At 60.8% G+C, this 54043-nt stretch carries 59 protein-coding genes and 1 pseudogene; 27 read left to right on the top strand and 33 right to left on the bottom strand.

Features of this window, described 5'->3' with window-relative positions; all coding sequences use genetic code 11:
* Positions 1-486: GNAT family N-acetyltransferase (locus JV201_RS12615; protein ID WP_219407007.1), on the bottom strand; the 486-nt coding region annotated here is incomplete at its 3' end.
* A gap of 221 nt (positions 487-707) precedes the next feature.
* Entirely contained in the window at positions 708-2123 is a 1416-nt protein-coding gene (locus JV201_RS12620; protein ID WP_003210161.1) for a cytosine permease, read from the bottom strand.
* Between the two features lie 251 nt (positions 2124-2374).
* On the opposite strand from JV201_RS12620, the gene JV201_RS12625 reads away from it, so the two are divergent.
* The gene (locus JV201_RS12625) at positions 2375-3286 is read left to right on the top strand and encodes a LysR substrate-binding domain-containing protein (RefSeq protein WP_003210159.1); all 912 of its coding nucleotides are present in this window, start codon (positions 2375-2377) and stop codon (positions 3284-3286) included.
* A 118-nt stretch (positions 3287-3404) separates the two neighbouring features.
* Here the strand turns inward: JV201_RS12625 and argE are convergent, their stop codons facing one another.
* Genes argE through JV201_RS12645 form a run of 4 tightly spaced genes read right to left on the bottom strand, consistent with a single transcriptional unit; the run spans position 3405 to position 7007 of the window.
* Positions 3405-4550, bottom strand: a complete 1146-nt coding sequence (gene argE / locus JV201_RS12630) for an acetylornithine deacetylase (protein WP_102606138.1) — start codon at positions 4548-4550, stop codon at positions 3405-3407.
* Positions 4547-5224 carry a DUF1028 domain-containing protein gene (locus JV201_RS12635; protein ID WP_003207324.1) on the bottom strand — a complete coding sequence of 226 codons (678 nt, stop codon included), beginning with the start codon at positions 5222-5224 and terminating at the stop codon, positions 4547-4549. Before JV201_RS12635 ends, argE begins: the two co-directional genes overlap by 4 nt.
* Before the next feature lie 16 nt (positions 5225-5240).
* The gene (locus tag JV201_RS12640; RefSeq protein ID WP_003207327.1) at positions 5241-5651 is read right to left on the bottom strand and encodes a RidA family protein; all 411 of its coding nucleotides are present in this window, start codon (positions 5649-5651) and stop codon (positions 5241-5243) included.
* Positions 5652-5675: 24 nt separating this feature from the next.
* Positions 5676-7007 carry a flavin-containing monooxygenase gene (locus JV201_RS12645; RefSeq protein ID WP_374707365.1) on the bottom strand — a complete coding sequence of 444 codons (1332 nt, stop codon included), beginning with the start codon at positions 7005-7007 and terminating at the stop codon, positions 5676-5678.
* 153 nt (positions 7008-7160) lie between these two features.
* On the opposite strand from JV201_RS12645, the gene JV201_RS12650 reads away from it, so the two are divergent.
* The 6 genes from JV201_RS12650 to JV201_RS12675 all read left to right on the top strand — a co-directional run bounded on the left by JV201_RS12650 (position 7161) and on the right by JV201_RS12675 (position 13477).
* The gene (locus tag JV201_RS12650) at positions 7161-8000 is read left to right on the top strand and encodes a helix-turn-helix transcriptional regulator (protein WP_134327660.1); all 840 of its coding nucleotides are present in this window, start codon (positions 7161-7163) and stop codon (positions 7998-8000) included.
* A gap of 46 nt (positions 8001-8046) precedes the next feature.
* Positions 8047-9429, top strand: coding sequence for an aspartate aminotransferase family protein (locus JV201_RS12655; RefSeq protein ID WP_134326381.1), 1383 nt, complete (start codon positions 8047-8049; stop codon positions 9427-9429).
* A gap of 119 nt (positions 9430-9548) precedes the next feature.
* A complete protein-coding gene (locus JV201_RS12660; protein ID WP_219407009.1) occupies positions 9549-10928 on the top strand; it encodes an APC family permease in 1380 nt (459 codons plus the stop codon).
* A 39-nt stretch (positions 10929-10967) separates the two neighbouring features.
* Positions 10968-12458 carry an aldehyde dehydrogenase gene (locus JV201_RS12665; RefSeq protein WP_219407010.1) on the top strand — a complete coding sequence of 497 codons (1491 nt, stop codon included), beginning with the start codon at positions 10968-10970 and terminating at the stop codon, positions 12456-12458.
* A 27-nt stretch (positions 12459-12485) separates the two neighbouring features.
* Positions 12486-12983 carry a GNAT family N-acetyltransferase gene (locus JV201_RS12670; RefSeq protein WP_219407011.1) on the top strand — a complete coding sequence of 166 codons (498 nt, stop codon included), beginning with the start codon at positions 12486-12488 and terminating at the stop codon, positions 12981-12983.
* A 17-nt stretch (positions 12984-13000) separates the two neighbouring features.
* Entirely contained in the window at positions 13001-13477 is a 477-nt protein-coding gene (locus tag JV201_RS12675; protein ID WP_219407012.1) for a GNAT family N-acetyltransferase, read from the top strand.
* Between the two features lie 162 nt (positions 13478-13639).
* Here the strand turns inward: JV201_RS12675 and JV201_RS12680 are convergent, their stop codons facing one another.
* Positions 13640-14128 (bottom strand): HIT family protein, encoded by a 489-nt coding sequence (locus JV201_RS12680; RefSeq protein WP_003207341.1) that lies wholly within the window; start codon positions 14126-14128, stop codon positions 13640-13642.
* A gap of 141 nt (positions 14129-14269) precedes the next feature.
* Between JV201_RS12680 and JV201_RS12685 the strand changes: the two genes are divergently transcribed.
* Positions 14270-14599, top strand: coding sequence for a DHCW motif cupin fold protein (locus tag JV201_RS12685; RefSeq protein ID WP_003207343.1), 330 nt, complete (start codon positions 14270-14272; stop codon positions 14597-14599).
* Positions 14600-14603: 4 nt separating this feature from the next.
* Here the strand turns inward: JV201_RS12685 and JV201_RS12690 are convergent, their stop codons facing one another.
* Positions 14604-15629 carry an NADP-dependent oxidoreductase gene (locus tag JV201_RS12690; protein ID WP_003207345.1) on the bottom strand — a complete coding sequence of 342 codons (1026 nt, stop codon included), beginning with the start codon at positions 15627-15629 and terminating at the stop codon, positions 14604-14606.
* Between the two features lie 93 nt (positions 15630-15722).
* Here JV201_RS12690 and JV201_RS29670 point away from each other — a divergent pair.
* Positions 15723-15863, top strand: a pseudogene (locus JV201_RS29670) (LysR family transcriptional regulator); the annotation flags it as partial.
* 39 nt (positions 15864-15902) lie between these two features.
* Entirely contained in the window at positions 15903-16598 is a 696-nt protein-coding gene (locus JV201_RS12695; protein WP_257903329.1) for a substrate-binding domain-containing protein, read from the top strand.
* Here the strand turns inward: JV201_RS12695 and JV201_RS12700 are convergent.
* Positions 16583-17497: a LysR family transcriptional regulator gene (locus JV201_RS12700; protein WP_219407013.1), complete on the bottom strand. Its 915-nt coding sequence runs from the start codon at positions 17495-17497 to the stop codon at positions 16583-16585. The genes JV201_RS12695 and JV201_RS12700 overlap by 16 nt on opposite strands.
* A 118-nt stretch (positions 17498-17615) precedes the next feature.
* Between JV201_RS12700 and JV201_RS12705 the strand changes: the two genes are divergently transcribed.
* Positions 17616-18848, top strand: coding sequence for a cation:dicarboxylate symporter family transporter (locus JV201_RS12705; protein ID WP_219407014.1), 1233 nt, complete (start codon positions 17616-17618; stop codon positions 18846-18848).
* Positions 18849-18986: 138 nt separating this feature from the next.
* Here the strand turns inward: JV201_RS12705 and JV201_RS12710 are convergent, their stop codons facing one another.
* The 4 genes from JV201_RS12710 to JV201_RS12725 all read right to left on the bottom strand — a co-directional run bounded on the left by JV201_RS12710 (position 18987) and on the right by JV201_RS12725 (position 23248).
* Positions 18987-20597 (bottom strand): argininosuccinate lyase, encoded by a 1611-nt coding sequence (locus tag JV201_RS12710; protein WP_003207353.1) that lies wholly within the window; start codon positions 20595-20597, stop codon positions 18987-18989.
* 20 nt (positions 20598-20617) lie between these two features.
* On the bottom strand, positions 20618-21865 hold the full coding sequence (locus JV201_RS12715) for an OprD family porin (protein ID WP_008435327.1): 1248 nt from the start codon (positions 21863-21865) through the stop codon (positions 20618-20620).
* A 301-nt stretch (positions 21866-22166) separates the two neighbouring features.
* Entirely contained in the window at positions 22167-22643 is a 477-nt protein-coding gene (locus JV201_RS12720) for a copper chaperone PCu(A)C (protein WP_003207356.1), read from the bottom strand.
* Positions 22643-23248 (bottom strand): SCO family protein, encoded by a 606-nt coding sequence (locus tag JV201_RS12725; RefSeq protein WP_003207358.1) that lies wholly within the window; start codon positions 23246-23248, stop codon positions 22643-22645. The genes JV201_RS12720 and JV201_RS12725 overlap by 1 nt, the downstream gene beginning before the upstream one ends.
* A gap of 265 nt (positions 23249-23513) precedes the next feature.
* Here JV201_RS12725 and JV201_RS12730 point away from each other — a divergent pair, with 265 nt between their 5' ends.
* From JV201_RS12730 to JV201_RS12740, 3 genes are all read left to right on the top strand, one after another.
* Entirely contained in the window at positions 23514-23897 is a 384-nt protein-coding gene (locus JV201_RS12730; RefSeq protein WP_003207359.1) for a DUF2946 domain-containing protein, read from the top strand.
* Between the two features lie 62 nt (positions 23898-23959).
* A complete protein-coding gene (locus JV201_RS12735) occupies positions 23960-24514 on the top strand; it encodes a putative natural product biosynthesis protein (protein WP_219407015.1) in 555 nt (184 codons plus the stop codon).
* Between the two features lie 146 nt (positions 24515-24660).
* Positions 24661-25161, top strand: a complete 501-nt coding sequence (locus tag JV201_RS12740; RefSeq protein ID WP_102606270.1) for a DUF2165 family protein — start codon at positions 24661-24663, stop codon at positions 25159-25161.
* A gap of 117 nt (positions 25162-25278) precedes the next feature.
* Here JV201_RS12740 and JV201_RS12745 read toward each other — a convergent pair whose 3' ends face one another.
* The gene (locus JV201_RS12745) at positions 25279-25935 is read right to left on the bottom strand and encodes a metalloregulator ArsR/SmtB family transcription factor (RefSeq protein WP_177054337.1); all 657 of its coding nucleotides are present in this window, start codon (positions 25933-25935) and stop codon (positions 25279-25281) included.
* A gap of 181 nt (positions 25936-26116) precedes the next feature.
* Between JV201_RS12745 and JV201_RS12750 the strand changes: the two genes are divergently transcribed.
* Together JV201_RS12750 and JV201_RS12755 are read left to right on the top strand one after the other, a co-directional pair.
* Positions 26117-27175 (top strand): YhcG family protein, encoded by a 1059-nt coding sequence (locus JV201_RS12750; protein ID WP_219407016.1) that lies wholly within the window; start codon positions 26117-26119, stop codon positions 27173-27175.
* Between the two features lie 78 nt (positions 27176-27253).
* A complete protein-coding gene (locus JV201_RS12755; RefSeq protein ID WP_219407017.1) occupies positions 27254-28453 on the top strand; it encodes a lysozyme inhibitor LprI family protein in 1200 nt (399 codons plus the stop codon).
* A 4-nt stretch (positions 28454-28457) separates the two neighbouring features.
* On the opposite strand, the gene JV201_RS12760 is transcribed toward JV201_RS12755, so the two are convergent.
* The 3 genes from JV201_RS12760 to JV201_RS12770 form a co-directional block, all read right to left on the bottom strand.
* Positions 28458-28778: a hypothetical protein gene (locus JV201_RS12760; RefSeq protein WP_219407018.1), complete on the bottom strand. Its 321-nt coding sequence runs from the start codon at positions 28776-28778 to the stop codon at positions 28458-28460.
* Between the two features lie 347 nt (positions 28779-29125).
* Positions 29126-29602 (bottom strand): hemerythrin domain-containing protein, encoded by a 477-nt coding sequence (locus JV201_RS12765; RefSeq protein ID WP_008435010.1) that lies wholly within the window; start codon positions 29600-29602, stop codon positions 29126-29128.
* Between the two features lie 190 nt (positions 29603-29792).
* Positions 29793-30350 carry an ATP-dependent Clp protease proteolytic subunit gene (locus JV201_RS12770; RefSeq protein ID WP_102368860.1) on the bottom strand — a complete coding sequence of 186 codons (558 nt, stop codon included), beginning with the start codon at positions 30348-30350 and terminating at the stop codon, positions 29793-29795.
* A 156-nt stretch (positions 30351-30506) separates the two neighbouring features.
* On the opposite strand from JV201_RS12770, the gene JV201_RS12775 reads away from it, so the two are divergent.
* Positions 30507-30728 carry a PLD nuclease N-terminal domain-containing protein gene (locus tag JV201_RS12775; RefSeq protein WP_003207401.1) on the top strand — a complete coding sequence of 74 codons (222 nt, stop codon included), beginning with the start codon at positions 30507-30509 and terminating at the stop codon, positions 30726-30728.
* Positions 30729-30782: 54 nt separating this feature from the next.
* Here the strand turns inward: JV201_RS12775 and JV201_RS12780 are convergent, their stop codons facing one another.
* Together JV201_RS12780 and JV201_RS12785 are read right to left on the bottom strand one after the other, a co-directional pair.
* A complete protein-coding gene (locus JV201_RS12780) occupies positions 30783-31343 on the bottom strand; it encodes a type 1 glutamine amidotransferase domain-containing protein (protein WP_003207402.1) in 561 nt (186 codons plus the stop codon).
* 29 nt (positions 31344-31372) lie between these two features.
* Positions 31373-31876 carry a DUF4142 domain-containing protein gene (locus JV201_RS12785; RefSeq protein WP_219407019.1) on the bottom strand — a complete coding sequence of 168 codons (504 nt, stop codon included), beginning with the start codon at positions 31874-31876 and terminating at the stop codon, positions 31373-31375.
* A 197-nt stretch (positions 31877-32073) separates the two neighbouring features.
* Between JV201_RS12785 and JV201_RS12790 the strand changes: the two genes are divergently transcribed.
* Genes JV201_RS12790 through JV201_RS12800 form a run of 3 tightly spaced genes read left to right on the top strand, consistent with a single transcriptional unit; the run spans position 32074 to position 33503 of the window.
* Positions 32074-32298, top strand: a complete 225-nt coding sequence (locus tag JV201_RS12790) for a hypothetical protein (RefSeq protein WP_003207405.1) — start codon at positions 32074-32076, stop codon at positions 32296-32298.
* Between the two features lie 15 nt (positions 32299-32313).
* Positions 32314-32745 carry a hypothetical protein gene (locus tag JV201_RS12795; protein ID WP_008435015.1) on the top strand — a complete coding sequence of 144 codons (432 nt, stop codon included), beginning with the start codon at positions 32314-32316 and terminating at the stop codon, positions 32743-32745.
* On the top strand, positions 32745-33503 hold the full coding sequence (locus JV201_RS12800; RefSeq protein ID WP_219407020.1) for a DUF72 domain-containing protein: 759 nt from the start codon (positions 32745-32747) through the stop codon (positions 33501-33503). The genes JV201_RS12795 and JV201_RS12800 overlap by 1 nt, the downstream gene beginning before the upstream one ends.
* Here the strand turns inward: JV201_RS12800 and JV201_RS12805 are convergent.
* The 3 genes from JV201_RS12805 to JV201_RS12815 form a co-directional block, all read right to left on the bottom strand.
* Entirely contained in the window at positions 33461-34249 is a 789-nt protein-coding gene (locus tag JV201_RS12805; protein ID WP_003207411.1) for a DeoR/GlpR family DNA-binding transcription regulator, read from the bottom strand. The genes JV201_RS12800 and JV201_RS12805 overlap by 43 nt on opposite strands.
* Positions 34250-34648: 399 nt before the next feature.
* Positions 34649-35590: an alpha/beta hydrolase gene (locus tag JV201_RS12810; RefSeq protein ID WP_003207412.1), complete on the bottom strand. Its 942-nt coding sequence runs from the start codon at positions 35588-35590 to the stop codon at positions 34649-34651.
* 98 nt (positions 35591-35688) lie between these two features.
* On the bottom strand, positions 35689-36576 hold the full coding sequence (locus JV201_RS12815) for a LysR family transcriptional regulator (protein WP_219407021.1): 888 nt from the start codon (positions 36574-36576) through the stop codon (positions 35689-35691).
* A gap of 131 nt (positions 36577-36707) precedes the next feature.
* Here JV201_RS12815 and JV201_RS12820 point away from each other — a divergent pair, with 131 nt between their 5' ends.
* The gene (locus tag JV201_RS12820; protein ID WP_219407022.1) at positions 36708-37553 is read left to right on the top strand and encodes an SDR family NAD(P)-dependent oxidoreductase; all 846 of its coding nucleotides are present in this window, start codon (positions 36708-36710) and stop codon (positions 37551-37553) included.
* A gap of 3 nt (positions 37554-37556) precedes the next feature.
* On the opposite strand, the gene JV201_RS12825 is transcribed toward JV201_RS12820, so the two are convergent.
* Entirely contained in the window at positions 37557-38312 is a 756-nt protein-coding gene (locus JV201_RS12825; RefSeq protein WP_219407023.1) for a DeoR/GlpR family DNA-binding transcription regulator, read from the bottom strand.
* An 82-nt stretch (positions 38313-38394) separates the two neighbouring features.
* Between JV201_RS12825 and JV201_RS12830 the strand changes: the two genes are divergently transcribed.
* Both JV201_RS12830 and JV201_RS12835 read left to right on the top strand, forming a co-directional pair.
* Positions 38395-38982, top strand: coding sequence for an NUDIX domain-containing protein (locus tag JV201_RS12830; RefSeq protein ID WP_219407024.1), 588 nt, complete (start codon positions 38395-38397; stop codon positions 38980-38982).
* Positions 38982-40184 (top strand): lipase family protein, encoded by a 1203-nt coding sequence (locus tag JV201_RS12835; protein ID WP_219407025.1) that lies wholly within the window; start codon positions 38982-38984, stop codon positions 40182-40184. The genes JV201_RS12830 and JV201_RS12835 overlap by 1 nt, the downstream gene beginning before the upstream one ends.
* 356 nt (positions 40185-40540) lie before the next feature.
* Here the strand turns inward: JV201_RS12835 and JV201_RS12840 are convergent, their stop codons facing one another.
* A complete protein-coding gene (locus JV201_RS12840) occupies positions 40541-40981 on the bottom strand; it encodes a hotdog fold domain-containing protein (protein WP_008435232.1) in 441 nt (146 codons plus the stop codon).
* Between the two features lie 145 nt (positions 40982-41126).
* Here JV201_RS12840 and JV201_RS12845 point away from each other — a divergent pair, with 145 nt between their 5' ends.
* Positions 41127-41744 carry a TetR/AcrR family transcriptional regulator gene (locus JV201_RS12845; RefSeq protein WP_219407026.1) on the top strand — a complete coding sequence of 206 codons (618 nt, stop codon included), beginning with the start codon at positions 41127-41129 and terminating at the stop codon, positions 41742-41744.
* A gap of 13 nt (positions 41745-41757) precedes the next feature.
* Here JV201_RS12845 and JV201_RS12850 read toward each other — a convergent pair whose 3' ends face one another.
* On the bottom strand, positions 41758-42207 hold the full coding sequence (locus JV201_RS12850) for an Rrf2 family transcriptional regulator (protein ID WP_008435227.1): 450 nt from the start codon (positions 42205-42207) through the stop codon (positions 41758-41760).
* A 144-nt stretch (positions 42208-42351) separates the two neighbouring features.
* Here JV201_RS12850 and JV201_RS12855 point away from each other — a divergent pair, with 144 nt between their 5' ends.
* Entirely contained in the window at positions 42352-43239 is an 888-nt protein-coding gene (locus JV201_RS12855; protein WP_219407027.1) for an NAD(P)/FAD-dependent oxidoreductase, read from the top strand.
* A 2-nt stretch (positions 43240-43241) separates the two neighbouring features.
* Here JV201_RS12855 and gudD read toward each other — a convergent pair whose 3' ends face one another.
* Both gudD and JV201_RS12865 read right to left on the bottom strand, forming a co-directional pair.
* A complete protein-coding gene (gene gudD / locus JV201_RS12860) occupies positions 43242-44591 on the bottom strand; it encodes a glucarate dehydratase (protein WP_134326403.1) in 1350 nt (449 codons plus the stop codon).
* 10 nt (positions 44592-44601) lie between these two features.
* On the bottom strand, positions 44602-45951 hold the full coding sequence (locus tag JV201_RS12865) for an MFS transporter (RefSeq protein WP_008435222.1): 1350 nt from the start codon (positions 45949-45951) through the stop codon (positions 44602-44604).
* Positions 45952-46238: 287 nt separating this feature from the next.
* Here JV201_RS12865 and JV201_RS12870 point away from each other — a divergent pair, with 287 nt between their 5' ends.
* Positions 46239-46949 carry a FadR/GntR family transcriptional regulator gene (locus JV201_RS12870; protein ID WP_008435219.1) on the top strand — a complete coding sequence of 237 codons (711 nt, stop codon included), beginning with the start codon at positions 46239-46241 and terminating at the stop codon, positions 46947-46949.
* A gap of 6 nt (positions 46950-46955) precedes the next feature.
* Here JV201_RS12870 and JV201_RS12875 read toward each other — a convergent pair whose 3' ends face one another.
* Entirely contained in the window at positions 46956-47798 is an 843-nt protein-coding gene (locus JV201_RS12875; protein WP_177019981.1) for an alpha/beta fold hydrolase, read from the bottom strand.
* Between the two features lie 288 nt (positions 47799-48086).
* On the opposite strand from JV201_RS12875, the gene JV201_RS12880 reads away from it, so the two are divergent.
* Complete coding sequence (locus JV201_RS12880; protein ID WP_219407028.1) at positions 48087-48674, top strand: LysE family translocator; 588 nt, start codon at positions 48087-48089, stop codon at positions 48672-48674.
* A 1-nt stretch (position 48675) separates the two neighbouring features.
* Here JV201_RS12880 and JV201_RS12885 read toward each other — a convergent pair whose 3' ends face one another.
* From JV201_RS12885 to JV201_RS12905, 5 genes are all read right to left on the bottom strand, one after another.
* Entirely contained in the window at positions 48676-49500 is an 825-nt protein-coding gene (locus JV201_RS12885) for an AraC family transcriptional regulator (protein WP_219407164.1), read from the bottom strand.
* A gap of 63 nt (positions 49501-49563) precedes the next feature.
* Positions 49564-49725 (bottom strand): hypothetical protein, encoded by a 162-nt coding sequence (locus JV201_RS12890; protein ID WP_157222841.1) that lies wholly within the window; start codon positions 49723-49725, stop codon positions 49564-49566.
* 155 nt (positions 49726-49880) lie between these two features.
* Complete coding sequence (locus JV201_RS12895) at positions 49881-52349, bottom strand: TonB-dependent siderophore receptor (protein WP_371315636.1); 2469 nt, start codon at positions 52347-52349, stop codon at positions 49881-49883.
* Positions 52350-52445: 96 nt separating this feature from the next.
* Positions 52446-53405 carry a FecR domain-containing protein gene (locus tag JV201_RS12900; protein ID WP_177117100.1) on the bottom strand — a complete coding sequence of 320 codons (960 nt, stop codon included), beginning with the start codon at positions 53403-53405 and terminating at the stop codon, positions 52446-52448.
* A complete protein-coding gene (locus JV201_RS12905; protein WP_134326409.1) occupies positions 53402-53932 on the bottom strand; it encodes a sigma-70 family RNA polymerase sigma factor in 531 nt (176 codons plus the stop codon). The genes JV201_RS12900 and JV201_RS12905 overlap by 4 nt, the downstream gene beginning before the upstream one ends.
* Positions 53933-54043 lie beyond the last annotated feature (111 nt).

A 54043-nucleotide genomic window follows, 5' to 3' on the forward strand; every position in this document is an offset into this window, starting at 1 on the left:
ATCCATCACCATCTCATGCCACGCCATCCCGCCGTGGTCCGACGCCGACGGCTGCACATAGCGATAGCCCATGCGCTTATACAGCTCCACATGGCGGTCCTTGCACATCAGGTGAATGGTCTTCTTGCCCATCGCCTGCATGCGCTGCACGAACTCCGTCATCAAGCGCGTGGAGTAGCCCTTGCCTTGCTGGGCGGGATCCACCACCACCGACATGATCACCACATTCGGCGCATCGGCTGAATGCCCGACCAACTCCTTGAAGGCTTCATCCGACATCACCACTTCATCGGCGCAACCGCAGTTGATGAAACCGATCACAACACCATCCGCCTCCAGGATCAGAAAGCCTTGCGGGTACAGCGCAATGCGCGTGGCGATTTTTTCCAGGGTCGCGGCTTCGTCGCCTTCGTAGGCGGTGATTTCGATTTCGTAGCAACGGTTGGCGTCGGCGAGGTTGGCGTTACGGAAGGTGAGGGCGGGCATTGGGTTACCGGAGAAGTTGAACGACGGCCCCCATGATAAAGAAAGAACACCCCGACAGCACCGCCGAACACAAAACCCACTCACACCACCGACCCCCTGTGGGAGCCGTCGAGCTTTAGCGAGGCCGCGATGGCGGCCTTCCTGGCACCATCAATATTCGCCAAGCCGGATAACTGGAAAACCCGCAAATGCGGGTTTTCTCGTAACTGAGACAGGCTCTATTAAACCCCACCCACCAACTTCCCCCCCTCCAACCGACGCTTATACGCACTGTCCCGACTCGCCAACCAGAAATACAACGGCGACGTCACCACCAACCCCACCAACCAGGACAAATCCGCCCCGTTGATATGCGCCGAAATCGGCCCCACATACAGCGGCGTATTCATAAACGGAATCTGCACCACAATCCCCACCGCATAGGCCACCAGCGCCTGGGGGTTGTACCGGCCATAAATCCCGCCATCCACGCGAAAGATCGAACCGATGTCGTACTTGCCCTTATGGATCGCATAGAAGTCGATCAGGTTGATCGCCGTCCACGGCACCAGTACCACCAGCAGCACCAGCACCATGTCCACGAAGTGCCCGATAAAATCCTTCGACGCAAACACCGCCGCAATCGAGCACGCCGCCAGCACCAGCACCGAGATCACTGCACGCGCCTTGGCGGTGGGGATCCAGCGGTAGGCGAAGGTCTGTACCAGGGTGATCAATGACAGCACGGCGCCGTACAGGTTAAGCGCGTTGTGGCTGATCACACTAAGCAGGAACAGCAACAGCATCAGCGGGCCAATGGAGCCGGTCGCCAGTTTGACCGCGTCCATGGTGTCCATGCCCACCGGCGTAGCCAGTACCGCAACCGCACCAAAGATGAACGACAGGCTGGAACCGAGCACGGTGCCCAGATAGGTGGTCCAGAAGGTCGACGCCACCGGCACATCCGCCGGCAGGTAGCGGGAGTAGTCAGACACATACGGCGCAAACGCGATTTGCCACAGCGCGGCCAGCGACACGGTGGCCAGCCAGCCGGAGATGTTGAAGTTACCGCGCGTCAGGAAGTCGGCCGTCTGCACATGGGTGAAGATGTAGCCAAAACCCAGCACGATGCCCGCGCCCAGCACCCAGGTACCGATGCGGTTGAGGACGTGGATGAAGCGGTAGCCGATGATGCCGATGATCCCCGAGCCGATGGCGCCGATGACGATGCCTACCGGTACCGGGATCGCGTCGACGACGCCGTGCAGGGATTTGCCCGCCAGTACGATGTTGGAGGCGAAGAAGCCGATGTACATCACGCCGGCGATCACCACCACCAGCAGTGCGCCAAGGGAGCCGAACTGGGCGCGGCTCTGGATCATTTGCGGGATGCCCATCTGCGGGCCCTGGGCCGAGTGCAGCGCCATCAGCACGCCGCCGACGAGGTGGCCGACGAGGATGGCGATGATGCCCCACACCAGGTTCAGGCCGAACAGTTGCACGGCCAGCGCGCCGGTGACGATGGGCAACGGCGCAATGTTGCCGCCGAACCACAGGGTGAACAGGTCTCTTACCTTTCCGTGGCGATCTTCCGGGGGCACGTATCCAATCGTGTGTTTTTCGATAAGCGGGGCGGAGGATGTTGCAGTGGTAACCATGACGAGCTCCAAGGCAAGGTGAGTACGTTGACGTACTTCGCTGGGCGGCGCGTGTGCGTCGCTTTTGTTGTTGGAGTGATCATGTGCAATGGTCACAGGGAGGTAAATTAGTAAGTTTGTTGCTATAGACCTTAAAAATAATATCTCGCGGGGTTTTTTGCTCCGGTATGTTGCATGCACTTGAATCAGTGTGAAAAAGCCGATTTTCACGCACTTGTTTGGGGCGAAATCCCACGTTTATGGAGGTCCCGATGGCTGCCTATAACCTGCGCCAGCTCAGATATTTTGTAACCACGGCCGAGTGCGGCAGCGTGGCAGAGGCCTCGCGCAAGCTCTATATCGCGCAACCGTCGGTGTCGACGGCCATCAAACAGTTGGAAGACAGCTTCGGTGTGCAGCTGTTTATCCGCCATCACGCCCAAGGGGTGTCGCTGACGCCAAGCGGTGCGCGGTTCTATCGTAAAGCCCTGGAGCTGCTGCGGGTGGCCCATGAGTTTGAGCAGAACGCCCTGGCAGACAATGACGTGGTGGCGGGGCAGATCGATATCGGTTGCTTCGAAACCGTGGCACCGCTGTATTTGCCGCGCTTGATTGCCGGTTTCCGGGAGCGTTGGCCGGGGGTGGAAATCCGTCTGCGCGATGGCGAACAGCAGGAACTGGTGCAGGCGCTGACGGCCGGCAGTATCGATGTGGCGATGCTGTTTGAGCATGACCTTGGCAGCGCCATCGAGACCACGCCGCTGATGCCGCCGCAGCAACCCTATGCGTTGCTGCCGGCGGATCACCGGTTTGCGCAGCAGGCCAAGGTGTCGTTGGCGGACTTGGTGCTGGAACCGATGATTTTGCTGGATGTGCTGCCGAGCCGGACGTACTTCGTGAGCATCTTTGAAGAGCGTGGGCTGACGCCGAATATTGTCTTCAGTTCGCCGTCGATCGAGATGGTGCGGGGGATGGTGGGGCGCGGGTTCGGGTTTTCGATCCTGGTGACCAAGCCGTTTTCGCCGTATTCCTATGACGGGCAGAAGCTGGTGTGCGTGCCGTTGGCGGAGACGGTGACGGGGTCGGGGTTGTCGGCGGTGTGGTTGCGGCGGGCGCCGTTGACCAAGCCGGTGCAGTTGTTTGTGGAGTATTGCCGGGAAGAGCTGGCGCGGTTGTTAGGTTAGACACAGAACTAAAAATGTGGGAGCGGGCTTGCTCGCGAAWGCGGTGGATCAGTCAATACATCGGGTGACTGTCACACCGCATTCGCGAGCAAGCCCGCTCCCACATTTGGCCCGCGTTTCAGGCGCGAATCGAGTCGAGCATGCGCAACAACATGGCATCGCAAGCCTTCAGTTGCGCAACACTCACAAACTCATCCGGCTTATGCCCCTGGTCCATGCTCCCAGGCCCGCACACCACCGTCGGAATGCCCGCCGCATCAAACAACCCACCCTCGGTCCCGAACGCCACGGTGCCAAATTCCCGCGAGCCGCAAAACGCCGCAATCAGCTCCGCCGCCTGGCTGCGCTGGTCGGTGGCCAGCCCCGGGTACGCCGACAACTCACTGAAGCGAATCGCACTCTGCCGGCTCACCGCCTGCATCCGCGGCAGCACCTGCTGCATCGCATAGGCTTGCAGCTCCTCGGCCACTTCACCCGGGTCCATCGAGGGCAGGGCGCGCACTTCAAAGTCAAAACGGCAATCGGCAGGCACGATATTCAACGCCTTGCCCCCGGAGATCACCCCGGTTTGCACGGTGCTGAACGGCGGGTCAAAGCGCTCGTCCTGATGCACCTTGAGGCGCTGGCCGATTCGCCCCAGCTCACCAATCAACTCGGCCGCATACTCGATCGCATTCACGCCCTGGGGCGCATACGCCGAATGGCAGGCCTCGCCATGCACTTCACAGCGCATGGCGAGCTTGCCTTTATGGCCCAGCACCGGCTTCAACTCGGTGGGCTCGCCGATAATGCACAGCAGCGGTTTCACCGGCCATTGTTCCAGCACCTTGAGCAACGAACGCACCCCAAGGCAGCCGACTTCCTCGTCGTAGGACAGGGCGATGTGCACCGGCATGCGCAAGTCTGCGCTTGCCAAGGCCGGCACCAGCGCCAGTACACAGGCGATGTAGCCCTTCATGTCCGCCGTGCCCCGGCCAAACAGCTTGCCGTCGCGTTCGGTCAACTCAAACGGCGGCAACGTCCACGGCTGGCCATCTACCGGCACCACATCGGTGTGCCCCGACAGCACAATCCCGGGCACATTCGCCGGGCCGAGGGTGGCGAACAGATTGGCCTTGCTGCGCTCATCGTTGTAGATCAACTCGCAAGGCACGCCGAACCCTGCCAGGTAATCGCGCACGAACTCGATCAGCTTCAGGTTGGATTCGCGGCTGGTGGTATCAAACCCCACCAGCGCCTGCAGCAGTTCGCGGCTGGTGCTCATCGGTCGTCTCCGGCCACGCCGTAGCCAGGGGAGCGGTCCGGGGCGAGGGCGCGGTCGATGTAGTCCTGCACCTGTGGACGGTAGGCGTCCCAGAGCTTTTGCAGCTCGGCGATCGGCTGCTCGTCGGCCCAATCCACCCGCAGGTTGATGATCGGCCAGGTCAGCTCGCCCACCACCACCAGCGCGGCGGAATGCACCGGCCCGGCTTCGCCCCCGGCGGCAATGGCCGCATGCATCGCGGCCAGCAGGCGGTCTGCCAGTTGGCCTTCGCCTTGCTCGAAGGCCTTGACCATCGCCTCGATCACCGCGCGGTCGGCGAGCATATTGCCGGCGGCCACGCACTGTTCGCCCGACACCGCATTGTGGGTGCCAAGGGTTTCGTTGCCGCTGAAATGCACCGTGCGCCCGAGGTGATCAATCGCCGTCAGTTGCCGGTATTGGCTGTAGCCGTTGCGGGTCAGGGCCTTGTCTACGGCATCGGCAGGGGCAAGGCCTTGCTCCAATAGATCGAGTACGTCCGGGCCGAGGGCGGGCAGGGTGATGTTCTGGGTCGAGACCGCACCCACGCCGGGCCGCAGCCATGGGCAGCGGGCGCCTACGGCGATGCTCGATGAGCTGATAGCAATGCCCATCTGGCCGGTTTCCGCGCAGCGGGCGACGATTGAAAAGGTCATGTCGTGCCTCCTTGGGTTACTCGGGGATAACTGCAATCACGTCGATTTCCATCAGCCACTGTGGCTGGCCCAGGGCCGAAACCACCAACCCGGTGGAGATCGGGAACACGCCCTTGAGCCACTTGCCGACTTCCTGGTACACCGGCTCGCGGTAGCGCGGATCGATCAGGTAGGTGGTGGTCTTGACGATGTGGCTCAGGTCGCTGCCGGCCTCTTCCAGCAGTTGCTTGACGTTTTTCATTGCCTGTTCGGCTTGCGCGCGCGGGTCGCCAAGGCCGATCAGGTTGCCGTCGAAATCGGTGCCCACCTGGCCCCGTACATACACCGTGTTGCCGGCGCGTACGGCCTGGCACAGGTCATTGTCCAGGCTCTGGTTAGGGTAGGTTTCCTTGGTGTTGAACATGCGGATGCGAGTGTGAGTAGGCATCAAAAAAACTCCAGAAAAAAGTGATCAGGCGCTGACAGGTGAGGTGTGAACAACCGGTGTGGGTTCGCGGTACTCAAGGTATTGACGCTGGATGGCGATATGGTCGGCCACGTACTTGGCGTCATGCCACACGCCCCAGATAAACGACGAGCCCCGGCGCGACTGCCATGGCAAACCGAGGAAGTAGATGCCCGACTCGCTGGCTACGCCGCGCTGGTGCTGCGGCTTGCCGGCGGCGTCAAATGCATCGACCTTCAGCCAGCTGTAATCCACGGCAAACCCGGTTGCCCAGATGATTGAAGTGATACCGGCCTTGGCCAGGTCCAGTTCCAGGATCGGGTGCTTGATGCACTCGGCATCGGGAAACGCACGACGCGCTTCGGGCTCTGGCGGCAGGTCGAGGCCGTTGCGCTCGATATAGGCATCCGCCGCATCCAGCAGGGCCAGGTAGTTCTCATCGCCGCGGGCCAGGTTTTCCACCAGGTTGGGCTGGAAGCTCGCAACGCTGCCGTTGAAGGATTGGGTCAGGCCGACCAGGGTCATGCCTTGCTGGGCCAGCTCGCGGAAGTCGATGGTCTTGCCGCCGTGGGCGCCGCTCACCGCAATGGTCACGTGCTCGCGGCCGGGTTTCATCGCGGCCTGGTCCCACTCACCCAACACGCCCAGCCACCAGCAGAAATCGCGGTTGCGATAGGCACGCGGTGGGCGGTCGTGAGCACCCACCGACAGGTACACCTGGCGCCCGGAGCGTTGCAGTTCGTCGGCGATCTGCACCCCGGAGGAACCCGCCCCCACCACCAGCACCGCGCCGGCCGGCAGTTGCGCGGGGTTGCGGTAGTCGGCGGAGTGGATCTGGTGCAGCGCGCTGTCTTGAGGGGCAATCGCCGGAATCACCGGCTTCTGGAACGGCCCGGTGGCCGCCACCACGCGGTTGGCTTCGATCACGCCTTCGCTGGTGTGGATGGTGAAGCCGGGGCGACCGATATTGCGCACCACCGAGGTCACGTCGACGCCGGTACGAATCGGTGCATTGAACTTGCGTGCATAGGCTTCGAAGTAGTCCGCCACACGCTCTTTCGGCGCAAAGCCATCGGGGGCGACGTTATCGAAGGCCAGGCCCGGAAAACGGTCATGCCAGGCCGGGCCGTTGGCAACCAGCGAGTCCCAGCGGCCGGTGCGCCAGCGCTCGGCGATACGGCTGCGCTCCAGCACCAGGTGCGGCACGCCTTGCTTGCTCAGGTGCTCGCTCATGGCGACGCCAGCCTGACCGGCTCCCACCACCAGCGTGTCTGTTTTTGTTATTGCTTGAGTCATGTGTCTGTCCTTGCGTAATGCAGTTGGATTCAGCTTGGGCATGGCTTCAAGGCTAGGGGGAGGGCGGTTTTTAATAAAATATTATTAAGCTGGGAAGTGAGCATAAATATCGGATGCAGGCTCACCCTATCGGGTGATTTCGAGGATGGAGCGGGTGTGCAACCATCCTTGCAGTTCTTTCAGCGAGTGTTTGAAGTGGAAAACGACCGGCTTTCTTCTGCGCAATGGTTCGAACAGATGGCCCGGGTGACCGATAGCATCGGGCAATCGGGGTTCGCCGCGACCTTGTTCGAGGCTCTCGGTTATCTCCAGCCGATCCAGGCCACCACGCTGTATTTCTACCCGCGCGGCGGCATGCCCAGTGCGCTGTTCGAGCTGGACGGGCCATGGTTGCCACAAGGCAATGTGCGCCAGTACCTGTCGGGGTTTTATCTGCTCGACCCGTTTTACGGGGCCTGTGTGGAGGGCGTCAGCTCCGGGTGTTACGAGCTGGCCGAGGTCGCCCCCGATCACTTCGAGCTCAGCGAATACTTCCAGTCGTTTTACCGGCACTCCCATCTGGAGGATGAGCTGAACTACATCCTGCAGTCGAGCAACGGCTCGAGCCTGGCGGTGTCGCTGGCCTTTACGCAAAAGCTCGACGCCACCATCACCGGCCAATTCAAACGCATCGCGGCGTGGGTGCTGGCGGTGCTGGGCAAGCATTTCGTTGGCCTGGATGCCCAGGGGGCGCGTTTTGAAAACCTGCTGGAGCAGCGCATTCACTCGGCGCTGAACAACTTCGGCTCGTCGATATTGACCGAGCGGGAATGCCGGATCGCCCAACTGATCCTGCGCGGGCATTCCACCCGTTCGCTGGCCGAACGCCTCGACGTCTCGGAAGACACCATCAAGTCCCACCGCAAACACATCTACACCAAGCTCGATATCGGCGCGCAATCGGAACTGTTTGCCCTGTTTATCGATTCGCTGGCCGAAGCCCAGGGAGTGCTGAGCAAAGACCCCCTTGAAAGCTACATGAGCAAGCACCGCTGAGCGGCGTTGCTCGCCCTTGCGTCACTACTAATAAGAGAGAAATACCATGAACGTACCCGCCCAACTGAACCGCCTGACCGAGGACTACCAGAAGTCGGATGCGGCCCACCACATCCATGCATTTGTCGATCAAAAAGCGCTGAATGCCGAAGGCCCGCGGGTGATGGTGCGCGGTGAGGGCCTTTACCTGTGGGACAGCGAAGGCAAGCGTTACCTGGACGGCATGTCGGGCCTGTGGTGCACCCAGCTGGGTTACGGTCGCAGGGACTTGACCGCTGCCGCTGCCGCGCAGATGGACCAGTTGGCGTACTACAACATGTTCTTCCACACCACCCACCCGGCGGTGATCGAGCTGTCGGAGTTGCTCTTCAGCCTGTTGCCGGGCCACTACAGCCACGTGATTTACACCAACTCCGGCTCCGAGGCCAACGAAGTACTGATCCGTACCGTGCGCCGTTACTGGCAAGTGGTCGGCCAGCCGCAGAAAAAAATCATGATCGGGCGCTGGAATGGTTATCACGGCTCCACGCTGGCGGCGTCTGCCCTGGGCGGCATGAAGTTCATGCACGAGATGGGCGGCCTGATTCCCGACGTGGCACACATTGACGAACCCTACTGGTACGCCCATGGCGGCGAGCTGACGCCTGCCGAGTTCGGCCGCCGCTGCGCCTTGCAGCTGGAAGAGAAAATCCTCGAGCTGGGCGCTGAAAACGTCGCCGGGTTTATCGCCGAGCCGTTCCAGGGCGCGGGCGGCATGATCTTCCCGCCGGAAAGCTACTGGCCCGAGATCCAGCGCATTTGCCGGCAATACGATGTGCTGCTGTGTGCCGATGAGGTGATTGGTGGCTTTGGCCGTACCGGCGAATGGTTCGCCCATCAACACTTCGGTTTCGAGCCCGACACCCTGTCCATCGCCAAGGGCCTGACCTCCGGTTACCTGCCGATGGGTGGCCTGGTGCTGAGCAAGCGCGTGGCCGATGCGCTGGTGGAGCGCGGCGGCGTGTTTGCCCACGGGCTGACCTATTCCGGGCACCCGGTGGCGGCGGCGGTGGCGCTGGCCAACCTCAAGGCGCTGCGGGACGAAGGCATCGTGCGCCAGGTGAAGAACGACACCGGACCGTACCTGCAAAAAATCCTCCATGAAGTGTTTGGCAATCACCCGATGATCGGCGAGATCCAGGGCACGGGCTTGCTCGCGGCCTTGCAGTTCGCTGAAGACAAGAGCACCCGCAAGCGCTTCGAGAACGAAAACGACCTGGCCTGGCAGTGCCGCACGTTTGGTTTCGAAGAGGGCGTAATCATTCGCTCGACGCTGGGCCGCATGATCATGGCACCGGCACTGGTGGCCACGCGCACTGAGCTGGACGAGCTGGTTGAAAAGACCCGCATCGCCGTGGATCGCACCGCACGGATCGCGGGAAAACGCTGAAGTGACCAGCGCGCCACCCCAGGCGAGGGGTGGTGCGCAACCTCCATCAGGCAACGCTGAACGGCATCGATGCCATCGAATGCCGCGACGCCCTGCATCCCCATTTCCAGGAGTCACCCATGAATACAATAACAAACGTGACCGATACACCCGCTCATCAATCCTCACCCAAAGCCGCCTCGTCCCGCCGCTTCCGTCAGCCGCTGGGTCTTATCGGGCTGGTGTTGTTCGGCCTGGCGTACATGGTGCCGCTGGCGGTGTTTACCACCTACGGGCTGGTGACCCAAATGACCAAGGGCCACTTGCCGACCGCCTACATGCTGACTCTCGCCGCCATGCTGCTGACGGCCTACAGCTATGGGCGCATGGTCCAGGCGCATCCCTATTCGGGCTCGGTCTACTCCTACACCCGCAAGGCGTTTGGCGCCTACTTCGGCTTCATCGCCGGGTGGACCCTGTTGCTGGACTACATCTTCCTGCCGTTGCTCAGCTATTTGCTGATCGGCATCTACATGTCCGAGTATTTTCCCGGGGTGCCGACCGCCGTGTGGGTGCTCGGCTCGATTGCCCTGGTGACCACGCTGAACCTGGTGGGCATCGAGTCCATCACCCGGGTCAACTGGATACTCATCGTCGCCCAGTTGGTGTTCATCGTGGTGTTCGTGGCGTTGTCGGTGCACACCCTGAGCGAGCAGTCCGCACCCGTGTCGCTGCTGGCGCCATTCCACCATGAAGGCTTCAGCGCGCCGCTGATCATGGCGGGCGCCGCGGTGCTGTGCCTGTCGTTTCTTGGCTTCGATGCGGTGTCGACCATGGCCGAGGAAACCCCCAACCCACGCCGCACCATCCCGTTGGCGATCATGGTGGTGTCGCTGTTCGGCGGCCTGCTGTTCCTGCTGGTTTCGTATTTCGCGCAAATGGTGTTCCCGCAATGGAACAGCTTCGTCGACCCGGATGCCGCCTCGGTGGATGTGATGCGCCGGGTGGGCGGCGAACTGCTGGTGACCGCCTTTACCGCAACCTATGTCGCCGGTTGCTTCGCCTCGGCGATGGTCTCCCAGGCCAGTGTGTCGCGGGTGCTGTTCGCCATGGGGCGTGACGGCGCGCTGCCCCGCGTGCTTGGCAAGCTGGTGACGAAAAAGCGCTTGCCCGCCACGGCCATCGTGCTGGTCAGCCTGTTCTCGCTGATTGCCTTGTTCATCACGTTGGATACCGTCGCCAACATGATCAGCTTCGGTGCGCTGTTTGCGTTCTCGGCGGTAAACCTGGCGGTGATCAAGCACTACCTGGTCGACCAGAAGTTGCGCGGTACCAGGAACTACTTGCTGTACGCCGTTGTGCCGGCGCTTGGGTTCCTCAGCACGATCTGGCTATGGAGCAGCCTTTCCAGCCTGTCGTTCACCATCGGCCTGTGCTGGATGGGGCTTGGGCTCCTGTGCCTGCTGGGCATCACGCGGGGGCTGCGCGTGAAGATGCCGGAACTGCAGATCGCCGAGTGAACCCCTCTTTTATCCATCGCCATTCATTGGGAGTACAACGTGTTCGACCTTAACTACTGGCAACAGCGTGTTGCCCGCCAGACGTTCATCAACACCGCCCTGATCGGTGGCCGCTCAGTGAATGCGGCATCCGGGGCGACCTTCGATGCCATTAACCCTGCGACCCAGCAGTTGCTGTCGCGGGTTGCAGCCTGCGGTGACGCAGAAGTCGACCTGGCCGTGCGCAGCGCACGCCAGGCCTTCGAGACCGGCCCCTGGCGACGGATGCCGCCGGTGGAGCGCAAGAAAATTTTGATCAGGCTCTCCGAATTACTGATGACCCACCGCGAGGAACTGGCGCTGCTCGATTCGCTGAACATGGGCAAGCCGGTGATGGACGCCTACAACGTTGACGTGCCCGGCGCCGCCAATGTGTTTGCCTGGTACGGCGAAGCCCTCGACAAGCTCTACGATCAAGTCGCGCCCACCGCTCACAACGCGTTGGCAACCATCACGCGTGAAGCACTGGGGGTGATCGCGGCGGTGGTGCCGTGGAACTTCCCGCTCGACATGGCCGCCTGGAAACTCGCGCCGGCGTTGGCGGCCGGTAACAGCGTGGTCTTGAAACCTGCCGAGCAGTCGCCGTTTTCTGCCCTGCGCCTGGCCCAGCTTGCCCTGGAAGCCGGTGTCCCGGAAGGTGTGTTGAATGTGGTGCCCGGCCTCGGCGACAGTGCCGGCAAGGCCCTGGGGCTGCACCCCGACGTGGATTGCCTGGTGTTCACCGGCTCCACTCAGGTGGGCAAATACTTCATGCAGTATTCCGCCCAGTCCAACCTGAAACAGGTGTGGCTGGAGTGTGGCGGCAAGAGCCCGAACCTGGTGTTTGAGGACTGCCAGGACCTTGACCTTGCGGCGCAGAAGGCCGCCTTCGGCATCTTTTTCAACCAGGGCGAAGTGTGTTCGGCCAACTCCCGTCTCTACGTGCAACGCTCCATCCATGACGAATTCGTCGAGCGCCTGATCGCCAAGTCGCGCGCCTGGATACCGGGTGATCCGCTGGACCCGGGCAGTGCGGCCGGTGCCATCGTCGACAGTCAGCAAACCGCACGCATCATGCACGCCATCAGCCAGGCCCAGGGGGAGGGCGCCAGGCTGTTGTGCGGTGGCGAACAGTTGACCATCAATGGCTCCTCCAACTTCATCCAGCCAACCATTTTTGCCGGTGTGACCCGCGACATGGCCCTGTCCCGTGATGAAGTGTTCGGCCCGGTGCTTGCCGTCAGCGCTTTCGACACGGAAGAGCAGGCGATACAGCAGGCCAACGACAGCCTCTACGGCCTGGCGGCCTCGGTATGGAGTGATGACCTCAACCGTGCGCACCGTGTGGCCCGTGCCCTGAATGCCGGGACGGTGTCGGTCAACACCATCGACGCCCTGGATGTGGCGGTGCCGTTCGGTGGTGGCAAGCAATCCGGGTTCGGGCGTGATTTGTCGCTGCACGCTTTTGACAAGTACACGCAGCTGAAAACCACCTGGTTTCAGCTGCGTTGACTCAAGCGGTTATCCGGTCGTGTATTTATGCGTGCGCGGCCGGCACAACTACAGGCAAAATCAGCGCGAACTCAGAGGGCTTTGAACACCATGGTCACTATTCGCGTAATGAGCACTGCCGACTACGACGCCGTGCTCGAACTGATGCAGAAAACGCCTGGCATCTCCCTGCGCGATGCCGACTCCCGCGAGGCCACTGAGCGTTACCTGGAGCGCAATCCAGGCATGAGTTTCGTCGCCGAGGTCGATGGGGGGCTGGTTGGGTGCGTGATGTGCGGGCACGATGGCCGGCGCGGGTATTTGCAGCACTTGCTGGTGCTGCCCGCGTATCGGCGCCAGGGTATTGCGAACGCGTTGGTTGAGCGCTGCCTCACCAGCCTGGCGCAATTGGGCATCCGCAAATGCCACCTGGATGTGTTCAAGTCCAACGACAGCGCTGCCCGTTATTGGCAGGGCCAGGGCTGGCAGCTGAGGACCGATATTGATCGCTATTCGTTTACCCGACCGGGTGACGAGAACGCCTGACGTCCATGGAGGGACAGATGCTCGAGATACGACGCGCCACGCTGGAAGATGCACAGGCAGCCTTCGACATTCGCCTGTTGGCCATACGCAGCCAATGCATCGGCGCCTATACGTCCGAGCAGATGATGTTGTGGACGCAAGGCGCAGCCAAGGACGGTTACGACACGCTGATGGACAAGCATTTTTACCTGGGATGTGTCGACGGTGAGCCGGTCGCTACCGGCATGCTGGATCTGGCGAACAACGAAATCGGTGCGTTGTTTGTGCTGCCCGGGTTTACCGGACGCGGGATTGGCAAGCAGATATTGGTGTATCTGGAGGCGTTGGCGCGGGAGTTGGGGATTGAGGAAGTGATCCTGGACGCGACGTTGAATGCGGCGGATTTTTATCGACGGTGTGGGTATGTGGGGACCGAGCAGGCCATCTATCATTCGCCGTCGGGGTTGCAGCTGGCCTGTATTCCTATGCGCAAACACCTCCACAATGTTCGCTGACACGGAAAAACTGTGGCGAGGGGGCTTGCTGTGGCGAGGGAGCTTGCTCCCGCTGGGTCGCGAAGCGGCCCCAATAAAGCCAGCGCAATCTGACTGAAAGAACTCGCTGACCTTCTTGGGGCTGCTGCGCAGCCCAGCGGGAGCAAGCTCCCTCGCCACAGGTCATGTGTCGTCTTGGGTATTGAACTCCGTACGCAAACACCTGATCACCTCGCTCACCGAAGCTCCTTGAACCACCGGCGGCGTAGGGCTCTCACCAAACTCCCGCCAGATAAAAAGCGTCAGCTCCGCACCGTCGGTAGCCTTCTGCTGCGTCCCGAAATTCTGCAACACCCGATAGCGCTCATCCTGCCAGAACAGCGCTTCAACCCATCCATACACCGGTATGAAATGAAAGTGCAGCGGGAAGCCCGGCATATGCCCGAACCGGCTGATGTAAAGCCACTTGGGCTTCAACTGAGCCTCCATGACCCGCTGGGTTTTGGCCAGCAACCCACCCAGCTCCGCGAGCGCCGCATCGGGCATCTCGGCCAGTGAGTCAACCGGCGCCTTGGCACCCAGCATCAGGTAGCCCGGCAGTGCGGATGACAGGTGATGATTGAGCAGCCAGTGCTCGGTCTCATGCACAACAAAGGATGGATCGATCTTCATCGACGGGCTTCCATGCGAAGAGGCTTGGCAGGATACCAAGAGTCATCGCCCTGTATCCCGCAAATGCAGCGGATCTGTCTCTATCGCGGCATTCACCTTATAGATACGGTTCATCCATACCTATTCAATGCCGAGAAAACCATGGACCTGACCGCAATCCCCTTTGGCACCACCGACTGGTCGACCCTCGAGCCGGTGATGCATCCCGGCGAAACCGGCAGTGCGTATTGGCGCACTTGCCAGTTCGGTTCAACCCGCGTGCGCATGGTCGAATACAGCGCCGGTTACCTGGCTGATCACTGGTGTTGGCGCGGGCATATCCTGCTGTGCCTGGAAGGTGAGCTGCACACCGAGCTGGAGGATGGCCGGCAGTTCACGCTGACTGCCGGGATGAGTTATCAGGTGGGCAATGACATGGAGGGGCATCGGTCATCGACTACCGTCGGGGCGAAGTTGTTCGTGGTGGATTGAGGCGTCAAGCCAGTCGCACAATCAACTTGCCGAAGTTGCGCCCCTCCAGCAGCCCGATAAACGCCTCAGGCGCTTGCTCTAGGCCCTCGACAATGTCTTCGCGCCACTTCAGCTTGCCCTGATCAATCCACTGCGCTGCTTCCTGCAAGAAGTCGTCCTGCTGCTCGTCAACAAACTCGGTCTGGATAAAGCCGCGCACTGTGAGGCTCTTGGCGAGGATGTCGTGCATAGTCGCCGGCAGTCGGTCGACCTGTTGCCCGGGCACCGAGCGGTCGTTGTAATGGGCGATCAGCCCACATACGGGTATCCGCGCAAAGTCATTGAGCAGCGGCCTCACGGCATCCCAAACCGCCCCCGAGACATTTTCGAAGTAAACGTCAATTCCATTGGGGCAGGCTTCGGCCAACTGCTGGGCAAAATCCGCTGCGCGATGGTCGATGACGGCATCAAACCCGAGTTCATTTTTCACGAATGCGCATTTCTCCGGCCCACCCGCGATACCCACCGCGCGTGCGCCCTTGATGCGGGCGATCTGGCCGACAACCGAGCCCACTGCGCCACTCGCCGCCGCCACTACCACGGTGTCACCGGGCTTGGGTTGGCCGATAGTGAGCAACCCCGAGTACGCGGTGAACCCCGGCATTCCAAGAACTCCCAGCGCTGTGCTGGGGTGGGCGATGCCCGGATCCAGAAGCCGCAGATCGAGGCCGTCCGAGAGCGCAAATCGCTGCCAGCCGGCATAGGCAAGCACGATGTCGCCCTCTTGCCACAACGGGTTTCGTGAATGTTTGATCCGCGCGACCGTGCCGCCCACCATCACCTCGCCGATGCCCACTGGCTCGGCATAGGATTTGGCCGCACTCATGCGCCAGCGCATGTAGGGGTCGAGGGACAGATAGAGGTTTTCCAGCAACACTTCGCCTTCGGCAGGCTCGGGAATCGCGCTGTACTCCACGCGAAAATCGCTGGGTTGCGGGCGCCCGTCGGGGCGGGCGGCCAGTACGATGCGTTGGTTCTGGAGCTGGGTCATGAGGCTCTTCCTGGTTGATAACGTTCCAGCAGGGTAGTCATGCTCAAGCTATCGAGGTAGGGTGATAGCTGTTGATTCAGAGTTAACCCAAACATGATATCTGACGCGTTTGAACCCTATCTGCTACGAACCTTTATCTCGGTATGCCAGCACGGCAGCCTGAGTGGCGCAGCCCAGCAGGCGGGCAGGGCGCAATCGGCCCTAAGCGCACAAATCCGCCGGCTTGAGGAGTTGCTAGGCCAGCGGCTGTTGCGCAGAACAGGTCGGGGCGTGGTGCCCACTACCGAAGGCGAACTGCTGCTCACCTACGCGACGCGCATTCTGGCCTTGGGCGAGACGGTAGCAGCGCGCCTGAAAGAGCGCACGGTGATGGGCAATGTGCGCGTCGGGCTCTCGGAAGACGTGGCGGTATCGGCGTTGCCGGCAGCGCTCGGCCGGCTGCGGCGCGCCTGCCCGCATGTACACCTGGAGGTCGTTGTTGATCACGGCGACGCACTCGCCGAACGTTGGAGTGACGGCGAGCTGGACGTGGCCATTGGCGTCAGCTCATCGTTCAACGCCGACCCTGTGCACGCCTGGAACGTCGAGCTGTACTGGGTGTGCGCGATTGATGAAGAAATCGATGCGGCGCTGCCGCTGGATGTCATCGTGTATGCCGAACCCTGCGCCTGGCGGCGCTTGATGTTTGATGCCTTGCTGAACGCCGGGCGGGATTTTCGGGTCACGGTGACCAGCCCGAACATTGGCGTAATCACCGCAGCGGTGGAGGGCGGATTGGGTGTGGCCTTGCTGCCGGCGGAGAATATTCGGCCGGAGACCATGCGCATCATTTCCTTGGCTGAAAGCGATGGGCCTATTTTGAGTGTCAACTACGGCCTGTACGCCGTTCCACGGCAAAGCGACAGCATCCGCGCGGCAGTGGAACTGCTCACCGAGAGTTTTCACGCGATGACTCAACCCTTGCGATAAACCCCCGCCAACTCCCGCGCCAGCCCAATGAAATTCTGCAACGGCGTCGACGGATTGAACGCGCGCCGCACCAGGGTGATCGGTGCCAGCAACCTTGGCCGTGCATCGCTGATCCGGCAGTACACCACGCTTTCGCGATGCACGTCGCGCATCGACGCCGGCACCACCGAGATGCCTTCGCCTGCGGCCACCAGGCTGACGTTGGTCAGCATGCGCTCCACTTCAAAGGCAATCTTCGGCTCGAAACCGGCGTTCTGGCAGGCCTTGATCAGGTTGGCGTACATCCCCGGCGCGCCGGGGCGGCGGACCAGGATGAAGCGTTCGTCCTTGAGGTCGGCCATGGTGATTTTTGGCTCGGCGTCCTTGAGCAGCGCATGCCCGACGGGCAGGGTCAGCAGCATTTCTTCGTTGAGCAATCGGTGGAACGTGAGGCTCTGGTGGTCGCCCACCGGTGCGCGGAGGATGCCGATGTCGATGCGTTTTTCGATGGTGTCTTCGGTGACTTCCCGGGCGCTGCCTTCGTTGATCGAGAGCTCCACGCCCGGGTATTGCTCGCGGTAGGCGCGGATGATTCGCGGGATCAGCGGGTGGGCGGCGGCGGAACTGGTGAAGGCAATGACCAACGTGCCTTCGATACCCTGGGCAGCGCGAGCCGCCTTGAGGGAACCTTGCTCGACGCGGGCGAGGATCACTCGCGCTTCATCGAGAAACACCAGCCCGCCGGCAGTCAGGTCGACGCCCTTGGGGTGGCGCTTGAACAGGTCGAATCCCAGCTCTTGTTCGAGGGCACGTATCTGTTGGCTGAGGGGCGGCTGCTGCATGTTCAGGCGAGCGGCGGCGCGGGTGAAATGTCGCTCTTCGGCCACCATGATGAAGTAACGTAAATGGCGAAGTTCCATGGTGGTATATCCCGTGACAAGACTTTATTATTTGTGGCCTGAGTGCGCCTTGGCGACCAATATGCCGAAACTGGCCTGATCCGACAATAACAATAAATAAAAAGACCATGGAGCATTGATGTCGACCCGATTTTCGAATAACGCCACCTTGCCTATTTTGATTGCCATTGCACTCGGCATGGTTGTAGGGCTGTTTTATCCGGGCGTGGCAATCGAGATGAAGCTGCTCAGTGACGCCTTTATAAAAGTGGTCGGGTTACTGATGCCATTTCTGTTGTTTGTGCTGGTGTCGACCGGTGTCGCAGGTATCAAGCGCGAGCCCCACCATCGGCATGTAGTGGGGCGGATCGTGGTGTATTTCCAGCTGATGTCCCTTGCTGCATTGGTGTTGGGAATGTCGACGGAGTGGTTGTTCAGCCTGGATCATACCGCAGTGGCCAACCTGGATTTTGATCATCTGACACCGCCTGCTGCGCCCGAAACGCTGTTGCACGAGCTGTCGATGACCTCGATTTCGTCCAGCCTTTACAAGGTTTTCACCCAAAGCCTGGTGCTCCAGGTGATGCTGGTGGCGGTGCTGTGCGGCCTGCTGCTGGGGCGTGGCGGCCAGGTCGCAAACCGCTGCCTCGGTTGGCTGGAAGCGGCGGTCGCCGGGTTGTTCTGGTTGCTGCGGTTTATCCTGAAGTTCGCACCGCTGGCGGCGTTTGGGGCGATGGCATTTGTGGTGGGAAAGTACGGTTTAAGTTCGGTGCTGCCGCTCTTGAAGTTCATTGTTGTTATTTACCTGGTTTGCGCGGTGTTCGTCATTCTAGTGTTCGCCACGATTACCCGCCTGCTCGGCGTTAAATTGACCCGGCTAATTGTTTACTTGAAAGAAGAGTTGTTGTTGGTGACGTTCACCGGCTCTTCAGTGGCCGCACTTCCAGGTTGCGTCAGCAAACTTGAGGCGCTGGGCTGTGATCGCCAATTAGTGCGCCTGGTGTTGACCACCGGGTATACGTTCAACTTGGCCGGTACCAATCTTTACCTGACTACTGCCATTATGTTCCTGGCGCACCTCGCCGGAGTGGAGATTGCCGTACCCGAGTTGCTGGCGGTGCTGGTGATCTGCCTGTTTACCTCGCTGGGGTCTACCAGTGTGGCGGGCTCGGCGTTGTTTACCCTGATTGCTACCTTGAACATCCTGCAACTGGTACCGCTGGAAGGGGTGGGTTTGTTGTTGGGAGTGGAGCGGCTGATGAAGTGTCGGTCGTTGACCAATGTGCTGGGCAATTGCGTGGCGTGCCTGGCGATATGCGGGTGGCAGAAGTCGATTGACCATGAGGTGTTGAAGCGGGAACTGAGTCACTGAGCCGAACATGCTTTCCAGACCCAAACGCGGTCAAATGTGGGAGCGGGCTTGCTCGCGAATGCGGTGGGTCAGCCAATAAATCTGCTAACTGATACACCGCCTTCGCGAGCAAGCCCGCTCCCACATTCAGATCGCATTTCAGCCCTTGGCGTTGAGCAACTTGTCGAACGCCTTGTCCAGGTTGCCTTCAGCACCTTTCAGCTTCTCACGACGCTCCTTCAACCAACTCTGGTCCGCGTCGAGATTCTTGCGCGCTTCCACCAGCATCCGCTTGACCTCTTCCGGCTGCGGCCCACCCGTACCCTTGCGAGTCTTGACCATCGTGGTCGGCGACAGTGCAGCACGGAAACCGGCCTCATCCAGCGGCAACGTATTCGGCGTCCATTTGTATTTGTCCGCGGCCTGCGTGTACAGCTTCTGCGCGTCCGCATACGCGAAGGTCTTCGGCGTGGTGCCATTGCTGCGCGCCTCGGTGACGATCAACGAGGCGAAGCTGTGGCCAATGCGGAACGGCACCTTGAACTGACGCTCCAGGGTGTCGGCCAACTCCATGGACGTGGTCCATTCCGACTCCAGCTCATCCAGCGCTCGCTGCGGGTTGATCTGCAGCGCATCCAGCACGGCATCCATGCTTTTGAACATGTCATCGGTGGACTGGAACAGCCCCAATGAATCGAACGCAAACTTGTAGTCGGTCATGCCGGTGGTGACGTTATGCGCGCGCAAGGTCACGGTTTGCGCCAGGCCCACCACGTCGGAGGCCGATTCCCGAGTGCGCATCAACAACCCCGGGTTGCGTTTTTGCGGCATCGCACTGCTGGTGTAGGTGGACTCTTCGTCCAGCAGCAACCAGGGGCGGATCTGATGGTACTGGGTATGGATATCGCCAATCATCGCGCCGATGCGGATCGCCGAAGACGCCGCGAGGTTCGCCGCCTCGATCGGGATGTCGTAGGTCGACACCTGGCTCGAATCCAGGGAGTTTTCCCGCACGCCGTCGAACCCCAGCAACTCGGCCAGGCGTTCGCGGTTCAGCGGGTAAGCGGAGTTCGCCAGTACCGCGGTGCCCATCGGGCTCAGGTTGAGGCGGGTGTAGAGTTCACGGATGCGTTGGCCGTCGCGATCAAATGCGGCTTCGAACGCCAGCAGGTAGTGCGCATAGCTGATGGGCATGGCCTGCACGCCGTTGGTGTAGGCGGGCACCAGGGTGTCGATGTTCTTGTCGGCGATGTTCAGGATACGTTGGCGGGTGGCGTTCAGTGCCTCGCTGTAGGCCAGCACCTGGGAGCGCAGTTTGGCCAGGCGGTAGGTGGCGAGCATGTCCTGGCGGCTGCGGCCGGAGTGGATCAGCGACGCTTCCGGACCGATTTTGTCGGTCATGATTTTTTCCAGTTGCAACACGTCTTCCGGGCGCTTGCCATCGGGCTGGTCGGCCTGGTCGATGGCAAAGCGCACGCCGCCGGCGATCTTGTGGCCCATGTCCGGCTTGACGATGCCTTCTTCGGTGAGCATCACGATCGAGGCTTTGTTGATGCGGTTCAACCAGGCGAACTGGGTTTGGGTCGGGTCGCCCTTGGCCTTGTGGGCGCTTTGCGAGGAGCCCGGCGTGGCGCCGACTTTGGCCGCCTGGGCGGCGCATTCTTCGGTGGTTTTGCAGGGCAACGCGCCGGTGTCGGCGGCGTAGGCGCCGTAACTGCTGAACAGGGCAAAGGCGACGGCCAGGTGGATCAGGCTTTTTCTGCTATTCATGTGCAACGCTCCGGGAAAAATCACAGCAAGGGCAGGGTGTAGCTGACGATAAAGCGGTTCTGGTCGATATCGCTGCCGCTGCCATTGCTGCGATACGTGCCATTGCGCCATTTCACTTCAAGGTTCTTCAGGGCACCGCTCTGGAACACGTAGCCGATATCGGTGTTGCGCTCCCACTCGGTACCTTCCAGGGTTCGGGTACGCACGAAGTTGTCACCCTTGAGGTAGCGGGTCATGAAGGTCAGGCCGGGGATGCCGAGGGCGGCGAAGTCATAGTCGTAGCGGGCCTGCCAGGACTTTTCCTCGGGGTTGGCGAAGTCCGGCGAGATCATCACGTAGTTGACGAGGTAGGAGTCGGTACCGTCCAGGTGGGGGAAGCCGGTGGTGCCTTTCATGCGCTGGTAGGCGGCGCCGAACGAGTGGCCGTGGAGGCTGTAGGTGAACTTGGCACCGAAGGCCTGGTTGTCGATGTTGCTGTTGCCTTCCTTGCTGGAGTCGGCGTAACGCAGGTCGGTCTTGAACGACTGCGCGTCACCCAGTGGCAGGGTATGGACCAGGTTGAAGATGTGTTGCTTGTAGTTGTTCTCGAGGTTGGCGTAGTGGTAGCCGGTGACCAGGGTTTTGGTCCAACTGTAGCTGGCACTGGCGAAGTCGAATTTATCGCTGGGCACGGCACCCTTGATGCCTTTGCCGTCGACTTCGATGTCTGCATGGCCGCTGTCGTTACGCAGGGTGTTGCTGGTCAGGCGCCCGGCATCGAAGGTCAGGCCGGCGATGTCCTGGCTGGTCAATTGAGTGCCGCGAAAGGTCTGGGGCAGCAGCCGGCCATCGTTGGGCAGTACGGTCGGCAGCTTGGGGATCAGCGTGCCGAATTTGAGCACGCTTTTGGAGATCCGCGCCTTGGCGGTGGCGCCCATTCGACTGTAGCTGTCCGGTGCGCCATCCTCGCCCACGGGAAGCAGGCCGGTGTTTTGGCGGTCGGGGCTTGAGTCCAGTTTCAAACCCTGCAGGCCAATGGCATCGAGGCCAAAGCCCACCAGGCCTTCGGTGTAACCCGACTGGTAATTGAGGATCAGCCCTTGGGCCCACTCATCGCGTTTGGACTGGCTCGCGTTGGGCTGGCGGTAATCGCTGTTGAAGTAGAAGTTGCGAAATTCGAGGTCGGCCTTGCTGTCTTTGAAAAAGTCAGCTTCGGCAAAGGTTGGGAAGGCGAGGGTCAAACCGAGGGTGGCCGAAGTCAAGCCCAGGGTAATGGGGGATTTGTTCATTGTTATTCCCGTTGTCTGCTGCTTATTTTTAGAATTATCTGGCCGGACGGCGACAGGGAGACGCGTCCGGCTTGCGCAGGCTAACGAGTTGTATTGCAGATTGAAAATATATAGAAAGTGTTAATGCGAGACGAAAAAAGTATGAAGCGGATGCCCGATTTTTCAGACACTGAAGGGCCAATGTGGGAGCGGGCTTGCTCGCGAAAGCGGTGGATCAGTCAATACATCCGGTGACTGTCACACCGCATTCGCGAGCAAGCCCGCTCCCACACAAGCCCGCTCCCACATTTTGATCTGCGCTTTAGTGCATCTTGCTGTGATCCATGGTTTCCGTCGCATTCAACGCACGGGCTTGGGCCTTCACTTCGATCGACTGCTTTTCACCCTTGGCATTTTCCACGGTGACGGTCAGCGGCACCTGGTCGCCTTCCTTGATCTGGGCGGTGAGGTCGATCAGCATCACGTGATAGCCATCCGGGTCGAGCTTGACCGCCTTGCCCGCGGGCAATGGCACCGAATCCACCGGGCCCATGCGCATCACGTCGTCCTTCATGGTCATCTCATGGATCTGCACGGTCTTGGCGACCGGCGACGCCACGCTGAGCAGTTTGCTGTCGCTGTCGGCGGTAACGGTCATGAACGCGCCGCTGGACGGCTGGCCCGGTACCGAGGCGCGTACCCAGGCGTCGGTGACCACTGCCTGTGCACTGGCGTGGGCGGCGAGGCCCAGCAGGGAGAGACCGAGGGCGAAGCGCTTGAGGTGTTGAACGGCAGTCATTAGCAGACCTCCATGACGGTGAGCAGGTCTTCTGCGCACTCTTTGGCGTTAAGCGAGGCAGACAAGCCCAGGCGCAGGGTGCCCCGGGTGTCGAACACAAAGCTGGTGGCGGTGTGGGAGAGGGTGTAGCTGTCGCCGGCGGGGATCTTTTCATAAAAGATCCCGAATTCCTTGGCGGCCACGGCGATTTCTTCCGGGGTGCCGTACAGCGCCTGGAAGCTGGGGTCGAAGGCCTTGACGTAGGCGTCCAGTATCTTGGGCGTGTCGCGTTCCGGATCCAGGGTGATAAACACCACCTGCATGATCTTGCCGTCGCGGCCCATCAGTTTTTTCGCCTGGGCCATGCGCGCCAGGGTGGTCGGGCACACGGCCGGGCACTGGGTGAAGCCGAAGAACACCACCGGCATCAAGCCACGGAAAGAGCTCAAGGTGACGGTCTCGCCGTCGGTGTTCTTGAGCTTGAAGGTACGGCCCATGATCTTGTCGCTCAGATCCTTGCCGTACTTGAAGTTCAGTTTCGGGCTGTTGTCACAGCCGGCCAGCAGGCCCAGGCCCAGCAATCCCATGCCGGAGAGGACTTTGCGGCGGGTGAATAACGTACTCATCAACTGTGCATCCTGTGAAGCGCCTGGGTACCACGAAGCGTTAAATCAGGCGAGGAGAGCGTGGCATTCTAACAACCCGGGCCTCTGGGCGTAATCTGCGACGTTCTGTCACAGGCCCTGCCGGGCAAGACCAAATGTGGGAGCTGTCGAGCTTGAGCGAGGCTGCGAAGGGATCGGCTTGGTATTCCTGCAAGACCGTGGCGCCTGCATCGCAGCCTCGCTAAAGCTCGACAGCTCCTAGAGGGGGAATGGTAAAGTCGCCGCCATGAAACTCTCCCGCCCGGACCGTTCACTCATTGCCTGGACCCTGTATTTTTGCGTCCTGTTCAATGTGTTCGTCTGCGGTTTGGGCCATGGGCAGATGATGGGGCTTGAGCTCAATGGCCTGGGCGGTCAGTTCTGCTCAAGCCTGGGCACCAAGGCGCCGGCCTCGGATGCCGGCCTGGGTAATCCGACGGCCAGCAGTTGGTCGAACTTCTTCGCCTGCCCGGTGTGCTCCGCCGTGACCCTGGGCATCGTCTTCCTGTTTTGCCTGGCCTGGCTGTTGGGCCTCGGGCAAAAGCCGCGCCCGGCCCATGAGCGGCGCAACAAGGCCCCTCCACGGTATTCCTGGCCCTCGGCCAACCCTCGCGCTTCCCCTGCATTCTGACGTGTGCCCCGGGCTTCCTGATACCAGGAGGCGTTCTATCGTCACGAGTGTGAGTGCGTTCCATGAGCTCTATCCTGCCTTCCGGCGCTGCCCGTCTGGTCAGCAAGGCGTCGCGCCGTCCGTCCCGCAGCGACGTGTTGCTACCGTCTGTCGAATACCCGAGTAACGCCCGCTGTTTCGTCCACCTGGATGCACGGTTGCTGCCGTACTGGCACACCTTGTTCGACATCTGCCCCGGTTTGCTCAAGCTCGACCCGCCGGAGGGCTTGAACCTGTTTCGCAGCTTCATGACCTGGGCTTACCGCAACCGTCCCTCCCTGGACTGGACCTACCATGTAAACGTGTGCCGTTGGCTGCTCGGTTCGGTGTATCGCACGCAGATCGATGAAGAGCCCATCGAAGCATTCATGACGGCGGCTGCGGCCCGTTGGGTCAGCGATGACACCAGCCAGGCCCGGGGCCTGGTCCTGGCCTGGCAAGGTTCATCCCTGCAAGTGGTGGACTGGAAGCAGGGCAGCGGCGTACCGCTGCAGAACTTGCCGCCGCTGCCCGGAGATTTCGCCTGGTGCGCGCTGGATAGCCAGGGAAGGTTCAGCGGGTGGTTGCCGGTGCCTTGAGGTTCCGCTCGATCCACTGGGCAACAACGGTTACCGGATCTAAAAGTTTGCCTTGTGTAAGTTAAAGCGCTCACCGTATTATCCAAGTGTATTCTTGGTTATATGCCAAGAGCCTGATTTGCCCTACAGCAGACAAGGAGGTTTGGATGAGCGTCGAGCTATGGTTGCCGGGAGTTACCGCAGGGCTGTTCCTTATCACTCAGGCCTTGGGTTTGAGTGTCTGGCTGACCCTCGCCGTGGTCAACAATTTGCAGGCCTTTCGCAGCTCGGTCGGTGCGGTGGGCGCGACCATGGCCATGGCGCCACTGCACCAGGCTCCGGCCATCGACATACCCCTGTTAAGGCGCGCTGTGCGTTCCCACCACCTGCATCAATTGGCACTGCTGATTGTGTTGGCGCTGCAGGTGATCGCGGCAGTGGCGGCATGGACCGGCAGCTACCAGTTGGTCCTCGGTGATGGCCTCTCGGCCGCGCGGCCATGGCTCAATCTCGCCCTCAGCGGCTTCTCGGCTTTCGTTTTCGCGATGCTGCTGGGTGGCTTGTGGTTTGGCTACTGGATTCGCCAGGAGGGCTTGCAACTGACGCACTTGGTGCTGGCGATCTGGGCGCTGTTGGCGTTCGCTCTCTTCAACCTGCAATGGGCCTGACTTCGGCCTGAGGCTGCGATGGACTGCGCAGCAATGGTGAGTCCTGAACCGTTGGTGTATCCGGGACACTGCGGCGCTGGAATTACGGTTGCTGCGCAGCCCATCGCAGCCTCTTTCTTACGGGTGGCGGGGCTGGATGCTGTAGGCGCAGCGTCGATCCCCAGAGATCAAATGCTCGCAGCGTTCCACCACATTCTCATCGCCCAGCGCAGCCTGGAAAATCTGCAACTCCGAGCGGCAGAAACCCTGGCATTTGCGGGCGGCCACGCAGATCGGGCAGTGGTTTTCCACCAGTAGCCAGCCTTCGTCCAGCGGCTCCATCTGCGCCATGTACCCGGCGCGCTCACGAATCTGCACCAGGATCGCGACTTTCTCCTGCAAGCTCGATGCGGCGGAGCAGGCCTGGATGTATTCGTGCTTGGCGGTCGCCTCCATGCTGGCGATGACTTTTTCCACGCCTTCACTGCCAAAAATCCCTTCGATGGACTCGATCAGGTGCAAGGTCAGCACGCTATGGGAATCCGGGAATTTGCTCTGGGCGGTCTCGGTCAGGGTCCACTTCAAGGATGGCCGACCGGCACCCGAGATGGGGGCTGATACGCCGACGATCAACTCCGCGACCTGCAACTTCTGGATTTGCTGGCGGGCGGCTTCGGAGGTGATTTCCAGCAGTGCAGCCAGGTCCGTGGTTTTCAGCGGGCCACGGGTCTTGAGCAGGAACAGGATGCGGTCCCCGGTGGATGCCTGGCTGTCGTCGGTGGGTGTGGCGTTCATAGATCGGGAATAACCGTGGAAGTGACTGGGCCATTTGACCACAGCACGCACGTTGGGGCACCCCTTGATCCGCGTGAAGGTACGGTTCCCGTTGATTTGTATCGAAAGCATTCTGCTGGCCCATTCCGGATTGTCCCCTCGCTACCATCGACCGCCTGCCGAACCCATGAGGGAGAAAGGAATGCGTGAGACCCCCGATAGCCTGACCACACCACCCGAGGGATACAGCGACTGGCTGACCGACCTCAAGGGGCGAATCCACTCCGCCCAGCAACGCGCCACCCTGGCGGTAAACCGCGAGCTGGTGTTGCTGTATTGGCAAATCGGCCAGGATATTCTGACCCGGCAAGCGCGGCAGGGCTGGGGGACCAAGGTGATTGAGCGGCTGGCGCAGGATTTGCGTTCGGCGTTTCCGGAAATGAAGGGTTTCTCGCCGCGTAACCTGAAGTACATGCGCGCATTTGCGGAGGCGTGGCCGGACTCCGAATTTGTGCAACAGGCTGCTGCACAATTGCCCTGGGGCCATAACCTGGTGTTGCTGGACAGGCTGCCCGGGCCCGAAACCCGTCGCTGGTACATTGCCCAGGCCATCGAGCACAACTGGTCGCGCAACATCCTGATGATGCAAATCGAGGGTCGCCTGCTGGAGCGCAGCGGCAATGCGGTCAGCAACTTCGAGGGGCTGCTACCCAAGGCGCAATCCGACCTGGCTCGCGAATCGCTTAAGGATCCTTACCGTTTCGACTTCCTCGGCCTGACCCTTGACGCGCAGGAACGTGAAATCGAAAACGCCCTGGTCAAACATGTCACCGATTTTCTGCTGGAGCTGGGCGCCGGTTTTGCCTTCGTGGGTCGGCAGGTGTTGCTGGACGTGGGAGGCGAGGAGTTTTTCGTCGACCTGCTGTTTTATCACCTCAAGCTGAGGTGCTACGTGGTCATCGAACTCAAGGCCGGCAAATTCAAACCCGACCATCTGGGGCAGCTGGGCTTTTACCTCGCGGCGGTAGATTCCCAGCTCAAGCACCCACAGGACAGCCCCACCATCGGCCTGCTGCTGTGCAAGAGCAAGAACGAAGTAGTGGCCGAATACGCCCTGCGTGACAGTTCGCGCCCCATTGGTGTTGCCGAGTATCAACTGGTGGAATCACTGCCTGCAGAGCTGCAAACCAGCTTGCCGAGCATCGAACAGATTGAGCGTGAGCTGGCAACTGATCGGCCCTCCATGGCAAGTGTTTCGTAGTACTGTGCCGGCAGGCTGGACATTGGCAATCGCGTCGGCACAATAAGCGCCTTGAAAGGAACTCACCCAAGGAAAGCCATGGCCCGCCGTATTCATTCTGCCTACCCAATGTTGTTGCTCACTGGCGTGCTGATGGGCGCGGGGATGCCTGCCAGTGGCGCGTCCTTTGATTGTAAAAAGGCCTCCACCACGGTGGAAAAGGCCATTTGCGCCAGTCCCGAACTAAGCGAACTCGACAGTACGCTGGGGGTGTATTACAGCCAGGCGATGGCCAAGCTGGCACCCGAGCAGCGCGACGAATTGCGCCGTGGCCAGCGCGCCTGGCTGCAGACTCGCAACGCATGTACCAGTGAACCGGAACAACTGCCCGGCTGCCTGCAATCCCAACTGAGCCAGAGAGTGGTCGAGGTGGGTACGATCACCCACAAGGACACGGCAGCCGTTGACGCAATCATCGCCAGTATTCCCTACCATCCGGCACAAGCGGCAGAAGGGCTCAGGCGGTATCCGATGAACGACCTGGCTGCTGCCTGGCTGGTCTACCTGCAGCGTTTTGAACCTGACAGTGGCGTGACGGAGAATGAGGCCGAGGAGAATCGCAAGCAGGTTCTCATAGCACTCAAGGAAGACAGTTTTCCCTGGTCGATCTGGCAGGACCTGCAGAATGATCCTGCTGTCAGCCGTGACCGGGTGATGTTGACCTTGCTGCGCATGATGATCGAGCGCCAACAGTATGAGATGTACGCCGACCAACGCCCGTATGTGCACTGTTTCGTTTTCAGCCGGCAGGGTGAGGTCGCGTATGAGTCGTTCGGGTCGTTGTACGGCTCCACCCGCGACAGCTTTGCGCCGATTTGTGCCCCTCAGGGTGATCTGTTTGCACAGCCGGCCTGGAAGCGGCTGGACGATTCGTTTACCGCGCCTTTGTCCACTGCATCGCAGAACGAAGGCACCATCCGCTTTGCCAGCTACGCCGACTGGAACACGCTTTCCCTCAAGGCCACCGCGTCGCCTCGGCTGTTTCTCCATCCAGGCGCCGCAGGCAAGACCCAGGATCCTGAATTAACGCTGCGCAACTGGGGCGCTGATAAACAATGGCCCGCCAAGCAACGCCAGCAGGCGCTGGCGGCCATTGAACCGGCGCGCCAAGTCACGAGCGAATGGTTGCAGCGCGAGCGGGGCTTCTCTGCTGTTGATGCCCGGCAAGCGTCCCGGGAAATCGTTCGGCAGTGGTTGAACTTGCGCCTGGACTTTATCGGTGGCCCAAGCGAGCTCTAATTTCTCAACTTCCCGATGCAGGAACGGTTTTCTTGCCGCTCTTGTTGGCGGGATGCTGGGTCGAGGTGCCTTTGTGGCGGATGCTCTTCACGCTTTTTGACGGCGCGGGTGCTTTGGTTTCAGCGCCCTTGTTGCCGCTGCTATCGGCCCCTGAAGGGCTGCTGGGATAGGTGCCGGGTGGCAGCGCCGAACCGGGTGGGCTGTCGCCGCTCAAGGCGGGTGCCTCGGGGGCGGTATTGTCGCCGAAGGCTGCGTAGGCGGGGGCATACAGAACGAGCGTCAAGCTGGCGGCGAGTACGATCCTTTGGGAAATGCTGGTCTTCATGACTCAATCCCTCTTGGCGATTGGGACCGAAGCCCGGACCACATCCGGGCTTCGGCGACGCCTCAATCAAGACTTCTTGGAGCCTGGGGCGTGGCCATGAGCCCCGCCTTTTTTGCCCGCTTCAGAAGCCTTTGCGCGGTCATTGGCGACATTGCCGCCTGAACCCTGGCCGCCGCTTTTACGCGTGGTTTCTTGCTGATCCTTGTGACCAGCGCCTGAGGTGGTTTTTCCACTGTTAGCCATTTTCAAAACCCTCAATGATGAGCGAATCAATGGTGTTGCCTAATTGGGAATCCGCCAGCCAAATCAAAGTTTGAAAAAGTTTCCAGCCATGCGACGAATGGACATCACGCCGCCATTGGCTTGGCCCCGGGCGCCTTCTTGTGCGCGGCTTTCATCGCTTCCATCTCTGCTCCAAGCTCTTCGAGCAATGCCTTGCCCAGCAGCTTCCTGGCCTGCGGGAACATCTCGCTTTCTTCTTCCTCGATGTGGTGTTCCAACAGTTCCTTGACCACTTTGACTCGCCCGGAAAACTCGGTCGTGGAGGGTGAGGTCTGCTTCAGGTCTGGCAGTACGAGGGAGTCGACGGTGCGGTGTTCTTCCTTGGCTTCGTGGTACATGATTTCCTGATCCTTGCCCCCAGCCTTGCGAAAAGCCGGATAGAGGATTTCTTCCTCAAGGCGGGTGTGAAGGCTGATTTCCATTTCCAGTTTCGCCAGTAGCTCGGTGCGCTTTTTGACGCCGCGTTCAGTAGACTCACTCAGCTGGTTCAGGATGGCTTTGACGCGTTCGTGGTCGGCCTTGAGAAGATCAATGGCATTCATGGGTGACACCTCACGGGTAGCGAAAGGGCGGGTCGAATTGCCCGCCTGTCCAGACCTCTACAGCATGAGTTGTACCAAGTTGAGCGGAATATTTATTGGCTTATAAATCAATAGTTTATATCGAATAAATATCGACGCTGGTCGTGCAGGTTGCACGGTCCAGTGGCGGCTGGCATGCATTAAACCATGCCTAGCCGCCGCTGACTTTCCAGTGCTTAATGTCGTCGGCAAACACGATCTGCTCGACCTCATGGGCAATCCCGTAGGCCAGTGACTCGTGGGCGGCGATGACTTTTTCCTCGGCCGAGAGGCACTTGAAAATATCCAGGTGGGTTTCGGCGCTGGCGGTTTCCAGTTCGTAGATTTTCACGTAGCGCGCCAGGTCGTTGTCCAGGCTCGACAGGTATTCCCGCAGGCGCTGGTGGTCTACCGAGTTCTGGTTGAAATACCAGTTCATCGGATGGATCAGGAAGCGCGAGTGTGGCGTGGTGATCCGGCGGTTTGCCGCCAGGAACATGATGATGCCCATGGACTCGATGTTGCCTGCATTGATCGCACACAGCGGCACCGGCAGGGACTTGAGGAAGGTGTAGAGGGTAAAGCCGAAATTGGTGCTGCCACCGGTGGTCGACAGGTTCAACAGCAACGAACTGGCGCCTTGCTCGATGGCGTCCAGGCAGCAATCCCGAAAGCGCTCGGTGGTGCCCTGATCAATCTGGCAGTGAAAGTGGATGATGTGCTCGGTCATCCCGGGCCTCCGAGGGGTAAAAGGTAGTGTCCATTTGAGTCTAGAAGGTTACGGCCCGTGTGCCGCAACCGTCGGGCGAGAGCCATCCGTTGCAATTTTAATGAACCCTCGGGCGCGTTGCTTGACCTAACGCATACGACCTCAGGAGGATGAATCATGCAAATCGAATATGTCTGGATTGGCTTGGCGGTGATTCTGGTGCTGCTGGAACTGTGGGCGATCAACAGCGTTCTGCGCAGTGGCAGTGGCTGGGAGACCAAGGGGTTATGGCTGGTGGTACTGATCTTCATGCCGCTGTTGGGGCTGATCCTCTGGGCGCTGTTTGGACCCAAGGGTGTGAACCGGGCGACACATGCCACTGAGCATGGCAAAGGCTAAGACAGAATCGAAAAAAAACAGGCGCCCGAGGGCGCCTGTTTGCATTGGCGGGCGTCAAGCCGCCAGTGTCTTGGCAATGGCCTCATTGAACGCCGGCAAGTCGTCGGGCGTGCGCGAGGTAATCAGAGTCCAGCCATTGGCCGGGCATTCCTTCACCTGCGTATCCACCCAGTTTGCTGCGCCGGCATTGACCAGGTCAGTGCGCACGCTTTTGTAGGAGGTGAGGGTCTTGCCGCCGATCACGCCGGCATCAATCAGGGCCCAAGGGCCATGGCAGATGGCGGCTACGGTTTTCCCGGCCTTGACGAAGTCGTTGATCAGCCGCAGTGCATCGGCGTCCTGGCGCAGGGTGTCGGCATTGACGGTGCCCCCGGGGATGACCAGTGCATCGAAGTCACTGCCGTGCAGGTCAGAGAGCTTGGCGTCGGACTCTACCGTCCTGTCTTTCTCGGTGTCCTTGAGAAAGGTCTGGGTGCTGCCACCTTTGCTGGAGCCGTGGGTCACCGTGGCGCCGAAACCACGCAGGGCTTCCAGCGGCTTGAGCAACTCGTCGCGCTCGATACCGGTGTTGGAGGTGATGATCAGAATCTTCTTGCCGTGCAGTTGCGAACTCATGGTCGAGTGTCTCCTGAGTGGGTCAATGATTAATTGGCGTGCTGGGACTGCAACTCCTTGGCCATCTTCAGATGGGTTTCGAGAGTCGGCAGGGTCTTCTCGGCAAACGCCTTCAGTTCGGCGTTATCCGAGGAGTCGGCTTCTTTTTTGAACAGGGCCACGGTGTCTTCGTGGGCCTTTACCTGGTTGTCGGCGTAAGCCTTGTCAAAGGACTCTTCACGGATTTCCAGGATCATTTTCTTGGCCTTGTCGGTGAGGCTGGCATCGTCGGGCACCTTGATGTCGAGCTTCGTCGCCAGGGCCATCAGCTCCTGGTTGGCCTTGGTGTGGTCGGTGATCATGTGCTGGGCAAACGCCTTGATATCAGCGGCACCGCTCTTTTCCAGCGCCAGTTTGCCGGCTTCTACTTCGGTGATGCCGCCCTGGGCTGCGGCGTCAACGAAGTCATTGGAAGTGGCGGCCATGGCCACACCCATCGAGCCCGCGGCCAGCGCGAAGGTCAGTCCCATTTGTTTCATCAGCAAGTGCTTCATGATGCTTCTCCTGAAGAGTGGCGCGATGCCGTTACCTGACTGTTGAGGGGGGCCCAGCGCAAAAGGTTTAAATTAATTTGCGCTTATTTTTCGGTGCCGCACCCGAGGCAATTTCCTTGAACTATCGAAAAACCTTGGGCTCTGCTGCATAACGGCTCCGCGCTGGAGCCTGGCCTTTTAACCGCAGGAGAATCCCCATGGGCACTGAAAAAACCGCCGACAAAACCCCTGATGCGATCAGCTCTGAACAGGCGCAGAAAGGTCGCCAGGCTGCCGACCAGGACAGCTCTTTACAGCGTCCCAATCCCAAGACAGAAACCATCGATAAGGTGATCACGCCGACGTCCATCAAGGACACACAACGGCAAACCGAGCAGATCAACGAGCAAGCCGCCAAGGCCGAGCGCAAGCTGGGTCAGTGAAGAACGGAGGCAGTCATGGGGCGATCCATCAGCGCCGGGGAACTGGGGATTGAGCTCAAGCCCGGTGATGACAACGCACTGTTCAAGTGGTTTGTCGCCAGCTTCCTGATGGGCAAGCGCATTCAGGCGCAGATCGCGGCGCAGGCCTATCAGGTGATTGTGGTGAAGCATGGCCGGGACACCCCGCGCAAACTGCAACACTGCACCTCTCGCGAACTGGTGGCCATGCTCGGTGAGGCGCATTACGTGCGTTACGACGAAAGCACCGCGCAACGCCTGCTCGACCTCAGCAGCAAGTTGAATGCGGAGTACGCGGGCAAGATCAGCCATATCCACGATGCCAGTGCCGACCGTGGGGAGTTTGAAAAACGCTTGAATGCGTTCGAGGGCGTCGGGCCGAAGACGGTGGAGATTTTCATGAGGGATGCGGCGTCGGTGTTGTTCTGATGCCGATTTTTCTCGGTTGTGCCGGTTGGAGCCTGCCTCGTGAGCAATGGCCACGGTTTCCCCGACAGGGCACTCATCTGCAACGTTATGCCGCGTGCTTGAATGCGGTTGAAATCAACAGCTCCTTCTACCGCCCCCATCGCCCGCAGACCTACGCACGATGGGCGCAGTCAGTGCCGTCGGGCTTTGGTTTTTCGGTCAAGGTGCCACGGCACATCACCCATGAATTACGTCTGCGTGACTGCGATACGGCATTGGATGAGTTCCTTGCACAGTGCTTGCAATTGGGCGACCGCCTGGGCTGCCTGCTGGTACAATTGCCGCCTTCTTTAAGCTACGACCCGATCATTGCCGGCGGATTTTTCCCAGCCTTGCGTCAACGCTTCCCTGGGCCTGTGGTGCTTGAGCCGCGGCACGCCAGCTGGGTGCAGGCCGACGGGCTTTTGCAGGATTACCAGATAGGACGGGTCGCCGCCGACCCGCCGGTGATCGCTGATGGGGATGCACCGAAAGGCTGGCAAGGTGTGCGTTATTGGCGCCTGCATGGTTCGCCGCGTATTTATCACAGCGCTTACGAAGCCGAGCGTTTGTGCGCGCTGGCCGAGGTATTGAGAGCCTCCCTGGAGGAGGGCATTCCGACCTGGTGTATTTTCGATAATACGGCCAGCGGTCATGCGCTGGTCGATGCGCTTGCCCTTCAAGCGATGCTTGCCCCTCAGGCATCCACTTGCATCACCTCCAGCCCCAGGCATTCATAAGCCTCGACGCTGCCCGGCGGCACGTGCCACTCGGTAATCAGGGTATGAATGCGGCTGCACGGTGCCACTACGAATGGCTCCACGGCGCCCAGTTTGTCGGCCAGGGTGACGGCCACCACGTGGGAGGCGCTGTCGAGCATAGCCTGTTTTACCGCCACTTCCTCGAAGTGCAACGAGCTGATGCCGACCTGTGGATGCAGTGCGCACACACCCGTGAACAGCAGGTCGGCCTTGATGCCCTGGATCAGCCGCAATGCTTCATGCCCGCTGGCGGCCATGGTCACCGGGTTGAGTTGGCCACCGGCAAGGATCACCGTCACATTGGGATGTTCGGACAACGCGATGGCAATCATCGGTGAGTGCGTGACGGCGGTCAGCTTGATGGAATGCGGTAGTGACTGGGCGATTTGCAGGGTGGTGGTACCGGAGTCGAACAGCACGATCTGGCCGTCCTCCACGCGATCGGCGGCGAGTTGCGCCAGGTGGCGTTTGGTCGCGGTGGTTTCGCCAAACCGGGTGAAGAAATCCTTGCCGGTGTCCTTGGGCCGTGGCAGCGCACCTCCATGCACGCGTTGCAGCAGACCGGCGGAGGCGAGTTCGCCAAGGTCGCGGCGAATGGTGTCCTGGGAAACAGCGAAATGTTCCACCAGTTCCGAGGCGGTGACCTTGCCGTCGCGCTCCAGCAGCAACAGGATTTTCTGTTTGCGCAGGGAGGGCAGGTCGATGGCAGCATGGGTGTTATGCATGTTTTTGCTCGTTGATGCGTGTTTATGCGAGATTAATCAGCATTAGGCGCAAACGCAATGGGTTGGGGTGTCGGTGATGCCCTGCCGAGTGAGCTGAGCACCATGGAAAAACCACACCCGGTCCGGTACCAAACCCCATGGTTTCGATTCGCGAGGTGATGCAGGAGATTTTGCTGCCGCCAAGCTTTCCAACAGGGCATTACTGAGCAAAAAAATCGTAAAAAAGTAAAAAGAGTTGTCCACGAAAACCGTGGGTATCTCTGTGGATAACTTCGCTTGAGCCCGGCGGGTATGGCGATTTAACCTGCGGTTAATATTTGATCAGTCACTGTTTATGGCCAGTATGGGCAGGCTTTGCGCCTTGACAGGCACCGGCGAAACCGGTGCCGAAATGCAGATTTACGAGTCGTTTGGGCGCCCGGTGGAGGGCCCGGCAACCTGAGTGGCGCGCTTCGATTGCATCAGGCTGTCCAACGCCTGGCGATAACTGCTGCCGGCCAGTCGCATGCTGTCGTTATGAGTGGCACCGGGTACCAGCAACAGGTGTTTCGGCTGTTGGGCGGCGTCAAACAGTTGCTGGCTGAAGCGCGGTGGCACGAAGGCATCGGCGAGCCCGTGAACCACCAGCAGCGGCATGTGGATATCAGCGATCTTGTCAATGGAATCGAACTTCTGCGACAGCAGCCAGCGCACCGGCAATGACGTATTGGCTACTGCTGTGGCCACATCTGCCAGGGAGGTAAAGGTGGACTCGATGACCAGTCCGCGCACTGGCGGCGGCACCTGATTGTTCGCTGCCTGCTTGCCCAGTTCCACCGCGAGGTCGATGGCCACCGCGCCACCCAGGGAGTGCCCGTAGATGAGGCGCTTGGCAGGATCGGGTTGCAGCACCTGGAAGCGTTCCCAGGCAATGCGCGCGTCTTCGTACACGCTGGTTTCCGACGGCAGGTCGCCTCGACTCTGGCCGAAGCCGCGGTAGTCGATGGCCAGTACGGAAAAGCCCAGGGCCCGCAGCTGTTCGATGCGAAACAGTTGGCCAGTGAGGTTCCAGCGCACGCCGTGCAGGTAGAGAATTGCCGGCGCGTCCTTCTGTGCCGCTGGCCACCACCAGCCATGAATATTCTGCCCTGCCTTGAAACTCGCGGGTTTCAGGTCGAATTCCTGCACATCACGCGGCAACCCGCTGTACCAGCTGGCAGTGCCTGGCTCCACGCGAAACAGCAACTCGCGTTCCTTGTGTTGCAGCACGGCGCAACCCACGGGCAGGCCGATGATCAGGGCGGCCATGCATAGCAAGGGAAACCAGCGCAGGCCGAGACGGGACAGAAAACGTGAAGACATGAAGGTTCCAGGACACAGGCGAAGCACGGGTTTTAACAGATGCCCTGGCCGCGCAGGAAATATTCAGACGGTCGTCACCGGACATTGCTTGCAAAGTATTACATCGCCTCGTCCAGCAGAGAAAAGAAGTGCCCGGCCAAGGGGGAAGAATTGCTGGTGTTCCAGTTGAGGTAGAGCCCGATGCTGGAGGACGCGGCGGTGAGGGGCACAAACGCCACCTTGTCACGGGGCATCGAACGGGCAATGGACTGCGGCACCAGCGCCACACCAAACCCGCACGCCACCAGGCCAATCAGGGTGGGTAATTGATCGGCTTCCTGGACCACCCTTGGAGAGAAGCCCGCGGCCTCGCATAAAGCGATCAACTGGTGGTGATAGCCACTGCCCAATGCCTGGGGCGTGAACACAAAATCGGCGCCGGCAAAGTCCTTCAGCTCGATAGCGGCGTCATCCGCATTCGGATGGTCTGCGGGCAGCGCCAGCAGGATCGGTTCATCCAGCAGCAGCCGGGATTCGATGTTATCTGCCAGGCCTGGCAGGTAGCGCAAAAAAGCGATATCGGTATCACCACTCAACAAGGCCTTGGCCTGGTTGGCAGAGGGCATTTCCTTGATCACCAACTGAACCCTGGGGAACGCCAGGCGAAACTGCCTGAGGGTATCCAGCAACCACGGATAGCCGGTGATCGACACCGAGGTGATGGTGAGCGTGCCGGCGGTTCCCTGGGACACCTGCCGGGCTTGCTCAATGCCTTGCTGCAATTGCCCGAGGACGGTGTAGGCCGTCTGAAGAAACGCCGCCCCGGCTGGCAGCAGCTTCACGCCACGACGGTCACGCTGCAGCAGGGCAAACCCCAACTTTGCCTCCAGGCGATTGATCGCCTGGCTCAACGCTGGCTGCGCCATATGCAGGCGCTCCGCGGCCTGGTGAAAGTGCAGCGCTTCGGCAACGGCAACGAACTGGCGCAACAGGCGGGTTTCGATCATCTGGGCTGTTCCTTCAGGTAGATGGCGGTGTGGGGCTTGATACGACGCAGGTATCAATATCGCTGTTTTTCAGTATTAAACAGGACGGCCACGGGTTGTTAGGGTGGAGTGCCTATCAGGAGAACGCGACGATGGACTTTACAGGTAAAACCGCAATCGTGACCGGTGCCGCCCGTGGCTTGGGGTTCAGCTATGCGCGCGAGTTGGCGCGACTCGGCGCGCAGGTGGTAATCAGTGATATCGGTGCCGACACCCTCGGCGATGGGGCTGATCCCCAGGTGGTACAGGCGGCCGCGCTGGCGCTGCAGGGTGAAGGCCTGCGGGTGGTTGGCCACGCGGGTGACCTGTCCGGCGAAGCGGGGTGTCGAGCGCTGATCGAGTGCGCCATCACGCATTTCGGGCAGCTCGATATCCTGATCCACAATGCTGGCTGGGTCGGCTATCAGCCCATCGAGGCCGCCGACGAGGCTTTCATCCGGCGGGCCATGGACGTCAATGTCTATGCACCGATCTGGCTGTGCAAACACGCGTGGCAGCACCTCACGCGATCTGCCGCACCCCGCATTGTGCTGACCACCTCCGACCGTGCGATGTACACGCGCTACGTCCAGCCCGGCCTGGCGGCCTACAGCGCGGGGAAGATGGCGCAACTGGGGATCATGAATGCCTTGAGCGGGGAAGGGGCGGAGGCCGGGATCCTGGTCAATGCCATCTCACCCGTGGCCAAGACCCGCATGTGGGGCGTGACCGGCGAGCCGCACAACCTCAAGCCGGAATGGGTCACGCCTGGGGTGATCTTCCTGGCTTCGGCAGCGTGCCAGGACAGCGGCTATATTCTGCGTGCCAGCAACGGCCAGTTCACCGCCACGCGGTTCGCGGAAAATCCGGGGGTCGAGTATCCGGTTGACCTGGCGCGGGTCAACGCCTCGGACGCTGTGCAAGTCGCCGCGTTATGGCAAGCCATCAAGGACTGTTGACGGTCACGCCAGGTAAAGCGTCAGGCCCTGAGCTTCATAGGGTTGCAGCAGGGCACGCGGGGTACTGGCCAATGCGACGATCGCGCTGATGTGTGCCAGCTCCACCACCTGGTAGGGCGACGCGGTGTTGAGCTTTTCCGAGGTGGCCAGCACGATGGTTTCTGCGGCCGCGTGACACAACGCGCGCTTGACCACTGCCTCTTCATAATCGCCGGTAGACAGGCCGGCATTCGGGTGCACGCTGCACACCCCCATGAAATACAGGTCGGCATTGACCCGGCCGATGGCCTCCAGCGTGGCCGCCCCCACCCCCACCAGTGAGTGGCGAAACAGCCGCCCGCCGAGCATGATCACTTCAATCTGCGGATGATCCACCAGGGCCATCGCAATCGACGGGCTGTGGGTGACCACGGTGGCATTCAGTTCCGCCGGCAAGTGATGGGCCAGTTGCAGGCACGTGGTACCGCCATCGATAAACACCACCTGGCCGGGCTGCACAAGTTGCGCAGCCGTCCGGCCAATGGCGATTTTTTCCTCGGGTACCAAGTGTTCCCGTACCGAAAAATCAGCCATCGCGGGGGATGCCGGCAAGGCGCCGCCGTGCACCCGCAGCAGCAAACCTTCCTTGGCCATTTCCCGCAGGTCACGCCGAATCGTGTCCTCGGAAACCTCCAGTGCCTGGCTCAACTCCTTGGCAATCAGCCGGCCGTCGCGGTGCAGCGTATCCAGCAGGTGTTGTTTACGTTGTTGGGTCAGCATCGGAAGCTTCCTGCACGTTTTTTCTTGACTGTGCACGATTTTGCACGACATGCTGAATAACACAAGACAAAAAGGTCCTGCCATGGAAAACAGTCCCGTCCGCATCCACGCCGAAGAACTGCTCTCGGATAATTGGTATGTGCTGAAAAAGTACACCTTTGACCTGCGCCGCCGCGACGGCAGTTGGCAGTCCCAGACCCGGGAGATCTATGACCGGGGCAATGGCGCGACGATCCTGCTGTACAACCGCGAGCGGCGCACGGTGTTGCTGATTCGCCAGTTCCGCATGCCTAGCTACGTTAACGGCTACCACGGTTACCTGATCGAGTCTGCCGCCGGCCTGCTGGACAACGCCAGCCCCGAGGAACGCATTCGCCTGGAGGCGGAAGAAGAGACGGGCTACCGTGTGGGCCATGTAGAAAAGATCTATTCGGCCTTCATGAGCCCGGGCTCGGTGACCGAGCGCATTCACTTTTTCATCGGCGAATATCAGCCTGGCGACCGAGTCAGTGATGGCGGCGGGCTGGAGGATGAAGGTGAGGATATCGAAGTGCTGGAGTTGGGATTCGAGGAGGCCCTGGCCATGGTGGACAGGGCCGAGATCGTCGACGGCAAGACCATCATGTTGTTGCAGTACCTTGAATTGCGGATGTTGAAAGAGGGCTGGTGATGTCGCGTCGGTTATCGCTTGCGCTGGCGGTATTGCTGGCGGGATGCAGTGGTGTGAGCGCTGCGCAAACACCCGTCGGTGATGGTGGTGTTCCCGCGTTCTATACCTGGGCGGACAAGGTGCCCGCGTCACCCGGGCGGATGCTGCGCAGCGAGCCGTTGACCGAAAAGCAAAGCCTGGCCGAGGCGGGGCAGAATATTCGCATCCTGTACACGTCCACCGACGGTCTCGATACCCATAAACGGATTGTCGTTTCCGGTGCGCTGTTCCTGCCCAAGGGCACACCGCCGCCGGGTGGCTGGCCCCTGATGGCGTGGGCCCACGGCACGGTGGGGAGTGCCGATATCTGCGCGCCGTCGTTCGCCGGTCGCAGCCCTCGGGATACGCGCTATCTCAATTATTGGCTGGCTCAGGGCTACGCGATTGTCGCTACCGATTACCAGGGGCTTGGGACGCCTGGCCTGCATCCGTATGGTTTGACCAGCCCGCTGGCCTATGGGGTGCTCGACAGCATTCGCGCGGTAGGGGCGGGTGGTTTCGAACTCTCCAAACGTGTGGTGGTGTTTGGGCAGTCACAGGGTGGCCGTGCTGCGTTTGCCACGGCGGTCTATGCGAAAGACTATGCGCCCGAGTTGGATATCGTGGGGGTGGTGGCGACCGGTACGCCTTACGCGGCTGCCCATAAAACGGGAGACGGTGCCGAGTTGGAAAAGGCCCGCAGTTCGGTGGTGCCGACCTTTGCCTATAACTTGCTGCGGCTGAGTACTGTCACGTTGTTTGATCCTGGGTTTGTGGCTGCGGATTACTTGAGCGAGCGTGCAGTGCCTGCGTTTGAGAGCAGCCAGCGGGATTGTTTGCATGCCATTGAGCAGCGGGTGATGGCTGATGGGCTCAGCTTCAATGACAGTTTCAAGCGGTCGCCGAAAGAGGCGCTCGACAAGGTTTATCGTGAGTCGGCGTATCCGACGTTGAAGACGGATATTCCGGTTTTTGTCGGTACGGGGGGGCGGGATCAGGATGTGTTTGTGCCTGGGCAAAAGGCGTTGGTCAGGGATGCGTGCAAGGTCGGGGACCGGATTGAATGGCATTTTTATCCTGAGCTGGATCACTCCGCTACGGTCAATGGTTCGCTCGTGGACTCGACGCCGTTTGTGCGTAAGGCGTTTGCGGGGGAGGTGATTGGTGGGAATTGTGGGGGGTAGCTTTTTGGGGAGGTATATCCGTTATTCAGGTAACGGCGACTTATGGTTTCGCTCTTACAGCGAGTCACTTTGCAAAAGCCGGAATGCCGGCCCAGCCCAAAGTAAGTAAAGGGAGCTGCCTCCGCCGCATTATGTGGGAGCGGGCTTGCTCGCGAAAAACCTGAGAGCGCCACGTTGAATCAGGATACCCACGTCATCGTTAACGACCTTCGCGAGCAAGCCCGCTCCCACATTTGGACCGTGTCCGCCTTTGATTTTGCTGTTGCTTCACCCCACTCAAGCCGGCTGGTAGGCCGCTGTGAGAGCGCAACCCAATAGCGGCCATAACCGCAGCAACGGATATGCCCCCAACCCCATCACCCCAATTTCACATTCATGATAATCCGCGCGGTAAACACCAATTTCCCCTCCGCATCCAGCATCTCCACCGGCACCACCTTGTCACCCGCCGTTTGCCAGTCGATACCTTCGCCATTGGCCGTCGCCGTCACGCTGCTCTTGGCCTTGGCCAGATACTCCACCGTCATCCCCTTGGGAATCCACCGCGCACCCGCCGGCACGGAAACGTCCGTCATGGTACCCGCCGCCAACTCCGCCGCGTTGCACATGGCAATGGCATGCACCGTGCCCAGGTGGTTGGTGATGGCCTTGCTGAACGGCACTTCCACCGAGGCAAACCCCGGACGCAACTGGGTCATCAACGGATTGATGGTGCTGAAGTAGGGCGCCATCTGGCACGCCAGTTTGCTGAACGCTTCGGGGCCAACGCTGTTGAACATGCTCAGGGCCTGACTCATGGTGCTGCCTCGCTGATTAAATGAATTTTACGGAATATTGTTTCGTTACGGAATAATGTTCTGTAACGGAACAGTATTCTGCCCATGGGAAATCTGTCAAGCTGCCTGGGCTTATTCTTCTTCACTGACTGAGTTCCTGTTCAGCATGCAAACCCCGGATCTGCTTCAGCGTTGCTTCCCTGGCCGAAGGGCCGAATTGAAGCGCGATATCTTCAAGGCAGCCCTGGACCTGTTCAACGAGCAGGGCCTTGAAGCCACCACCATCGAGATGATCCGCGCGCGCTGCGATACCAGCGTCGGCGCCATTTATCATCACTTCGGCAACAAGGAAGGCCTGGTCGCCGCGCTGTTTTTTACCGCGCTGGAGGTCCAGGCCGAATTGCGTGGGCGCTACCTTGAATCGGCCAAAACAGCGAAGGAGGGGGTGTACGCACTGGTCCACAGCTATGTCGATTGGGTGGACAGCGAACCGCAGTGGGCGCGCTTCCAGTACCACGCGCATTTCGCGGTGACCAAGGGCCCGTTCGCCGCTGAACTGGAAAGCCGCAACCAGGCGCGCAACGCGTTGCTGAAGGAATGGATGGTGCTGCCTGGACGGGGTGATCAGCTCAGCCAGGTGCCCGCCGAACTCTTGCCATCACTGATCATCGGCCAGGCCGACAGCTACTGCCGTGCCTGGCTGGCCGGGCGCTCGGCCAGCAGCCCTCGGGTGTACCGGGAAACCCTGGCCGAGGCAGCGTGGCGCTCGGTGGGCGGCGCTTAGGGCGTCGCGTGCATCACGCACAGGGTGCGGGCGTTATCGCCACCCGATAGCGCTCGTCAAAATCATCCGCCAACTGTGCCAGCGTCACCTCTCCCAAACGCTGCAGCAGCAACGCCTGGGCATCGTCAAACGCCTGGTTCAGCGCCGCATTGACGGCCTGTTCCACCAGGCATTGCGGATGATCGGTGGACAGGCCGACGGCAAAGATCGACGACGTGCCAAGGGCATTGTGGATGTCCAGCAGGGTGATTTCACTCAGCGGCTTGCCCAGCATCCAGCCGCCCTGATGGCCTTTTTCCGAACGCACATAACCTTTTTCCTTGAGCAGGCCCAGGGTGCGGCGTACCACCACCGCGTTGGTACCAAGCATCTGCGCGATGGTCTCCGAGGTGGCGCGTTCCTCGTGGCGGCCCATGTGGATCAGCACATGGAGCATGCGCGAAAGCCGGGTGTCGTTTCTCATCTGCAAGCCTCTGGAGTTCCTGCCCGAAAGTATCGTTCGTAACGATTGGAGTTGCGAGACACTTGACGAGGTATTTTTATGTAACTTATGGTGTGTCGTGAGTGCCCGGCAACCGATGCAAGGGCCACCAGAGAGGTCATCTTCATGGTTTACGACGTGATTATCGTCGGCGGCAGCTACGCCGGAATGTCTGCCGGGCTGCAACTGGCGCGGGCTCGGCGCAAGGTGCTGGTGATTGACGCCGGGCAGCGGCGCAACCGGTTTGCGGCCACGTCCCACGGTTTCCTCAGCCAGGATGGCCAGCCGCCGGAGCTGATCGCTGCCGAAGGGCGAGGGCAGTTGATGGAATATCCGACGGTGACCTGGGTGCAGGACACCGCCGTTGAAGCGATTCGAAACCAGGATGGCTTCGTGGTGCGAACCCGTTGCAAGGGTGAGTTCAACGCTAAACGCTTGATTCTCGCTACCGGCGTGGTGGATGAGTTACCCGAGGTCGAGGGGTTGAAGGAGCGCTGGGGCAAGCATGTGTTCCATTGCCCGTATTGCCACGGCTATGAACTGGATCAAGGCCGCATCGGCGTGCTGGCGACGTCGCCGCTGGCCATGCATCACGCGATGCTGCTGCCGGACTGGGGCACCACCACGCTGTTTACCAACGGCGCATTTGTGCCGGATGCCGAGCAGCAGGCGCAACTGGATCGGCGTGGGGTCAGCGTCGAAAGCTCGGCGGTGCGGCGGATTGTCGGTGAGCGGGCGGATGTGGAATTGGCAGACGGGCGGATGATCGCGCTGGACGGTATTTTCACCCTGTCCCGTACGCGCATGGCCAGCCCATTGGCTGAGCAGTTGGGCTGTGAGTTTGTCGAAGGGCCGACCGGGCCCTACCTGCTGACCAACGAGACGCGCCAGACCACCGTGCCCGGTGTGTTTGCCTGCGGCGATGCCAACCTGGCCGGCGGCTCGGTGGCGCTGGCGGTCGGCGAGGGTGTGCGCGCCGGGGTGGGCGCGCACTTTTCGATGATCTTCAACTGAGGTCAGCGCACCAGGCACGGCCGCTTGTTATCGAACGTCCAGCCCGGAATCATGAACTGCATCGCCACGCTGTCATTGCGCGCACCCAGGCCCATGCCTTTGTACAGTTCATGGGCGTGGGCCACGGCGTCCATGTCGATGTCCACGCCCAGGCCCGGTTTGGCCGGCACCTTGATGTGGCCGTCGACAATCTTCAGCGGAGCCTTGGTCAACCGCTGGCCGTCCTGCCAGATCCAGTGGGTGTCGATGGCCGTGATTTCCCCCGGCGCGGCGGCGGCCACCTGGGTGAACATCGCCAGGGAAATATCGAAGTGATTATTGGAGTGCGAGCCCCAGGTCAGGCCCCATTCGTGGCACATCTGCGCCACGCGCACCGAGCCCTGCATGGTCCAGAAGTGCGGGTCGGCCAGGGGAATATCCACGGACTGCAACTGGATCGCATGCCCCATTTCCCGCCAGTCGGTGGCGATCATGTTGGTGGCGGTGGGCAGCCCGGTGGCACGGCGGAATTCGGCCATGACTTCGCGCCCGGAGTAACCGTTTTCCGCGCCGCAAGGGTCTTCAGCATAGGCCAGCACATGATGCTGGTCGCGGCACAGGGCGATGGCTTCTTTCAGTGACCAGGCGCCGTTGGGGTCCAGGGTAATGCGCGCATCGGGGAAGCGTTCGGCCAGTGCAGTCACCGCCTCGATTTCGTCGCCGCCGCGCAGTACGCCGCCTTTGAGCTTGAAGTCATTGAAGCCGTATTGCGCCTTGGCCGCCTCTGCCAGACGCACGATGGCTTCGGGCGTCATCGCCTTTTCATGACGCAGGCGGAACCAGTCTTCGGCATCGCCTTCGCTGCGATAGGCCAGGTCGGTTTGCTGGCGATCACCGATGTAGAACAGGTAGCCGAGCATCTTCACCGCGTCGCGCTGCTGGCCTTCGCCGAGAAGGGCCGCCACCGGGACTTCGAGGAATTGGCCGAGCAAATCCAGCAGCGCGGCTTCCATCGCCGTGACGGCATGGATGGTGATGCGCAGGTCAAACGTCTGCAAACCCCGGCCCGCCGAATCCCGCGCGGCGAAGGTCTGGCGCATGGCATTGAGAATGCTCTGGTACTGGCCGATGGGCTTGCCGATCACCAGGCTGCGGGCGTCTTCCAGGGTCTCGCGGATGCGTTCGCCGCCGGGTACCTCACCGACGCCGGTACGGCCGGCGCTGTCGGTAAGGATCACGATGTTGCGCGTGAAAAACGGCCCGTGGGCACCGCTGAGGTTGAGCAGCATGCTGTCGTGACCGGCCACCGGGATGACTTGCAGGCCGGTCACGACCGGGGCGCTGTTGGCGTGGTGCTGGTGTTCTGTGTTCATCGTGTAGTCCTTATTTGCTCAAGACGGGTGCGGGTTGCAGCACGCTGCTGGTGGTCGGGCCGGGCAGTGTCCTGGCGAAAAACACCAGGATGGCCGCAAGGATCGAAGTGCCCGCCAGGCCATACAAACCGCCCTGGATCGAGCCGGTGGTCTGTTCCAGGAAACCAAAGGTGGTGGGCGCGACAAACCCGCCGAGGTTGCCGATGGAGTTGATCAATGCGATCACCGCTGCGGCGATGCGTGCATCCAGGTAACCCTGGGGAATCGGCCAGAACAGCGAGGACGCCGACTTGAAGCCGATCGCCGCGAAGCAGATGGCGATAAAGGCAAAGATCGGCCCGCCAGTAGTGGAGAGGAACATGCCCACGGCGGCGATCAACAGTGCCGCAGCGACCCAGGCTTGCTGGAACTTGAATTTGCCCGCCAGTGCCGCGAAGGCGTACATCGCGATGATCGAGATCAACCACGGGATGGAGTTGTAGAAACCCACCTGGATGTCGCTCAGGTCGCCCATCTTTTTAATGATGCTCGGCAACCAGAAAGTGGCGGCATAGATCGTCAGTTGGATGCAGAAATACAGGGCGCAGAACAGCATGATCTGACGGTCCTTGAGCAGCTTGCCCAGGGTCGGCTTGACCGTGGTGGCGGCGTCACGCTCGCGCTGTTCGCGGTCGATCTCGCCCACCAGCGCATCCTTTTCTTCAAGGCTGAGCCACTTGGCGTCGTGGGGTTTGGAGTCCAGCCAGAACCACACGAAAAAGCACAGCAGCACCGACGCCATGCCTTCGATGATGTACATCCACTGCCAGCCATGCAGGCCCAGCCCGGTGATTTGCAGCAGCACGCCGGACAAGGGGCCGGAGATCAGCGAGGCGAGGGCCGAGCCGCTGAGGAAGATTGCAATCGCCTTGCCGCGTTCGACGCCGGGCAACCAGCGAGTGAAGTAGTAGATCACCCCGGGAAAGAAGCCCGCTTCGGCCACGCCCAGCAGAAAGCGCAGGATGTAGAAGTGGGTTTCGTTCTGGATAAAGGCCATCAATGTGGCGGTGATGCCCCAGGTGAACATGATGCGAGTCAGCCAGATGCGCGCGCCGACTTTTTGCAGGAGCATGTTGGACGGCACTTCGAACAGCGCGTAGCCGATGAAAAACAACCCGGCGCCGAAGCCGTAGGCGGCCGCACCAATGCCCAGGTCGTGCTCCATATGGGTACGCACAAAGCCGATGTTGACGCGGTCGATGTAGTTGACGATGAACATGATCACGAACAGTGGGAGCACATGGCTCTTCACCTTCTTGATCGCGCGGGCCAGGACCGGGTCGGTGGCAGGCGCAGCTGTCGCAGGGCTGGAAGGGGTCACGGGTCAAACTCCCACTGATTATTGTTGTGCGGGGACGTATTTGGGTTGTCAGAGATGTCTGACAACTTGATAGACATCATACAACTGCATTTTCAGAGATGGCAACCCTTTGTAGGAGCGAGCTTGCTCGCGAAAATCGTCAACGATTACGCGGTTTGGTGCAATGTTTGAGCTGCGACGGGTTTTTTCGCGAGCAGGCTCGCTCCTACAGGTATTTGTTTGTTGTCATACAAGTTGGGGCTTCCAAAAATGCTAGTATTGCCAGGCGCCCCTGAACGGAATTCCTGATGCAAAACCCCAGCTCGGCACCTCATCGCAAGCGCTCCCCGGGCCTTGCCCACGACATCGTCACCGCGTTGACCCAGCAGATTCTCCTGGGACAGATGGCGCCGGGTGAGAAGCTGCCATCCGAGTCCGCTATCGTGGGCGAGTACGGCGTCAGTCGCACGGTGGTGCGCGAAGCGCTTTCCAAATTGCAGGCCGCCGGGCTGGTGGAAACCCGCCACGGTGTCGGCACCTTTGTGCTGGAGCGCGACGAGCGCCACGGCCTGCACCTGACCCACGACACCGCGGCCAGCGTGCGCGGCATTCTTGAACTGCGCATGGGCCTGGAAACCCAGGCAGCCGCCCTGGCAGCCTTGCGCCGTACCGATGAACAACTGCAGCAGATGCGCCAGGCACTGGATGATTACCAGGATTCACTGGCCAATAACGACAGTGCCGTTGAGCCTGACGTGCGCTTCCATCGCCTGATCGCCCAGGCCACCGGCAACACCTATTTCACCGACGTGATTTATCACCTGGGCCACTCGGTAATCCCACGCACCCGGATCAATGCCGAGGAACGCGGCGACGCGGACCTGATGGAGCTGGGGCGCCTGGCGAACCTTGAGCACGAGGCGATCCTGAAAGCCATCCGCCGCCAGGACCCGGACGCGGCCCGGGCCGCCATGCTGTTGCACTTGAGCAACAGCCTGGAGCGGATGACAGGAGAGTAGGCGGGGCTATTTGCTGTCCAGGAAGTCCAGCAGCGCGGCATTGAACAGCGTCGGGTCCTGCAGGAATGCGAAGTGGCTGGTGTTCGGCAGAATCAGCAGGCCCGCTCCCGGAATGGTCGCCGCGATGTATTCGGTGTGTTCTCGCTTGATCGCCTCATCGTGGTCGCCGTCGACAATCAGGATCGGAGTCTTGATGGACGCCAGTTGCGCGTCGGTCCAGTTGGGTTGGCTGGCCCACATATGGCTGATCTGCTCGACGAAGGCGTCGTACTCTTTTGGCGTCGGCGAGTGCCTGGCGTACTCCTTGCCGGCGCGCTCGATGAAGGCGGCGAAGGTCGGATTTTTCTCTACGCCATCCTTGACCCCGGAGGTCTGGGTGTTGGCGGCAAAGGCAAACACCTTGCCGATACGGTCGGGATGGCGCAGGGCAAGATCGATACCGATGATTGCGCCGTCGCTCCAGCCGACGATATCGGCGCGGGGGATTTTCAGGCTGTCGAGTACGGCGACCACATCATCGGCCATCAAGTCGTAACCGAAGGGGTTCTCGTCCCGGGAACTGCGCCCGTGGCCACGGCTGTCGAGGCTGATGACCGTGTGTTTGGCGGCCAGCGCCTTGACCTGGTTGCCCCAGTAATCGGAATTGGACAGGCCGCCGTGCAGCAGGATCACCGGCGAACCATGTCCGGTCTTGGTGTAGTAGACCTTGATGCCGTTGACGGCGGCATAGCCGGTCTTGGCCCCCGCAATCGGTGCCGGGGTGGGCGGAAGGGTTTCCCAGCGTTCCGCGGCCTGAACCCCGGAGAAGGATAGCAGCAGGCAGGCAGCTGCCAATAAGCGACGTGACATGGCGATTCCTTTTTTGTGAGCAGGTTGAGGTCATCCGGCCAGATGTGCGCTCGACTCTAGCACCGTGCCTACCTTGGGAAACACGCATTTTTTCCTATCAAAAACGCCCGTTGGAAAGAGAAAAATACAGTTATATCAATGGAATAAATTTGTCTTTTGCAGCGGGTGAGCTAAAGGTTTCAACTGGTGGTTTTTTCGGTCATTCCCGGCAGGGGCATTTTCTTCAATACCGTGATCCGTCTTCCCCTTAAGGTTCAGTCCGTACCCGCACAACAAAAAGGAACTGCAATGAGCTTGATCATTTCCATGGCCGCCTTCGCCCTGGCCACGTCCATCACCCCGGGACCGGTGAATGTGGTGGCCCTCAGTTCAGGCGCGCGCTTTGGGTTTGCCGCCAGCCAGAAGCATGTGGCCGGGGCCGCGCTGGGGTTCACCTTGCTGCTGGTGCTGATTGGCCTGGGGCTGCATGAGGTGCTGGTGCGCTGGCCGCTGCTGACGCAGTTGATTCAATGGGGCGGGGTGGCCTTCCTGTTGTACATGGCCTGGAAACTGGCCGTGGACAATGGGCGCCTGGACGCTGAAGGCACGGCCACGGCGCCCTCGATGCTCTACGGCGCGATCATGCAGTGGCTCAACCCCAAGGCCTGGTTGGCGTGTGTGGCGGGCATGGGATTGTTCGTGGCCGACGGCGATGCGCAGCAAGTCTGGCTGTTCGCGGTGCTCTATCTGGTGATTTGCTACCTGTCGGTGGCGTGCTGGGCCTATGCCGGCACATTTTTGCGGCGCTACCTGAATAATCCGCAGGGCGTGCGTCTGTTCAATCGCTCGATGGCGGCGTTGCTGGTGGCCAGCGTGGGATATTTACTGCTCGCCTGAATCAGCCGCGATATTGCCCGGGCGTTGCCGCCAGGTGCTGTTTGAACGTGCGCTGGAAATGCGCCTGATCAGAAAAGCCGGCCGCCAGTGCGACGTCGGCGATCAACTGGCCGCTGCGCAACTGGGTGCGGGCAAACTGAATACGGCGATTGACCAGAAACGCGTGGGGTGTCATGCCGTAATACTGCTTGAACGCACGAATCAGGTACGACGGTGACAGTTCAGCCGCCTGGCAAATGTCTTCGAGCTTCAGGGCCTCGGTGCAATGTTCGCGGATATAGTCGGCGGCCCGCTCCAGCTTGTGATTGACCTCGCGCACCGGGGTCTCCGACGGGTTGAGGCGTTGTTGCACCTCGGTGAAAAAACTCACCACCGCACTCTGCTTGTGCAGGTGTTCGGCGTGGTTGTCCACCAGCACCTCATACAGCTCGTTCAGCCCGCGGTACAGCGCGACATCCGTGGTGTGGGTGGCGGTGAACGGACGAAAGTCCTGGTCCTTGCTGAAACCCAACTGATGCTGCAGGTCGGTCAGCCAGGCCGTATCGATATACAGCATGTGATAGGACCAGGGCAGATCATCAATGGGGTTGCAGGCGTGGACATCCCCGGGATTCATCAAGACCACGGTGCCGGTGCTGATCTTGAAGGTCGATGCCCCATGGATGTACAGGCTCTGCCCGGCCGTGATCGCGCCGATGGAAAAGTGCTCGTGGGCGTGGCGGGTGTAGCAGACCTTCCGCCCGTCGGCGATGGTGCGAGCCTCAATGAACGGCAGGCGTTCGTCGCGCCAGAAGGCCGGGGCAGTCGGTTCGAGGGGCGATCGCATCACTACAAGTCTCACCGGGAAACAATGCAGTGAATGATTACACAGAAATAGGCCTGCAACGTTTCATTTCATGGTTTCGGGTTCCATTCTGCGCAGGAAACCGATCCGCGGATCTACGCCGTTGATGGCGTCTGCCAGGGAAAGGGGTTGCTTCGCCGCCGCTCGCGCCTCATCGGCGCCTGTCAGCAAGTTCAGCAAGTGCGAGAGAAAGGGCAGATCTTCCATGTCAGTTCGGCTCCGTGCGGGTCGCCCACGTTTTATGGGCAACCGGAGCCCTCATCCTCGGATGGCCCGGGAAGGAACAACAGACGTACCTTCCTGACGGGATGTAGCCCGAGTCGACTGCCGTTGCAAGCGCTACGGCAGTCTGGCGTTTGGGCTCAAAAATCCCAGCGGGTCGCCAATTGCAGGCTGCGCGGCTCGCCGTAGAAGCCGGTACCGAAGTTGCCCAGGCCGGTGTAGTACTTTTTGTCGAACAGGTTTTTCACGTTCAACGTGGTGCTCAGGTGCTCGTTGAAGCGGTAGCGCGCCATGACGTCCACCAGGAAGTAGCTGTCCTGGGTAATGCGTGAGTTGTGGCCGAAATTCACCGAGTCGTTGGGATCGGGCTGGAACACATTGCCGAAGAACTCGCTCTGCCAATTCACGCCGCCACCCACGGTCAGGTTCTCCAGGGCGCCGGGCAGGCGATAGGTGTTGAACAACCGCACCACTTGCTGGGGCGTGGTGGTTTGCAGCACGGAGCCGTAGACGTAATCGCCGTTGGCGTCACGGCTGTGCTGGTAGGTGTAGCCCGCCGAGACGTTCCAGCCGTCCAGCACTTCACCGGCCAGTTCGACTTCAAAGCCCTTGGTGGTGGCGCCGGCAATCGGGCGATACACCGAGTCGGTCTCAAACCCGGAAACGTACTGCGCAACGTTGTCCTGTTCGATGCGGAATGCGGCGAAGCTGGCGTTCAGGCGGCCGTCGAAGAAAGCGGCCTTGAGCCCGGCTTCGTAGGTATCGCCTTCAATCGGATCGAGCAACTTGCGGTCGGCGTCCTTGCTGTTTTGCGGTTTGTAGATCTTGGTGTAGCTGGTGTACACCGACCAGATGTCATTCAGGTCGTAGACGATACCGGCATAGGGCGTGACGACGCCGGTCTGGCGGTAGGTGAAACGGTTGTCGGCCTTGGTCGGGTCGTAGAAGTCGGTGTTGTCGGTGCCGCTGAAGTTGCTGACGCGGGTGCCAAGGATCACCGACAGGTCATCGGTGGGTCTCAAACGCGTGGCCAGGTACGCGCCGGTCTGGCGTTGCACGATGTCGTTCTGGCCGCTGCGGGGAATGTCAGGCTTCGGGTATTCGCCGCGCCAGTCGTAAATGCTGCCGCCCACGGGCGGGTAGATCGAGCCGTACACCGGCACGTCCTGCTTCGAGCGGGTGGCCATGAAACCCATGATCAATTCATGCTCGCGCCCGAACAGGCTGAAGGGGCCATTGAGGTTGATGTCCAGGGTGTTTTGCACCTGGTCACCCTTGTATTTGCCCATGAACATGTACATCCCGTTGCCCGTGACCGGGTCCGGGTTGCCGCCGCTGGCGGAGGCGAGCAGGGTGTCGTGTTGGCTGCGCTTGCGGTCGAGGCTGACTTTCAGCGACCAGTCGTTCGCGAGCTTTTGTTGCACCGAGGCAAACAGGGTCTGGTTCTGGAAGTCGCGGCGGCTCCAGTCGGCGGCCGGGTTGAAGGACCGCGAGAAGTCGGTGCGTGAACCGTTGCTGAAGTACATCGGGAAGCCGGTCCAGCTGGCGCCACGGGAGCGGGTGTCCTGCTGGTCGATGCCGAAGGTCAGCAGGGTGTCCGGCGTCAGGTCGGCTTCGAGGATGCCGTAGGCAATGTCCTTGGTGTTCTGGTAGTGGTCCAGGTACGACTGGCGATCCTGATACACGCCGACGAAGCGCCCGCGCACGTTGCCGGAGTCGGTCAAAGGCCCGGAAATATCGCCTTCGGTGCGGTAGTTATCCCACGAGCCGAAGGTCTGGGTGACGGAAGCCTTGAAATCCCGGGTGGGCTTTTTGCGAATCAGGTTGACCGTGGCCGAAGGGTCGCCCGAACCGGACATCAGCCCCGCTGAACCCTTGATGATTTCCAGGCGGTCATACACCGCCATGTCGGTGCTGGTGGTCCCGTAGTCATACACGCCGTCGTAGGTGGAGTTGACCCCGTCGTACTGGAAGTTGGTGATCGGCAGGCCGCGGCTGGAAAACTCCCAGCGTTCGCTGTCGTAATTCTGCACGCTCACGCCCGGTGCACGGCGCAGGGTGTCGGCGATGCTGGTGGAGCCCTGGTCGTCCATTTGCTGGCGGGTGATCACTGTTACCGACTGCGGCGTCTCGCGCATCGACAACGCCAGGCCGGTGGCCGAAGCCATGGCGCCGGTGGTGTAGGAGTGCGTATCTTCGGTGGTGGCGCCCAGGCCTTCGCCGGAGATGGTGGTGGCGCCCAGTTCCAGGGCGCCGGTGTTGGCCGGGACCAACTCCAGCACGTAGCCGTTGTTGCCCTGGGGCACGGCCTGCAAGCCGCTGCCTTGCAACAGCCGTTGCAAACCGCTGGCCGGGGTGTAGCTGCCGTTGAGGCCCGGGCTGGTTTTGCCGCTGGCCAGGCTGTTGTGACCGGCGAAAAAGATCCCGGACTGCTCGGCGAAGCTGTTCAGCACGTTGACCAACGAACCCGCGGCGATGGTGTAGTGGCGGGCCGTTTCCTGAGTCGACGGTGACTCGGCGGCTTGCGCGTCGAGCGCGCCCAGGCACAACAAGGTAGCAGTAACGGCCAGCGCCAGCGGGCGCAAAGTGAAGCGAACGGGTTGCGACATGAACATTCCCTTTGGATCAAATCGATCGGCGAATTGAAAGCATCTGCAGGGTTTACCGAACGAGTTTTGGAAAAGGGAACTGACGGCTGAAAGTTTTTATGCGCCTGGGTGTTTGGGCCTGACCGTGACCCACCACGGCATGAGCGTGTCGACCTGAATCGGTAGCGCGGCCTGTAGCAGGCGCAGTGCGTGGTCGCTGTCTTTGAGGGGGAACGAACCCATTACCGGCAATTGCGCCACGGCGGGATCACAACCCAGGTGGCCGGGGCGAAAACGATTGAGTTCGGCGACCAGTTGGCCAAGCGGCAGGTTGTCGGCCAGCAGTACGCCACGGCTCCAGGCCTCACGGGTGGCGGATGCGGGTGAATGGAGATTGAACCCATCGCGGGTGAAGGCCACTTGTTGCCCGGCCTCGATGATTCGTTGTTGCCGGCTGGCGGCGGTGCGCACTTCAACCCTGCCTTCAAACACATTGAGCAAAGTGCTGTCGCCGTCCTGCAACACGCTGAAGCGGGTGCCGAGTGCCCGCAGGCGACCCTGCTCAGTCTCCACCAGAAACGGGCGGTTCGGGTCCTTTGCGGTCTCGATCAGCACTTCGCCGAAACGCAGGTGCAGCAAGCGCTGGACCCGGTCAAAACGTACATCCAGGGCGCTCAAGGCGTTCAGCCACAGGCGGCTGCCATCGTCCAGCAGCGCTTCGCGGGTTTCACCGCCGGCGGTTGCGTAATCCGCACTCCAGCCTCCCACCAACCGGGGCAGGGCGGTGTTGCGCCAGGTGCCCCAGGCCAGCGTTGAACCGGCACACAGCACCAGCAGGGTCTTGAGCGTCTGGCGCCGAGAGCTGCGCAACGCACGGCTGGCGCTGTGGGATTGCTCGGCCAACGGCGCAAAGCGTTGGCTGACCCGTTCTACATAGCCCCAGGCGGCCTGGTGTTCCGGACTTTGCCCGAGCCATGCCTGCCAGTGCTGGGCAGCCTCTGGCTGATCCTGCAGGCGTACGTACCATTGGGCCGCTTGCTCAAGGCTGGCATGGCTGAGCTTTCCGGGGCTGTTCACTCCACGAGCATCCCGTCCAGTTCGGCTTCCAGCACCGCACAATGCAGCAGCGCCTGGGCCAGGTATTTTTTCACCATCCGTTCGCCTACCCCGAGCTGTTCGCCGATCTGCTTGTAGGGCGTACCGTGCAACTGCGCCAGCAGGAATGCCTCGCGGACTTTGTGGGGCAGCCGCGCGAGCATGGCATCCACTTCGTACAGGGTTTCGACAATGATTGCCCGCTGCTCCGGCGACGGTTGCAGGGCTTGCGGCCGGTCCGCGAGGCTTTGCAGCCACGCTTGTTCCAGTTGGCGCCGACGCCAGTGATCAATGCACAACCCCCGGGCGATGGTGGCCAGGTAGGAGCGCTCCCGCGTCTCATCGGCGCCGGCCGGCGGGCGCTTGAGTACCCGGATGAAGGTGTCATGGGCCAGGTCCGCCGCATCCCAGCGATTGCTCAGGCGCCGGCGCAGCAGCCCCAGCAGCCAGGAATGGTGATTGCCGTAGAGGTCGCTGAACGAGGTGGACGGGGTCGACACAGTATCCATGTGGCGCAGAAGCCTTGGCGTAAATAAGAATTGGTCGCGATTAAACCAAAGGGCCGGGCACTGCGCAAATGATATTGGTTTGCTTTTGCGGCGTTGTCAGAGCCCACGCTT

Source organism: Pseudomonas sp. Colony2, from assembly GCF_019382755.1.
Lineage (GTDB): Bacteria > Pseudomonadota > Gammaproteobacteria > Pseudomonadales > Pseudomonadaceae > Aquipseudomonas.

Coding starts and splice junctions, on each gene's coding strand:
- JV201_RS12620 (WP_003210161.1), bottom strand. CDS start 2,123: ATGGTTACCACTGCAACATCCTCCGCCCCGCTTATCGAAAAACACACG.
- JV201_RS12625 (WP_003210159.1), top strand. CDS start 2,375: ATGGCTGCCTATAACCTGCGCCAGCTCAGATATTTTGTAACCACGGCC.
- argE (WP_102606138.1), bottom strand. CDS start 4,550: ATGAGCACCAGCCGCGAACTGCTGCAGGCGCTGGTGGGGTTTGATACC.
- JV201_RS12635 (WP_003207324.1), bottom strand. CDS start 5,224: ATGACCTTTTCAATCGTCGCCCGCTGCGCGGAAACCGGCCAGATGGGC.
- JV201_RS12640 (WP_003207327.1), bottom strand. CDS start 5,651: ATGCCTACTCACACTCGCATCCGCATGTTCAACACCAAGGAAACCTAC.
- JV201_RS12645 (WP_374707365.1), bottom strand. CDS start 7,007: ATGCCCAAGCTGAATCCAACTGCATTACGCAAGGACAGACACATGACT.
- JV201_RS12655 (WP_134326381.1), top strand. CDS start 8,047: ATGAACGTACCCGCCCAACTGAACCGCCTGACCGAGGACTACCAGAAG.
- JV201_RS12660 (WP_219407009.1), top strand. CDS start 9,549: ATGAATACAATAACAAACGTGACCGATACACCCGCTCATCAATCCTCA.
- JV201_RS12670 (WP_219407011.1), top strand. CDS start 12,486: ATGCGTGCGCGGCCGGCACAACTACAGGCAAAATCAGCGCGAACTCAG.
- JV201_RS12675 (WP_219407012.1), top strand. CDS start 13,001: ATGCTCGAGATACGACGCGCCACGCTGGAAGATGCACAGGCAGCCTTC.
- JV201_RS12680 (WP_003207341.1), bottom strand. CDS start 14,128: ATGAAGATCGATCCATCCTTTGTTGTGCATGAGACCGAGCACTGGCTG.
- JV201_RS12685 (WP_003207343.1), top strand. CDS start 14,270: ATGGACCTGACCGCAATCCCCTTTGGCACCACCGACTGGTCGACCCTC.
- JV201_RS12690 (WP_003207345.1), bottom strand. CDS start 15,629: ATGACCCAGCTCCAGAACCAACGCATCGTACTGGCCGCCCGCCCCGAC.
- JV201_RS12700 (WP_219407013.1), bottom strand. CDS start 17,497: ATGGAACTTCGCCATTTACGTTACTTCATCATGGTGGCCGAAGAGCGA.
- JV201_RS12705 (WP_219407014.1), top strand. CDS start 17,616: ATGTCGACCCGATTTTCGAATAACGCCACCTTGCCTATTTTGATTGCC.
- JV201_RS12710 (WP_003207353.1), bottom strand. CDS start 20,597: ATGAATAGCAGAAAAAGCCTGATCCACCTGGCCGTCGCCTTTGCCCTG.
- JV201_RS12715 (WP_008435327.1), bottom strand. CDS start 21,865: ATGAACAAATCCCCCATTACCCTGGGCTTGACTTCGGCCACCCTCGGT.
- JV201_RS12720 (WP_003207356.1), bottom strand. CDS start 22,643: ATGACTGCCGTTCAACACCTCAAGCGCTTCGCCCTCGGTCTCTCCCTG.
- JV201_RS12725 (WP_003207358.1), bottom strand. CDS start 23,248: ATGAGTACGTTATTCACCCGCCGCAAAGTCCTCTCCGGCATGGGATTG.
- JV201_RS12730 (WP_003207359.1), top strand. CDS start 23,514: ATGAAACTCTCCCGCCCGGACCGTTCACTCATTGCCTGGACCCTGTAT.
- JV201_RS12735 (WP_219407015.1), top strand. CDS start 23,960: ATGAGCTCTATCCTGCCTTCCGGCGCTGCCCGTCTGGTCAGCAAGGCG.
- JV201_RS12740 (WP_102606270.1), top strand. CDS start 24,661: ATGAGCGTCGAGCTATGGTTGCCGGGAGTTACCGCAGGGCTGTTCCTT.
- JV201_RS12745 (WP_177054337.1), bottom strand. CDS start 25,935: ATGAACGCCACACCCACCGACGACAGCCAGGCATCCACCGGGGACCGC.
- JV201_RS12750 (WP_219407016.1), top strand. CDS start 26,117: ATGCGTGAGACCCCCGATAGCCTGACCACACCACCCGAGGGATACAGC.
- JV201_RS12755 (WP_219407017.1), top strand. CDS start 27,254: ATGGCCCGCCGTATTCATTCTGCCTACCCAATGTTGTTGCTCACTGGC.
- JV201_RS12760 (WP_219407018.1), bottom strand. CDS start 28,778: ATGAAGACCAGCATTTCCCAAAGGATCGTACTCGCCGCCAGCTTGACG.
- JV201_RS12765 (WP_008435010.1), bottom strand. CDS start 29,602: ATGAATGCCATTGATCTTCTCAAGGCCGACCACGAACGCGTCAAAGCC.
- JV201_RS12770 (WP_102368860.1), bottom strand. CDS start 30,350: ATGACCGAGCACATCATCCACTTTCACTGCCAGATTGATCAGGGCACC.
- JV201_RS12775 (WP_003207401.1), top strand. CDS start 30,507: ATGCAAATCGAATATGTCTGGATTGGCTTGGCGGTGATTCTGGTGCTG.
- JV201_RS12780 (WP_003207402.1), bottom strand. CDS start 31,343: ATGAGTTCGCAACTGCACGGCAAGAAGATTCTGATCATCACCTCCAAC.
- JV201_RS12785 (WP_219407019.1), bottom strand. CDS start 31,876: ATGAAGCACTTGCTGATGAAACAAATGGGACTGACCTTCGCGCTGGCC.
- JV201_RS12790 (WP_003207405.1), top strand. CDS start 32,074: ATGGGCACTGAAAAAACCGCCGACAAAACCCCTGATGCGATCAGCTCT.
- JV201_RS12795 (WP_008435015.1), top strand. CDS start 32,314: ATGGGGCGATCCATCAGCGCCGGGGAACTGGGGATTGAGCTCAAGCCC.
- JV201_RS12800 (WP_219407020.1), top strand. CDS start 32,745: ATGCCGATTTTTCTCGGTTGTGCCGGTTGGAGCCTGCCTCGTGAGCAA.
- JV201_RS12805 (WP_003207411.1), bottom strand. CDS start 34,249: ATGCATAACACCCATGCTGCCATCGACCTGCCCTCCCTGCGCAAACAG.
- JV201_RS12810 (WP_003207412.1), bottom strand. CDS start 35,590: ATGTCTTCACGTTTTCTGTCCCGTCTCGGCCTGCGCTGGTTTCCCTTG.
- JV201_RS12815 (WP_219407021.1), bottom strand. CDS start 36,576: ATGATCGAAACCCGCCTGTTGCGCCAGTTCGTTGCCGTTGCCGAAGCG.
- JV201_RS12820 (WP_219407022.1), top strand. CDS start 36,708: ATGGACTTTACAGGTAAAACCGCAATCGTGACCGGTGCCGCCCGTGGC.
- JV201_RS12825 (WP_219407023.1), bottom strand. CDS start 38,312: ATGCTGACCCAACAACGTAAACAACACCTGCTGGATACGCTGCACCGC.
- JV201_RS12830 (WP_219407024.1), top strand. CDS start 38,395: ATGGAAAACAGTCCCGTCCGCATCCACGCCGAAGAACTGCTCTCGGAT.
- JV201_RS12835 (WP_219407025.1), top strand. CDS start 38,982: ATGTCGCGTCGGTTATCGCTTGCGCTGGCGGTATTGCTGGCGGGATGC.
- JV201_RS12840 (WP_008435232.1), bottom strand. CDS start 40,981: ATGAGTCAGGCCCTGAGCATGTTCAACAGCGTTGGCCCCGAAGCGTTC.
- JV201_RS12845 (WP_219407026.1), top strand. CDS start 41,127: ATGCAAACCCCGGATCTGCTTCAGCGTTGCTTCCCTGGCCGAAGGGCC.
- JV201_RS12850 (WP_008435227.1), bottom strand. CDS start 42,207: ATGAGAAACGACACCCGGCTTTCGCGCATGCTCCATGTGCTGATCCAC.
- JV201_RS12855 (WP_219407027.1), top strand. CDS start 42,352: ATGGTTTACGACGTGATTATCGTCGGCGGCAGCTACGCCGGAATGTCT.
- gudD (WP_134326403.1), bottom strand. CDS start 44,591: ATGAACACAGAACACCAGCACCACGCCAACAGCGCCCCGGTCGTGACC.
- JV201_RS12870 (WP_008435219.1), top strand. CDS start 46,239: ATGCAAAACCCCAGCTCGGCACCTCATCGCAAGCGCTCCCCGGGCCTT.
- JV201_RS12875 (WP_177019981.1), bottom strand. CDS start 47,798: ATGTCACGTCGCTTATTGGCAGCTGCCTGCCTGCTGCTATCCTTCTCC.
- JV201_RS12880 (WP_219407028.1), top strand. CDS start 48,087: ATGAGCTTGATCATTTCCATGGCCGCCTTCGCCCTGGCCACGTCCATC.
- JV201_RS12885 (WP_219407164.1), bottom strand. CDS start 49,500: ATGCGATCGCCCCTCGAACCGACTGCCCCGGCCTTCTGGCGCGACGAA.
- JV201_RS12890 (WP_157222841.1), bottom strand. CDS start 49,725: ATGGAAGATCTGCCCTTTCTCTCGCACTTGCTGAACTTGCTGACAGGC.
- JV201_RS12895 (WP_371315636.1), bottom strand. CDS start 52,349: ATGTCGCAACCCGTTCGCTTCACTTTGCGCCCGCTGGCGCTGGCCGTT.
- JV201_RS12905 (WP_134326409.1), bottom strand. CDS start 53,932: ATGGATACTGTGTCGACCCCGTCCACCTCGTTCAGCGACCTCTACGGC.